Source organism: Candidatus Vallotiella sp. (ex Adelges kitamiensis) (assembly GCF_020342435.1).
Lineage (GTDB): Bacteria > Pseudomonadota > Gammaproteobacteria > Burkholderiales > Burkholderiaceae > Mycetohabitans.
In genome coordinates this window covers 433,725-491,395 of the sequence record NZ_CP080504.1, presented here as the reverse complement: position 1 = coordinate 491,395, position 57,671 = coordinate 433,725, and the positions used below count along the sequence as shown (strand labels likewise).

The window sequence follows — 57,671 nt, the reverse complement described above, 5'->3', positions numbered from 1 at the left end:
CAATTTCGCACTTAATGCGATTATTCTTATAATGGAAGTTAAGTGGTACTAGTGTGTAGCCACGCCGTTCTACCTTACCAATTAATCTACGAATTTCATCGGTCTTAAGGAGCAACTTTCGGGTCCGTACGGGATCTACGTGCAGGTGTGTAGAAGCTGTATGCAAGGGGCTGATATGTGTACCAATAAGAAATAATTCACTATTATGTATAACAACATAGCCTTCTTTTATATGGCCACGCTGTGCTCGTAGTGCTTTAACCTCCCAGCCTTCAAGAACAAGCCCCGCTTCGTAGCGTTCTTCTATAAGATAATCAAAGAATGCTTTCTTATTGTTAATAAGACTCATGAATAAGTAAAACTAACTTAGAAAAATTTTAATTTTTGAGAAGCAACCCACTATCGTTAAAGTTTGAGTCGTGTCCACAAAATATGCTCATTAGGTTTATCGCAATATGCATGGCACTACTAGCCTCTTCTTCAACTCCCCTTTGTGGCAGAAGTTTTTACCTTAGGGCAACAGTGTCGAGATCAAAACTCGGGATAAGATAAGCATAGAAGTGTGGATTGATATAGAGTTTAAGAAAAATTATTGAAAAGATTCAATAGCTACTGGAGCTTTATACAACTAGAAGACAATGCGTGTAAGATCAAGTTTGCATTACAGCATATGTTTTCTAATTCTATTTTAGAGAAACTAATTAGGCCAATGTTTAATCATATTATAAATACATTCGTCGAGTTATTCATTAGGCGAATAGAAGAACACTATGGAAGGCATTAATGTGGAGACACCTATCTACAGGGCTGAGGCTATGATCACAGTACAAGTTTGTTATGCACTTCCGGACGCTCAAACGCTTATTGATTTGAAACTACCGGCCGGCACTGCGCTGCAGGATGCTATCCTGGCTAGCAGGATCCCTACAATGTATCCACAGATTAATTTAGATCAGCAGCGTGTTGGGGTATTTGGATGTATACGTTCACTAGACTCAACGCTTAAGAATGGTGATCGCGTTGAAATATATAGACCATTAATAGTCGACTCTAAGTCTGAAAGTTCACCCCAAGTACAAAAACAGCGTACGAAAGACCTATTATAGAATATACCTTGCATAATACATGCCTATCGGCGTTGATCTGCGCGTTAGTTTACTAAAATTAACAGCTTTTATCTGATCTAGAAAAAATGATATAAACTTTAGCTTATTTTAGGTTTTGAAAACAACCACTCTATAGGAGCACTAATTTAAATATTAGTGGTTTATATAATTCAGTATAGATTTTATATCTAACTCCTAATGTTCTAAGCATTAGCTTGGTCAAACAGTTTGACGGCGCTTCTAGAAAGAAAGCAATATCTATCTAGAAATAAAGCGACACCTTAGATGTCGCTTTATTTTTTATAAGTTATTAGTTTTTAAATAATACTACTGTCTTACATATTTAATAAAGCTCTTTGTTCAGACAGATTTAAACGAATTAAGCACTTACAGCGGCTTAATGTTTGCGGCTTGCAATCCTTTAGGGCCCCGCTTCACTTGATAGCTAACACGCTGGTTTTCAACTAGCGTTTTAAATCCTTCTTCAGTAATTTCAGAAAAATGTGCGAAAAGGTCTTCGCCACCTGAATCCGGTGTGATAAAACCAAAGCCTTTGCTGTCGTTGAACCACTTAACAATACCAGTATCCATAAACAAATCCATCAAAAAAATATTTCCCGCTTGGGGCGGCAGTACGGAAGCGATCAAGAGGGAGAAAACAATGAGCGTACTGTGTAAGGTCGCGGACAGACGATGAACAGAAATCAGACATCTTGAAAACTCCGTCTACCCACTATATGCGATATAGCTAATATGGTCAAATGTTTTCGTTCATAATTGCGCTTGACAGGATACTGTCCCAATAATAGCTAGGACAATAAAATGTCCTAGCCCCCCCCTAAAACACAACAGTAAAAATACTAGTCTGGTCTGATTTAGATTTACTGTATATGATAAACTCCAGAGATTAAGCGCTTCTATGACATACATAATCAAGTAAAACTTGCCAAGTTTAGACGCATTTGATTAATATAGAGACAGAAAACCTACATCTGTTAGATAAAAATATAAAAATTTTCCTAAAACGCTATTAGCCAAAGCAGTTCTACATTACCACTCGCACTAGATCAATCGCTTACCTAACTTTCCTAATACTTAGAAATTTACTTCATATAAGAAAATTTATGACCAGAAGAAAGTCTGTCATTCAGTCTAGATACACCATGCTTTATGACGAAATATTTTCTTCGCTATAAAGCATGGATTCGTATGTATTTTAATACTCGAATTACTATGACATTACTTGCACCTATTCATTCGGGCTTTGTAGGCTATAGCGCGATGCATACTGTCTGTATAGATAACTATATATAGAGTATCAACGTAAGCCATATATAAACTCAGGAACCTTATGTGAGTATTTCTGAAGATTATTGCTGTGACTTAGTCAGCCATTGAATAGGAGATGACTCCCGGCCTGTCGCACCTAGTCGATCAATCAGCTCGCGGTCTCGATGAGGAGTAGGATTAGGAGCAGTCAATAATTTTTCACCAATGAATACCGAACCAGCACCGGCGAATAGGCATAGCGCCTGAAGCTCGTCGCTCATATGCTCTCGGCCTGCCGAGAGCCGTATTATAGACATCGGCATTACAATACGTGCTACCGATATCGTGCGGACGAACTCTAGTCTATCTATATCGTGCTCGTGCGCTAGCCGAGCGCCTTCGACTCGAATAAGGGAATTGACTGGTACGGACTCCGGGTGTTCTGACAAATTAGCTAGTGTTTGTAACATACCAACCCGATCCTCGCGAGATTCTCCCATACCAACAATACCGCCACAGCAAACTTTTAGGCCCGCATTGCGCACGTGCTCGAGTGTATCAAGTCGCTCTTGCAATGTACGTGTTGTAGTCAAAGATGAATAGTATTCAGGGCTAGTGTCGATATTATGGTTGTAATAATCTAAGCCTGAATCAGCTAGGCGCTGAGCTTGTGTAGCGGTTAACATACCAAGTGTTACGCAGGTCTCTAGGCCAAGAGCTTTCACGCCCTCTACCATCGTGCAGACTCGCTCTAGATCACGCTCTCGGGGGCTGCGCCATGCAGCACCCATACAAAAACGCTGTACGCCAGTAGACTTTGCCTGCTTAGCGGCCTGTAGCACAGCGTCCACGCTCATCAATGCACTCGCTTTTAGATCAGTCTCAGCATGGACTGATTGACTGCAGTAGCCACAGTCTTCTGGGCATCCACCCGTCTTGATAGACAACAATTGTGAGATTTGTAAGCCGCGGCCAGCATGATAGTGTCGCTGAATAGTATGTGCACGATACAGCAGGTCATCAAATGGCAAATCGAATAGCACCGAAATTTGCTCGCGTGTCCAGTCGTGCCGAACCGGCGCTGTGTAGTCGCCGGACAGACTGGAGGAATGAGCCGACAATTCTATTGTCTTAGTCGACATATCAGATACTCCTATGCAGATGTAAGGGGGGGCAAACGGTCTGGCGGCTACGAATAGGTGCGATAGGCACCACTGCCTCGTCGTGGGCAAGGCAGTGTCGAGTATGTAAATTATTTATTGAGTTCCAAAGTTTATACCTAAATAATTTTTTGAATTATAACAGAAGTGACGTTAGCCTACCTACTATTTAAAATAGATAATCTTCTAAAAATAGAAATTGATTAATTTGATATACAAAACAGCACACCTACCCAAACATCTAGACATTTTATCTTTATGATTTTGGAGTAGCTATATATAAAATTTTAAAGATAAATATTATGGGCCTAGACTAATTAGCTATCTTAATGCCAGTATATAACACGCTAGAGCAAGTAGATATAAACTATACCCAGACTATACGCATTACTTAAATGATCATTTATCAAGTTAGAGAGCTCATATTTAATACCTGGCTAGTTATACTGAGATCTCGAACGAGATATTTTTTAAAAAAGCGTGACAGTTTACTTATTTTATAAGTGTGAATATCTCACTGCATAAAGCATGTAATCTATGCAGATTACTCCCCTTTTTTAAAAAATTTCCGTTCTAGCACAGGAACTCGAGTGTTAAAGCGTTAGTATACATCTCTAGTTATACAACGTATCAGGTCAATAAGATTAGCATACATACGACGCGAATAATCGGATAGCGTATCTAGAGTAATTTAGCGCTACTACACTACTAAGTAGTAAAGAATTAGAGTAGTATCTCCGCGCTTGTGCGCTATAATTACTGCTCGCGGTCTTCTCAAGGAGAGAAACTCAATTAAGTAACTAGCGAAATTATAGCCACTAGCTGTAGCTACTCAAAGCCTTTTACGCAGATACCTTAAAAGGTCCATAGGTGATATAAAACTGTTCGATAGATATTGTTCTTCAAATATAAAGAGCTCCCAGTAATCAGAGCAATAAGGGTTACAGTAAACCTTCTATGTATGTTGTTTATAAGATTAACGTATAATAAATAACTTTTATTCAGTAGGTAATGTCTATATATAGGCCAAAAATATAAAACCCGTGCTTACAAAAGTAAATTCATTCATTAGTAATCACCCGCCTACTATAAAGTCTTGTTCGACGAAATGTTTAGATTGGGTCATTTTTAACTGCATAAATCCATAATTTTCTAGTTAAAGAGCAATATTACTGATAACTTTAGAGAAAATTAAATATTGCGTGTTTTTATAAAATTGAAAGAGTGTTTTAATCTAAAGAAATAAAATTTATGCGTTGCAAAGAAAATACGTTTATAAATATTCTCTTATTTATGAGTACTTATACAATACATTGATTAACTTCACTAGTTTTCTCTTTTTTGAAAGAAAAGTATTATTTAACGGATATATCATGCGTGCGACGACTTCAGTCGTATTTAATATAACATCTACTGTCAAGTAGATACACAGTATGTCACGATTGAATACTGTATTTACAGTTTTTTAAAAATTATTATGATTAATTCAGATTTGCTTTTTAGCATTGTATTTTTGAGCACAATATTAGTGTATACAAAACTTGTTGCTTTGGTTTAGTCGGCTGTCAACACATAATGCAGTAATTTCTTATTAAATTTATTGCGCTTCTTTTCAGAACAGTTTTTTAATTAGCTTACCCTCGAAATTGCGTGCGCTTTCACAGTACTACGTTCTAGTTGACATATTCCCCGATTTATCCTGGTTACTTTTAGTTAATTCATTAATATAAATTAGGATTCCTTAAACTTTGAGCGTAACGGCATGCCACTTCGTCAGATCAATAGCGGCGCCAAGTAACTTGTGACTCGCATCCCTATGATATAGTATTGTCTTACGTTTATTATTTATCAACAAAGCTTTCTTACATTGTTAAGAGAGCTTTTACCGTATTCTTATGCTTTATGCATACGCCAGCAATGCCGCTGTTCAGCTAGTAGGCTATTCCGAGGTTCCGAAATTAACTTCAAAAGTTTGAGCCGCAAAATAGTCTGAAAAAGTTAGCTGACGTGCTAGATCCGAGTTGTGCTATGTCTATATTGCGCAGCAACGCGATAAAACGTCCAATATGACTGACGTGTGCAGGTTCATTAAGCTTGCCCCGGTACGGTACCGGGGTTAGGTAAGGCGAATCTGTTTCGATTAATAAATGTTCGAGCGGTACTTTTTGAGCGACCTCCTGGATTTGTGTCGCATTCTTAAATGTCACAATACCTGATATTGAAATAAAAAAATTTAGTTCTAGCGCCGCCTGTGCAATATCCCATGTCTCGGTAAAGCAATGTATGACTCCGCCGACTGCAGCAGCGCCTTCTTCCCGCATAATTCGAAGCGTATCCTGTGCCGCAGAACGCGTGTGAATAATCAATGGCTTACCAGAAGCGAGCGCCGCCTGGATGTGCGTGCGAAACCGCTTCTGCTGCCATGCTAAAGCGTCTAGTGTTTTTCCTTTGAAAGAGTAGTAGTCTAATCCAGTTTCGCCGATCGCAATAACTTTTGGGTCCTGTGCAAGCGAGACTAATTCAGTAACATCCGGGTCACGCGCATGCTCATAACCCGGATGTACGCCGACTGATGCAAATATATGTGGATATGTATGAGCGATCTCTAAAACGGAAGGGAATGTCTCGAGATCGACGCTAACGCATAATGCATGCGTTACTGCATTGACGCGCATCTGCTCGAGTATGTCTGGCAGACGTTGGATCATGCCATTAAAATTGATGTGGCAATGTGAATCGATAAACATCGGTACTTTTTAGGGGCGGCGCACTGTTTGGACGGGCCTTTATAAGAAGGCTATAGACGACGCTCAATAGTAAATATATTTAACGAGCCTAATAATAAGTTGGTATCGCGTCTACGTAAACTAATTCTAGTCATTACGTCTATAACGATAGCAAAATAAGCATAGATAGCACTAATTTCTACCGGGCTTTATGCTAACTATGGATGCTGATAGATAAAATCTTATTACACTAACTTAGTTAAATAAAATCGGTAAATTTTAGCTACCTATACTATTAACAGATTTACTATATGCTGAAAAACGATGGAGTACTTACATCATTATTTACCCCTGAAGAGGCCTCTATAATGAATAAATAACCCCTCAAAAACTAGCCGATTATTCAGCGAATGTTGCTCTACAGCTCGTTGTTGTGTAATCCGCTTTAAACACTGAGCAACTCGAAAGGGCGCGGCATTTTGTGAAATGTTCTTAAGTGCATTCCGGTGCGATAGGAAGTAACGCGGCTCTCCACTCATCTGTGTAGCTAGCAGGTCATAAACCCAGCGTTGTAACCAGCCGAGAACCAACGGCATGGGCGCTGTCTGTAACGTTTCGCAGAAAGAAAAGGGTGCGCAATTTTTTCCAGAAGAAAGCTGTTCCAATATACACTGTTTAAGCGGTGCATACCCGTCGCGAGCAATAGTTAATGCGGCTAATGGCGCACCACCAGCTTCTGCGAGAGTTAAAGCCGGATCGGTAATGGATTTGCTACCAAGCCAAGCTAAAGCACTCTCCACATTTGGCATTGCTAATGGCCATTGTCTACATCGACTTACAATAGTCAGCGGCAAACGCTTAACGTCTGTACTTACAAGCAGGAACAACACGCCGGAAGGTGGCTCCTCAAGAGTTTTAAGTAGTGCGTTAGCCGCCACCATGTTTAGTGCCTCAGCTGGGGATAATATGACTATGCGCCGCGCGCCACGGTGGGAGCTAATTCCACAGAAATCGAGTAGTTCCCTAATCTGCTCAATTTTAATTTCCTTACTTAGTGACTTGAATTTCTTGCTATTCGCGCTCACGGCGGTGTCTATTGGGGGGTAGTTATTAGAATTCTTATCGGTACTTACTTTCAGCGGCGTGTTCTCAGGGCAGATAAACCTAAAATCAGGGTGGGTGCGTTGTAAGAACCAAGTACATGCAAGGCACCCCCCACAGGCACATGCATCAGCGCGAGGCCGATCACATAATAAACTCTGGGCAAGCTCACAAGCAAAATTTGTTTTTCCGATGCCAGTTGGGCCGTACAGTAATAATGCGTGGATCCAATATTCTCGAAGAACTTGAATACGCTCCCAGTCATCGTATTGCCATGGATATAACATCTTTATTAATTAAATAGTCATCAGGATAACTTCAAGCTGTTCTCGCACTTTGGCAATCGAATCTACCGCATTGATAATCGCAAACCGCTCTGGTGCCTGCGCAGTTCGACGCAGGTATTCGGCACGAGTACGTGCGAAGAACTCGTCTGATTTTCTCTCAAACTTATCGGGTATACGCGCCCCACTTCGCCTTGAATAAGCAATTTTAGTTGGCAGATCGAATAATACTGTGCAATCTGGCTGCAGTTCTCCTTGTACCCATTTCTCGAGCACTTGCAACTTATCGATCGATACTCCGTGTCCGCCACCCTGGTAAGCAAACGTCGAATCCGTGAAGCGATCAGATAACACCCAATCACCACGAGTAAGCGCAGGCTCAATTAACGTAGCAATATGTTCACAACGTATGGCAAACATCAGCAATGCCTCCGTTTCACAGCGCATCTCCTGACGCAATAGGATTTCCCGTAGCATGTTTCCTAGCGGTGTTCCACCCGGCTCAGATGTAACAATAACACGCGCGCCTTGCTGAGCTGCGCGCTCGGCAAGGCGATCGCAAAACCACTGTAGGTGGGTTGTCTTTCCAACGCCATCGATTCCTTCGAGCGTAATAAATTTTCCGCGCGGTCGAACTCCATTTAGCCGACTAATCATAGTATTAGTCATATCACTGTCCTCTGATATATTTATTCACAGCTTTATTATGATCGATGAGGTTATCTGAAAAATAAGTACCACCATCCCCGCGCGCTACGAAGTATAGGGCTGCGCTAGAAGCGGCACTGCATGCTGCTTCTAGCGCAGCCCTGCCTGGCAAGGCGATCGGGGTGGGCGGAAGGCCAATACGCATATAAGTATTGTATAGAGTGTCAGTTTTCAAGCTCTTCTTGCATAATCGACCGGTATATGCTGTATTAAGCCCGTAGATTACAGTCGCATCGCTTTGTAGTGGCATAGATAAACGTAACCGGTTAATAAATACTGTAGCCACCAACGTTCGGTCTTGCGCGCAAGCGGTCTCTTTTTCAACAATCGAAGCTATTTTGAGTGCATCGTAAGGTGTTACATAGGGTAACTTTAGCGCGCGCCCTTCCCATGCCTGCTGCATACGGAAATGCATTAAATAGTACGCACGCCGATAAATGTCTAAGTCGCTAGTATTGTGTTCAAAGAAGTAGGTATCAGGAAAAAATAGGCCCTCAGGCTCTTGCACGGGCGTGCCTTGCATCGATAGTATATAGGTTGCTTTATGTTGATCGCTAGGCGAGATATCAGCTAAAATTACCCGCATTAACTGCGCGTCACTAAGCATCATGGAATCATGACGTAATCCTGGGTTCATATTAATCTCGTCGCGCATGCGGCGAAAAGTCCAACCCTCGATAATTGTGATGGCGCATTGGTGTGTGTCCCCGCGCGCTAGCTTCTGAAGCACATCATATGGTGTGATATTAGACGGGAATATGTAGCAGCCAGCCTTCAATTTTAAAGACATGCCTAGCACACGGGTCATGAATATAAATAAGTGTTGTTCAATCGGCACACCGCTACATCGCAGTTGAAAGGCGATGCTTCGCAAACTACTGCGAGGCTTGATCATTACATTAAGCGGCAGAGTTGTACTCTGAATAGGTGTTCTAGCCCAATACCAGACGGCGCTACACGCCATGACAATACTGAATACAGCGATCGCTGACGTAGCAAACAGTACTTTCTTAAAAGCGAACATACGAAATAGGGTTGAGCAAGATCTTTAATAGAATACTAATTTACCCAAGCCAAAGTTAGCATGGACTATGTAGTTTGAATATGAATACATCTTCTGAATCTATCAAACCAACTGATTGTGATGTTGAATATGCCCCCACTAATTTTTCCGCGCTATATGCCCCACGGGGCGTTTACATGATGCTAAATCAATTCGGCGTGATAGATGTACACGGAAGCGATGCAGTAAGTTTCTTGCATCGTCAATTAACTAATAATATTCAAACACTCGAAGCAGATAATGTTCGGTTAGCTGGATTTTGCTCGCTCAAAGGCCGACTACTTGCTACTTTTCTAGTTTGGCGTGTTGGAAATATAGTACGGATGCTGGTTTCCGAAGATTTGGTCGAGTTGATTCAAAAGCGATTATCAATGTTCATATTGCGAGAAAAAGTGCAATTAATCAACGCTACTAACAGCCTTGCTGTAGTCGGATTTTCTGGCGATGTTTGTGCCACGCTATCACAATGCTTCGAAATATTACCTAATGGCGTGAACGTTAAGATCGATACCCCTTTCGGGGAATTAATCCGCGTGATAGATGCAAATAGATTGCCACGTTTCCTGTGGGTTGGTCCGAGGAGCGCAATTGAAGAAAGACTTACTGCATTAAATACAACGCATCAAGTCCAACAGGCTGATTCTGTGCTGTGGGACTGGCTTGATATCCGCGCAGGCATACCACGTGTGAGTGCTGTAACAAGCAATCGGTTTGTGCCGCAAATGATCAATTTTGAGCTTATCGGCGGTGTTAACTTTCATAAAGGCTGCTATCCGGGGCAAGAAGTTGTCGCTCGCTCTCAGTATCGCGGCACAATTAAGCGCCGCACAGTGCTAGCGCACTCTACGCATGCACACATTGGCGCCGAAGTGTTTCATTCGGAGAACCCTATCTATCCATGCGGGATAGTCGTCAATAGTGCTACAGCAGCAGAGGGTGGTGTTGATTGTTTAGTCCAGCTCAAGCTAGATACACTCGATACAGGCTCAATCCACGTTGGGTCACCGCGAGGTCCAATGTTAGAGTTTTCTATTATTAACACACCTGTTTCGGCACAAAGATTGAAGTAGAGAATTCATTTCAGCACACTGATCAATTCTTGATAAAGTCTTTATAAAGAATACGGATCGCGTGTGGCATACTGCGTATCTGCTGGGTACAATGCAAGTCTGTAATGAACACTAGATTCGCGTGCTCAACAAGATAGCTATATGGTGACCAGCATGCTGCTACAGCAACCAACTTTACTGCGTTACAATTTAGTCTGAACTAAACTATTTTTTGCTAAAGCCTAACATCAATGAAGCTCCTGTTTCATCTACTAACAATTGTACTTTTCTTTGTCTCATTCAAGGTCTGGGGTATGTATATCGCTACTAATGTAGCGATAGCTACTGTGCTAATACAAGTAATATGGTCGGCATTTCGCCATCGGCACGTTAATCTAATGCTATGGGTAAGCCTAGCGCTCGTTACCGTATTCGGTGGTGCAACCCTAATACTACATGACGATGTGTTTATCAAATGGAAAACAACCCTACTATACTGGGCGTTCTCATTAGCAATTCTGTTTTCACAATTTGTACTACGCAAGAATCTGATTCGGGAAGCCCTGAATATACACGTTAAGCTACCCCCTTTACTCTGGGCTAAACTCAATGTTGCCTGGGCCCTCTTTTTTATGGTGTTAGGTATTGCTAACCTGTGGGTTGCACATCATTATTCTAATAATACCTGGGTCAATTTTAAGTTGTTTGGCACAACTGGAATGATTCTTATATTCATCGTTATGCAAAGTCTATGGTTTGCTAGACATTTGAAGGAAAAATAAACTAATGAATAATGTATTTTTAACCGCTTCGGCTGAGCATCGCATCAAGCTAATCCGTGAACGTCTTTGCGCTTCTCTATCGCCGTTTACACTAGAAATCCACGATAACAGTACAGAACATACTAGCCATACTGGCGCTGCCGCCGGTAGTCACTATGCAATAACCATCGTTTCGGCCACGTTTGACGGTCATACGCGGGTAGCTCGGCACCGGTTAGTGTACGATGCGCTCTTAGATGCGATGAAGAACGGTATTCACGCGCTCTCAATCAGGGCATATACGCCCAAAGAATTTTATTCTTAATAGTTTCAGGGAAGCCTCTGCTTCTAATAAACTCGCCCAAACTTCAGTTTCTTACCCGAAAAGAACTAGTTAGTCACGAGTTACTAATATAAGAGCACTTCAATGTAGTACCGTAAAACAGTCAAAATAAAAGTTCAAATTTTTCTACTCGGAAAAGTGTCATAATCTGCGCACGGATTAAGAATTTCCTGAGAAAGAAGAGGCTAAGATTCCGTAGAAATTAAAACCATACTATACGCTAGAAAGAAGCTAAACTTATATTACATTCTTATTTTGCATAAGCAGTATGAAAAATATAATCTCTTAATCTCCAAGAGCTTAAGAAGTAATAGATCTGAATCTAAACTCAGCCAAAAAGTAGGGGGTTATAATCCAGGCCAAACCCACTCTTAATAAGCAGTAAGGCAAACAGTTTAACTAGTACGATGTCGTTCATGTGTTTCGACGACTTCGAGCAATACTGCTATTGCAAGTCATTTAATCTAAATTACCAATAGACTAGTAACTTTTCATGAAAGTCGCCGAAAAATTTACTGTAAGAGTATACAATACGAAATTTAATACTAAAAGTAGACTGTTCATTAACCTCCAACATGGAATATAGACTTTCCTAGAAAGGGCTATCTGCTAACCAATATTAAACGGAATCTTAGCAAGTGACCCTAACAGATTAACCGATCCAGCGACGCGCGTTACGGTATAGCTGAAGCCACGGGCTTGGCTCACCCCATTCCTTAGGGTGCCAGCTCATTTGTACTGTTCTATGCACGCGTTCGGTATGAGGCATAAGAATAGTAAATCGCCCATCCGGTGTGGTTACCGATGTAATACCCTGTGGCGAGCCATTTGGATTAAATGGGTAGCGCTCAGTTACTACACCATAATGGTCGATATAACGCATCGCAATCTGCACGTTCGATAGATCCCCTTGTTCCGAAAAGTCTGCATAGCCTTCGCCGTGCGCTACCGCAACAGGAAGGCGAGAGTTTTCTAGCCCAGCGAAGAAAATAGATGGCGATTTTTCAATTTGCACGAAAGACAAACGTGCCTCGAATCTTCCAGAGAGGTTACGCCTGAAACGCGGCCAGGCCTGTGCGCCCGGAATCATTGATGCAAGACTACTCATCATCTGGCAACCATTACAGATGCCGAGCGCAAACGTATCGGGACGCTCAAAGAACGAGATAAACATGTCTGACAACCGCTCATTAAAGCGAATCGTCTTCGCCCAGCCCTCGCCAGCACCTAACACGTCGCCATAAGAGAACCCCCCGCATGCCACCACACCAGAAAATTGCGCTAGATCGATATGACCTTCGATCAGATCGGTCATATGTACATCGTAAGGATCGAAGCCAGCTCGAGCGAACGCGTAAGAAGTTTCTAGATGTGAGTTCACGCCTTGTTCGCGCAGGATAGCGAGCCGTGGCAGCGGCTTGTTGCTCGAAATAAACGGCGCTGCTACGTCTTTCTGCGGATCAAATGTTAGATACGGCACAATGCCCGGATCTAAGACATCGCTTAATGCCTCATATTCTGAATCCGCACACGCGGGATTGTCTCTCAGCCGCGAAATGCGCCAACCGACTTCGCTCCAGATCCGATGTAGATCAGTGCGAGGCATATCATAGATCTTTTTTGCATCACGATAAATCTCAATCACATCATGCTTGTTCAGCGTTCCAATTACATGACTCGCGCTCGACAGACCAAATTCGCGCAGTGTCCCTAGAGCCTTATCGCGGTCGACGGTACGCACTTGCAGCACTGCACCCAGCTCTTCGCAGAATAACGAGCGCAGCGTTAGGTCATTGCGCCGGGCAGCTATCTGTTGCGTCCAGTCCTTTACATCACCATAGTCGAACTCATGCTTTTGCTCGAGCGTGAGTATATCTACGTTCAATGAGACGCCAATATGACCGGCAAAGGCCATCTCTACTACCGTTACAAATAAGCCACCGTCAGAGCGATCATGATACGCAAGTAGTTGATCATTGCGATTAAGCTCTTGAATCGCAGCAAAGAAAGATTTCAAGTCTTGTATATCTTCCACATCTGGTACACTATCACCAACCTGTTGCGTGACCTGTGCAAGGATACTACCCCCAAGACGGTTGCAACCACGACCTAAATCAATTAGAATTAATATCGAATCACCAGCATCAGAGCGTAACTGAGGGGTAAGATGGGCACGTACGTCTTCCACTGGAGCAAATGCAGAAATAATAAGTGATATTGGTGCATAAACTTCCTTATCGATGCCATCTTCATGCCACTGCGTTCGCATTGACAGAGAATCTTTTCCAACTGGAATATCAATACCTAGCGCCGGACATAACTCCATACTAATTGCCTTGACAGTGTCAAACAAATCCGCATCTTCTCCGTCACTACCGCACGCAGCCATCCAGTTAGCTGATAGTTTTATATGATTTAATGACTCGATCGGAGCAGAAGCAATATTTGTAATAGCTTCGCCAACAGCCATACGTCCTGAAGCTGGAGCATTAATCACTGCAAGCGGGGCACGCTCTGCCATTGTCATTGCTTCGCCACGAAAACCCTCGTAGTCCATCGAGGTAATTGCGCAATCAGATACCGGAACCTGCCATGGGCCAACCATTTGGTCGCGGACTGATAGTCCACCAACTGTTCGGTCGCTGATCTTGATTAAGAAAGATTTACTAGCAACAGTCGGATGCCTCAGTATCTTCATAGACATATCTGATAGAGTCAAGTCAGTTAGCTCTACCGGCATGAACGCGCGATGCGCACGCGTAACATCAAAATGCATCCGCGGCGTTTTGCAAAGTAGAACGTCTATTGGTATATCGATAGGAGTATGTGCGGGATGATTAACATCGGTTACGGAATTATCAATTAATTGTAACTGGCGTGTGTCCGTAGCAACACCAATCACTGCCATAGGGCAGCGTTCGCGGCGGCAGATTGTCTCAAACGTAGGCAAATCGTGAGCTGCAATCGCAATGACATATCTCTCCTGCGCTTCGTTCGACCAGATCTCGAGCGGCGATAACCCACTTTCTTCGAGGAGTATGCGTCGCAATTCAAATCGCCCCCCCTTACCAGAGTTATTAACGATCTCCGGAAGTGCGTTAGATAAACCACCGGCGCCAACATCATGAATCGACAGAATTGGATTTTCATTTCCACGTTGCCAACACGCATCAATAACTTCCTGTGCACGACGCTGGATCTCAGGATTGCTTCTCTGAACTGAATTAAAATCGAGATCGATAGCGTTGGCTCCTATAGTCATTGAGCTGGCTGCGCTTCCGCCTACGCCAATACGCATACCGGAACCGCCGATTTGTATCAGCAGCGAGCCAGCTGGGATATCGTTTTTATACGTATTCGCATGAGAAATATTACCGATGCCAGCAGCTATCATAATTGGTTTATGATAACCGCGTATGCGCCCACCAATATTCTGTTCATAAACGCGAAAATAGCCACCTAGATTTGGTCGGCCAAACTCATTATTAAATGTAGCGGCACCAAGGGGGGCGTCAATTATAATCTGTAGTGGCGAAGCAATATGCTCAGGCCGGCCATAGCAACCGATGATATTACTGTGAAGCCGCTTAGAAAGCGGCTCCGTAGCATCTCGAGAAGTTTCCCACGGTTCGATTGCATCCGGCAACTCTAGATTGGACACTGAAAAGCCTGTTAAACCGGCTTTTGTACGAGCTCCACGTCCAGTTGCACCCTCATCACGGATTTCGCCGCCAGCACCTGTTGCTGCCCCAGGGAATGGCGAAATCGCAGTCGGGTGATTATGTGTTTCAACTTTGATTAGGATATTCTTCCACTCCTGAACCGATTCATAGCGATGTGTGCTTCCGCTAGAAAACCATTGCTGTGCAAGAGCTCCTTCTATTACCGCCGTGTTGTCTGAATATGCAATAATCGTTCGTTGACCGCTGAGCCGGTGCGTATTTTTAATCATCTGAAACAGTGACAAATTTTGTAGCTGTCCGTCAATTGTCCACTGTGCGTTAAAGATTTTATGTCGGCAATGTTCACTATTAACCTGAGCGAACATCATTAACTCTACATCTGTTGGGTTACGTTTGAGCTTCGTAAACGCCTCGATCAAATAGTCGATCTCTTCGCTATTAAGAGCAAGCCCGAGTTCGCTATTAGCAGTTATTAGCGGAGCTCGTCCTTCATTTATTATATCTACTGTTTGCAACGGCTTTCCGGGTAACACACTAAATAACTGCTGTGCCTCATTACAGGTAGCAACTACGCTTTCAGTCATCCAATCATGTAGTACGAGAGAAACCTGCGCTCGAGCTGCTCCACTCAATGTCTTTTTTGTACTAATCATCCCAGGTAGACCACTCTTAATTATCACCGTATACTCAGTACCGCGTTCAATGCGCTGAATGCAGTCTAATCCACAGCGCTGAGCGATATCTGTAGCTTTCGATGCCCACGGGGAAATTGTACCGATTCGTGGAATCACAAGAAAATTTTCGCCCCTGCGATTAGCAGTTGACGGCTCACCATATTTGAGTAATGCAGTGAGATGTAACCTATCAGTATCGCTAAGCACAGTATGTGCATAAATGAAATGAATATAACGTGCACACAGGTCAGTCACAGTCGGTTCAACCGTTTTTAAAATTTTCAAGAGGCGGTTTTTACGAAATTTAGACAGTGCTGCAGCACCAGGAAAGCACGAGAAATAAGCCATTTGGAATTGCATTGAAGATTACTAATTGACTAGCCGACTAGAGCTTGCTACGCAATTCGCCTCGAAGGCAAATGCTGCGTGTCGGATAAACCGAGCTAAGCGGTGAAAGAATTAGATTGTACTGCGACGTGCATCATTAGACTTATAGATATAGATACTACGTACTACCTATATTGCTTAACGTCTTGAGTAGCTAGTAGCTAACACACTTATGCAATATAGCTAGTAATTTCTATGCTAGAGATGATAATGGACGCATTTTATACAAGCCATGCCATTAAATATACTAAAACTTATAGCACTCTCTTACTTGCTGCTTAAGACAAATCGCTATGTTTTATCAGTAAATATATTGACTAAGAAACGCTGACGGAACGCTTACATTGTACGAATACCGTGTCCTACCTAGTATTTACCTCTAAATTAAGCGCAGTTGAAGAGACAACTTAGGATGTTATCCGCATTGTTATAGTTAATACTGACCCGTTTAAATCTATATAAGAGCTATGTCAGCATAGCTACCAGCGGCTACTTTCTTTTATCACAGAGATAAACATGGTTATGAACCTAAATTCACTTCCCACCTGGTCTGCCCTTACTGCTCACTATGAATCTATCCGCGATTGTCATATGCGAGATTGGTTTGCCTCCGAAAACGATCCGGCTCCTACGCGAGCAGATCGATTTACTATAAATGGTGGTGGGCTCACGCTGGATTTTTCAAAGAATCGTGTAAACGAACAAACGATCGCGTTACTGATTCAGCTCGCTCGAGAAACTAATGTGCAAGCACGACGCGATGAGATGTTCACTGGTGGTATCGTGAATCCAACTGAGCATCGTTCCGCATTACATACTGCTTTACGGACTTCTGACCCGAGTGCGCCATACGCGGCGCAGGTCAAAGCAGGCCGCGCAAAAATGGCAGTCTTTGCTGAACGAGTACGTAATGGGCAATGGATAGGCTACACCGGAAAGCCAATTCAGCACGTCGTTAATATTGGCATTGGAGGCTCAGATCTAGGTCCGAAGATGGTTGTACACGCATTGCATCATCTTAAAAAATCGGATATCCATATACACTACGTGTCTAATATTGACGGTATTGATCTTCAGAACGTACTAGAGCAAATTAATCCAGAACATACATTAGCGATTGTGGTATCAAAAACATTTACAACGTCGGAAACAATGACAAACGCTCATTCATTGCGCGACTGGTTTAGGCGAAGTGGTTGTTCATCAGATCAATTAGCTCAGCATTTTATTGCTGTGTCAGCTAACCTTTCAGAAGTAGTGCGTTTTGGCATTGAGCCCGATAATGTATTCGAGATGTGGGAGTGGGTTGGTGGACGTTATTCACTATGGTCCGCAGTTGGGTTATCAATAATGATTGCGATTGGACCTGAAAAATTCGATCAATTACTTGAAGGCGCCTATCTAATAGATGAGCATTTTCGCTGCGCGCCTTTAGAGCGCAATCTTCCGGTATTACTTGGACTTCTCGGCATTTGGTATCGCAATTTTTTTGGTTTACAAAGTTACGTGATCGCGCCTTATTCTCAGGCGCTGCACTTCTTGCCAGCGTACTTGCAGCAACTAGAAATGGAAAGTAATGGAAAATCCGTAACGCTGGACGGGCGCTTTATTGATTATCCGACATCAGCGGTGGTCTGGGGAGAGCCGGGCACGAATAGCCAGCATGCATTCTTCCAAATGCTACATCAAGGGCCAACAATTGTACCGGTCGACTTCATTGTATCACTAGCGCCCAATCATTCCTTACCTGGTCATCACGAAAAACTGCTAGCGAATTGTTTTGCACAAAGCGAGGCACTGATGCTAGGACGTACAGAGACGGAGGCAGAAAATATCGTCGGGCGTAAGCAGACAGCACTTATACCGCATATAGTTTTCCCCGGAAATCGACCAACAAATACAATCCTACTCAACGAGTTGAATCCACGCTCGCTTGGAGCCCTAATCGCGCTGTATGAGCATAAGACACTCGTACAAGCCGCCATATGGAACATTAATCCATTCGATCAATGGGGTGTCGAACTAGGTAAAATTCTCAGCAAAGTCATTGAGTCAGATTTAATATCGGCGTCATCAGCTGATCTACGAAAACATGATTCATCTACAAGCGCATTAATCGCTCGCGCGCGCGAAGCTATAACTCGCTAAAGGCATCATCATGCTCAGTTGCTCTAAGAAAGCAATGTTTTAACGCAATAAAGTAAGAGTATATCTATAGATTACCAGCATTTTCTAAACACCGCTTACTTCGCTAGAGGCTTAACTTGAAAACCACCTCCCAATTTAACGAGTTAATAATTAATCTCACCAATAGAACTCTGGTAGCAATAAGGACAGAAAATCTGACTATCAGCTAGTATTGGCTCGAATTGCAATAGCGCTGCCGAGAGACATTAAACTTTATACTAGATTAAAGCTAATCTTATTAGACGAACTTGAATTACACTCAATTTTTAACCGATGCTACCATCTTCCAATAACTTAACACTAAGTACTTTAAAGTTCAGACTAGCCGTCACTATAAAATATCCTAAGACCAGTATTGGGAAGCATCTAGTTTACTCCTAGTAAATAGCTATACAGTATCCATATAAAGCTATTAAAAGAATTCTAATAAACATAAGTTGTTATCGAATCGACGTAGCTGGTCTATTTGAAACCGGGCGCACTGCTATCAAACTTTATCTGCGCACTATCTAACTAGTTAGATAGTGCGCAGCACTACTAAATTTCTCTATACACGCTGTAGAGCGTAGTTGTTATACCTATTTATATTAGCATCAGTAATAACTAATGCGTTTTTTAAATTTAAATAATTGCATCGAATGCAATATAATAGTTTTTAACTCGTATTTGTATAAGCATTATTAAATAATAAGTAATTTTAGAATAAAATATGTCTTTTCTACTGCTTATAATATCCTAGCAACTAGAGATTAAGTCTTAGGTTGCTAGGATGCTAATCTGTTAATAGAACTTCTAGTGACAAGATAATTATGTAGCTCGTGTATCTAGGTAAGAATACCGTGCGGCAAGTACTAGTGTGATCGCAGCTGCTATTAGTGGAATAAATGAAAACCAGAGCACTGTTTCCCATCCGAATGTTGCTAGCAGGCTTCCCGATAAGAAAGAGCCGAAGACCATCGTTCCAAATACAATAAAGTCATTAAGCGACTGCACTCGAATACTTTCTTCCGGCTGATGACATTCTAGCACGACGGCGGAAGCGCCAACAAAGCCAAAGTTCCAACCAATACCGAGTAGAATAAGCGTCAGCCAGAAATGACCTACATCTACGCCAAGCAAACCCGTTATAGCCGAAAGCGTGATTAGAATAAGCCCGACCGTAACAACTCGTTGTGCGCCAAATCGCGCAATAAGAGTACCAGTAAAGAAGCCTGGCGCGTACATTGCAATTACATGCCATTGAATGCCAAGATTAGAAGAAACCTGAGACAGACCGCACATTTGCATAGCAAAGGGAGCGGCTGTCATGAGAAAGTTCATCAATAAGTAGGATACGACTGCACAGATCACCGCAGTAATAAATCTGGGTTGACGAAGTATAAGAGCAATCGAACGCCCCTCTGAAAGCCCCTTTTTTATAGGCGATCGTGGAAGGCGAACTCCCTGCAAAAGGAGTGCAGAAAATACGCCCACTACTGCTTGCGCTATAAAAGTCGCTGCGAATGGATAAGGTGCCCACAAGCTCATAGTCCAAATGACAAGTTGAGGTCCAATAATTCCTGCGAAAACCCCCCCCGCCATAACAAACGACAGCGCACGTGAGCGTTGCTCGTCGGGAACACAATCTGCAGCCGCAAAGCGGAAAGAGAGCACAACAGCTGCATAAACACCCCCGAAAAAAGTCGCAACACAAAATAAATAGAATGAACTTAATTTAACAGCCCAGGCTGCAAGCAAGCCAGAAAGCACACCGCACCCAGCACCAATCATAAAAACGGCTCGTCGGCCCCAGCGCTGGACAATAGCTCCAGCCGGCAGTGATGATGCAGCCATTCCGACAACAAAAACCGAAATAGGGAAGGTCGCTAGGGCATGACTAGGTGCGAGCATATTTCCAATAATTGCTCCCGTTGCATATATCACAGTAGAATTAGCACCGGCGAGTGCCTGCGCTATAGTGAGTCTAGCGACATTACTTTTTGCATGAGGGTAAAGATTTTTTGACGACACGTCAGTTATAGTTTCATTGTTGACTTTTAACATAGAATTTATCTTGGCAATTGCGGTCTTGCGTACTCTTCTTATTTTAAGAACCGCACTCTTAATTTTTATAGAGAGCCCAGGCGTCAATACTGAAACCACTAGCGTAATATCAAGCATTAACCAACTATTTATCGAGACTTATTTACTGTGAGTGTTTTCATATCAAATGGCATGCTACCTAAAGCTAATTTTTATACATATTTAAGTATAATATTAGTTTTATAACGAAAAACAACTGTGGGTGCTGAGGGGTTTGAACCCCCGACCTACGCCTTGTAAGGGCGTCGCTCTACCAACTGAGCTAAGCACCCATATTACTATTTGACCCATGCACAGGGTCTAATTCTGTCATATCTTTTAATGCTTTGCCAAGGATTTTCGGTATTTTGGAATACTAATAGTTATACGATTGTTTTATACATTTCCCATGTTATAACAATTGCGACAATATTATAACTGCTTATAGGCTTACAGGATTACGACTTAGTTTAGGTAGTGCGTTAGTTGTACTGTGATATATACACTTATACAGTTTTTCTCAACATTTTTAAGAAAATGACGTTTATCAGTATATCTATATGTACGATATCAAAAAGTTTTTAGTCCACAACTATTTTTCAAGCTAGTTTATAAAAACCCCTATCATACCCAGAGTGCAACAAATTTTCATAAAAAATTCAAAGTTACTTCTGTTGTAGTACTCCAGTGAAACTGGAGCTTACATACAGATTTTAGTGCTTTACAACTTCGGCGGTCGCATCTTTTACCTGACTATCTGCGACTGGAGCAGTCTTAGTATGATCTTCTGGAAGCGCGTCTGGCATACGTACAAGTGCCCATTCTAATACTTTATCAATCCAACGTACTGGCTCAATTTCAATTGAGTTCTTTACCGTATCTGGGATTTCAGCAAGATCTTTTATATTTTCTTCTGGAATTAATACAAGCTTAATACCACCACGATGTGCGGCTAGTAATTTCTCCTTCAGTCCGCCTATCGGTAATACTTCCCCACGTAGTGTAATCTCTCCAGTCATCGCGACATTAGCCCGCACCGGGATGTTAGTTAGCACTGAAATTAGTGCAGTTGTCATCGCAATGCCTGCGGAAGGACCATCTTTCGGCGTTGCACCTTCTGGTACATGTATATGAATGTCTTTTTTCTTGAATACTTCATCCGTAATACCTAGACGACGCGAACGCGAACGCACGACTGAGCGGGCAGCCTCAACAGATTCTTTCATCACATCACCGAGTGAGCCGGTACGAATTACACTGCCTTTACCGGGCATTTGTGCTGCCTCAATTGTTAGCAAATCGCCACCAACCTCTGTCCATGCTAGCCCTGTAACTTGACCGATCTGGTCTTCTTTTGCGGCTAGTCCGAAATCGAACTTCCGTACGCCAAGAAATATATTTAGATTGTCTTTATCGACCCTGATCGCGCTATTTTCTTTCTTTAACAGCAGCATTCTTACAATTTTTCGACATATTTTAGACACTTCGCGCTCAAGCGAACGCACCCCGGCTTCACGGGTATAGTAGCGTACTATATCCCGAATTGCGGCTTCTGTCACCTCGATTTCGCTTTCTCCTAAGCCATTGTTGCGTTTCTGCTTAGGCATTAAGTAGCGCTGTGTAATGTTGACCTTTTCGTCTTCAGTGTAGCCTGACAGGCGGATGACTTCCATTCGATCTAGCAACGGTGCTGGAATCTTGAGTGAATTTGAGGTCGCTACAAACATTACGTCAGATAGATCGACTTCAACTTCGACGTAGTGATCTGAGAATGTATGATTCTGTTCTGGATCGAGCACCTCAAGTAATGCAGATGATGGGTCGCCTCGATAGTCCCTCCCCATTTTATCAATTTCGTCAAGTAAAAACAGTGGATTACGCACTCCTGCTTTTGTCAGACTTTGCAGGATTTTTCCAGGCATTGATCCAATATAAGTTCGACGGTGACCGCGTATCTCACTCTCATCATGTACTCCGCCAAGAGCCATGCGAACAAACTTGCGGTTTGTTGCGCGGGCAATCGATTGTCCAAGTGAAGTTTTACCAACACCAGGAGGACCAACTAGACATAGAATTGGCGCTTTTACTTTATCTACACGTTGCTGGACTGCGAGATACTCTAGGATACGCTCTTTTACTTTTTCAAGACCAAAATGGTCTTCATCTAGTACACTTTCGGCATTTTCTAGATTATTATTAACCTTACTCTTCTTGCGCCAGGGCAAACTAATTAATGTTTCAATATAGTTGCGCACAACTGTAGCTTCGGCAGACATTGGTGACATTAGCTTCAGCTTCTTTAGCTCGGCATCTGCTTTTTTCTTTGCTTCTTTAGGCATACGCGCGGCTGTAATTCTCTTCTCGAGCTCTTCAATATCGACGCCATCTTCCCCCTCTCCAAGCTCTTTTTGTATTGCTTTAACTTGCTCGTTAAGATAATACTCGCGCTGGCTCTTTTCCATCTGGCGCTTCACACGTCCACGGATACGCTTTTCAGCCTGTAAGATATCAATTTCAGACTCAAGCTGCGCAAGTAAGTGTTCTAAGCGCGCAATTACAGGAGATATCTCCAGAATGTTCTGCTTCTGGTGTAGTTTTAGTGGCAGATGCGCAGCAATCGTATCGACAAGACGACCCACTTCATCAATACTGGATAGTGATGTTAAGATTTCAGGAGGAATTTTTTTGTTAAGCTTTACATATTGATCAAATTGTGAAATAATAGCACGGCGTGCCGCTTCAGTCTCTGCGCCGTCAGCGCAGTCTGACTCCAGAAATATTAACTCACATAAGAACATTGCCTCCTGCTCTTTAACAGATATAGTCTTTGCACGCCGCAACCCTTCGACTAGTACTTTCACAGTACCATCTGGTAATTTAAGCATTTGGAGGATATTCGTGACACATCCGACTTCGTAGAGATCTTTTTCAGTCGGCTCGTCCTTCCCAGCAGATTGTTGTGCGACTAGCATGATATGCTTGCCACCTTCCATTGCCACCTCAAGGGCCTTAATCGATTTTGGGCGGCCAACAAATAGAGGTACTACCATGTGCGGGAACACGACTACATCCCGTAGCGGAAGCAGCGGAAAAGTGTGGCATTCAGTCGGAAGAAGTGGGCTTCCTGACATTTTTATCCTTAGTAAAAAGTTAAGTGCGTTCTAAAATTAAGACAATAACGCTTGATTGCAAGCCTTAGGGTGTCAGAAAATATAAAAACTTTTATCTGGATTGTAGTATTCGTAAAAATTTAGAATTGTTTTGCTTTAAATGAGAAAAGCCACTTATCTCACTATAATAAACCTCGAGAAATAGATACATTACTGATTAATTGTTTTCGTATACTTTTTATCTATCTTCATAGATTAAACATGGCTTGCTATTACCATTAATAACATTCTCATCAATAACAATTTTTCTAATTCCTTTAAGGATTGGCAGCTCGTACATAATATCTAGTAATACCTGTTCTAAAATCGAACGTAACCCGCGTGCACCTGCCTTTCGGAGAATTGCTTTTTTCGCGACCGCGCATAGCGCGGTGGGACGAATTTCGAGCTCTACCTGTTCCAGATTAAACAACTTATAATACTGTTTTACCAATGCATTCTTTGGCTCGACTAGAATTTTTATTAACGCAGCTTCGTTAAGCTTGCCCAGCGTTGCAACAACTGGTAAGCGGCCAATAAGTTCTGGAATGAGACCGAATTTTATTAGATCTTCAGGCTCGACATCCTGCAAAACTTCCCCCGCGTCACGATCCTGCTTGCTCTTTAGACTAGCTCCAAAACCAATACCGCTTCTTTCTGTACGGCGTGTGATCATTTTTTCGAGACCATCGAATGCTCCTCCACAAATGAACAAGATATTAGTTGTATCGACCTGTACAAAATCTTGATTCGGATGCTTTCGACCGCCTTGTGGGGGCACAGATGCCATTGTTCCCTCGATTAGCTTAAGTAATGCTTGCTGTACACCTTCACCTGATACGTCACGAGTAATAGACGGGTTATCAGATTTTCGGCTAATCTTATCGATCTCGTCGATATAAACAATTCCATGCTGCGCTTTTTCAACCTCGCCATTACAATTTTGAAGCAATTTCTGAATAATATTCTCAACATCTTCGCCAACATACCCCGCCTCTGTTAGGGTGGTTGCATCCGCGATAACGAATGGAACGTTTAGCACTCTTGCAAGAGTCTGCGCGAGCAAAGTTTTGCCTGAGCCAGTTGGACCAATTAATAGAACATTACTCTTAGAAAGCTCAACGTCGCCTTTTTTATCAAGATGTTTAAGACGCTTATAGTGATTGTACACTGCTACTGCAAGAATTTTCTTCGCCTGTTCCTGCCCGATCACATACTGATCAAGGATTGCACGTATTTCTGGGGGGCTAGGTAAACACGATAGCGTCGTTTTTTTATCACAGCCGGCGGCGGCTTTTTCAGCATGAATAATTTCATTACATAGATCAATACATTCATCACAAATAAAAACTGATGGTCCTGCGATGAGTTTCATGACATCATGCTGACCTTTTTCGCAGAATGAACAATATGGCAGTTTCTCGCCATTCGTAGATTTGTTGTCCGCCATAAATATATAAGCCTCCGGACGCTTTTTCACATCATATGCTGATTAATAACTCGCTATTTCTAAGCCAGTTATAAGCTCTGTTTCTAACTTTTGTCGAAGATTATCGATAAAACCTCCGACTGGCTTAACGGCGAGTCTTTTTAACTAACAATGCGTTATGGACGTTTATACAAAACCCGGTCGATCAACCCATAGACTTTCGCTTCTTCGGCTGACATGAAATTGTCGCGATCTGTATCGCGCTGGATCTGTTCGACAGGTTGTCCAGTATGCTGAGAGAACAGATTATTTAACCGTCTTTTTAAGAAAAGGATTTCCCGAGCCTGAATTTCAATATCGGATGCCTGGCCACGTGCACCACCTAGTGGCTGGTGGATCATAATGCGAGCATTTGGTAAGACAATACGCTTGCCTATTGCGCCGGCGGCGAGCAAGAATGCTCCCATGCTAGCTGCTAGTCCCATACATAGCGTAGTTACATCTGGTTTTATAAATTGCATCGTATCGTAAATCGCCATGCCCGCAGACACTGAACCGCCTGGACTGTTGATATATAAACTAATATCTTTATCTGGATTCTCGCTTTCTAGAAAAAGTAGTTGAGCAACGATCAAATTTGCAGTTTGGTCGTTTACCTCGCCTACCAGAAAAACTAAACGCTCTTTCAGAAGGCGCGAATAGATATCGTAAGCTCGCTCACCCCGTCCACTCTTCTCAACGACCATCGGTACAAGGCCTAGAGCGTGCGTTTCGAAATCCTCAGGAGTATGAGTAGCCAGTTGATTCAGAAAATCTGTACGGAACGTCATTGGTCTATCCTTCTATCTGGAATTTCTAGATGCCTTCATGAGCATGCGTTAGCAGACTCATTGAATGCTCAACAGCGCTACTCCTGAGCTGCCTGTGAAGCGCTTATTAATTCCTCAAAGCTAACTTCTTTATTGGTTACATTCGCTTTACCTAGCACGAAGTTAATGACATTGTTTTCAACCACGTATGCTTCTATCTCAGCAAGGTTCTTCTGATTCGAATAATACCAGCGCACAACTTTCTTTGGATCCTCGTAGCTTTTTGAAAATTTGTCTACCTCAATTCGGATTTGCTCTGGTTTAGCCTCCAGCTTATGCTCCTTCACTAACTCAGACAGAATTAACCCGAGCTTTACCCGGCGCTCAGCCTGCTGCTTAAATATTTCTGTCGAGATCAGAGTCTTAACTGAATCTGGCACGCCGCGGCGTGCCAGATCCTGACGCTCTATTTCAATCAGCCGATGCCAATCTTGTTCGATTAGCACATTCGGTGCATCGAAGTCAGCAAGACTTAATAGGGAATCCATTACCTGATTTTTTAGGACAGCCTGCGTACAGCGCCTTACCTCGCGTTCTAGATTATTTTTGATCTCCAAACGTATCTTTTCTAAGTTGCTATCTGCAATACCGGGAGACTTAGAAAATTCCGTATCGATTGCGAGCGGATGAAGACGTTCAATTTTTTTGATGTGAATTGCGAAGCATACAGTTTTACCAGCTATATCTTTAAAATAAGAATCGACTGGAAACTTGAGGCTACACTCCCTGGACTCCCCTACTTTTAAACCTAGCGTCGCTTGTCCAAACTCTGTTAGGATCGGGCTTTTGCCTGGCACAAATGTAAAATTCTCTGCGCTAGCCCCGGAAAATTCTTTGCCGCCGATCTTGCTTACGAAGTCGACTGTTACGCAATCACCGCTCTGCACACCTACATCATCTCCGATCAATCCAGGCTCGTTTGTATTATTAGGAGAGCGGAAACACATCCGCTGTTTGTATAAAATTTCAAGAATACGGTCAACTTCAGTATCGCCAATTGTTGTTATTTTCCGCTGTATTTCTACACTCGAGATGTCGCCAAGCTTTATTATCGGATAGACCTCAAAAGTCGCATCAAATATATACGTGTCACTTTCCAAGGATTCTTTGTTCGCTTCGAAGCTCGGTTGTCCCGCGACTTGCAGGCTCTCAGCGCTACCAATATCGAAGAACTCCCGGCTAAGCCTCTCTCTTAGTATTTCTATCTTAAGCTGGTTAGTGTACCGTTGTGCAACTATTTTCAATGGCACTTTTCCGGGGCGAAAACCAGGAATGCGGACATTTTTTGACAGCCTGCGTATACGTTCCTCAATTTCTTTTTGGATAACCTTCTTCGGTAACAAAATCGTTATACACCGCTGAAGTTTACCGAGGTTTTTTATAACGTTAGCCATGAATCTTATCTATTCTCAAGTATTCGAATGCCTAGTTCTCAGAGCGCCATGCAAGAGCTAGCCCGATATATAGCAAGTTTACTCTGTATAGCGCACAATTTTCCCTTACTAGACTCTATTGGATTTGTTCCATAGATGACGGTCTATAAGCTTGTTTTGTTAATGCAGTTTGCCCTCTATTGTCGATTCGACAGCTAGTACTAAGGGGGGCTTTCAAAACAGCACGCTATGTCACGTTTATGGAGATACGGTGCACGCTTAGCGTGCTATTTTCTAGCTATTATGCTTGATCCCGGCGCTCTACTGCGAAGTGGTATCGTCACGTTGAATTTAGATCTTAAACTCCTTAGTAGGAGAAATACTATATGCTTGTTTTAAGCAATCTAGACCCCCAATCTTTTATTTGGCATACATATGCTTAAAGACTATCAGAATTAAATATGAGTCCTAATTAAAAAGTACAAATTAGCACCTTTATTACAAATGCCTGTATGAACCTAACCGTTTGCATATCGGAACAATTTGTCATACAACTAACTTAGTACACTGTATGAGTGCTACTTGCTATATCACGGAATTATATAATTGCAAAAACTAACTAAAATAACGATATCCTAGGCTGGGATACTTGGCCAGGTGTTTGCTTGGGCACATAACGTAGAGGGTATCAGGACACAGAAATGATTGTCTCGTATGCTAAAACGAATATGTTGCAAACACCGGCCGATACTCATAACCGATGTTTAACCTATACTTATGGTAGCATTCTGGTTTTTAAAAAATTGTGTTGATCGTTTTTAGACAACCCCGACTCTTGGGGAGCTAAGCGTCAATCTCAGAAGTAAGGCGAGAAATGTCTTTTACCTAACAAAATATTCAGCACTTTGCTACGAAAGATTTAACATTTTTGATGTTAAAAGAGATGCCAGGATTACTAACGATGATAATTCATATAACAGATTAAGTCTTGCGCATAAACCCCGTAGCTGCTTCATGATAAACGTAAACACGTAAACGGTAAAGCCATGGTACGAGGAAGGGGACTCGAACCCCTACACCCTTGCGGGCATCAGGATCTAAACCTGGTGCGTCTACCAATTTCGCCATCCTCGCATCTAGGGATAGATTGTATATTACCCGATTGTGCTATTTTATTTTGTGTTAGCCTCAGAGGCTGTCGCTACGCATTGGATATTCTAACAAATTTTCTTCGCGTTGTCTGCGCTGTAAATATAGTAAATGCTAAGCTTCAGCTCTTCTCGTGCATCATATGCCGCACATGATTCTTTACCTTTTGTTTTGTGTGAATATTTATAATTATTGCCAACAAAAAGCTGCACCAGTTGGATCTAGTACATATTACGCTTTTCAGCGTGCACCGTTGACAGCGCAACCCTTATTGACGGCGCTATATGCATTGCATCAAAAGCTTGCTGAAAGCATCAGCGATGCAAGTGATCCCGCTGTTGGACACGTTAAATTTACCTGGTGGCAAAGTGAATTGAGTGCCCTTGCACAGGACATACCAACCCATCCAGCAACGCAAGCGATAGCGAGCCTTATACCAGCATGCCCGCCGATCGGGACGTTTATGACATGGTTGTCGGGCTATCAGATGGACCTGAACCGGGTCCGCTATATCGACTTCTTAGAATTGCAGCATTACTTAGAAAAAGTGGGGGCTACATTGGCGAATACAATAGCCAGAGTCACAGCGTGTGACCTATCTACCTTGGCGTCGGGGGGCACCGAGATTAGGGCGAGCTACTGCTTGCAAGTATTGTTGAGCGCACTGGCGCGCACGCTCGATGTGGCCGCATCTACATACCCATCGATGAGATGCAGCAATTTAGTGTGACAGCTGACGATATCCTACACTCTCGTTACAGTAAAGGCTTTACACAATTGATGTCGTTCCAAGTGGAACGTGTGCGTCGCGCCCTTACTGAAGCTCTTGACACGATGCCCTTATTCGAACGAAAAACGCAGCGCGTGCTCCGTGCACAGCCTATATGTTGCTAGAACTGCTCCACGAAGTAGAGGTAGAACTATCGCATGCTGCATCAGCGCATCGCGCTGATGCCTCTACGCAGGTTATGGATTGCTTGGTGCGCGCGTTAACGTACTGGCACCAGCTACCTCTCTCTCCTTCTAACGAATAATTATTATTTAAGTTGCTTCTAATAACCTCAGCTCGCACCGAGCTACACGCTGATTAGAAGTAATATCTTAACGCTCTAATGGAGGAGAGACCTTGTATAAGGCTATTATCAATTAATAATGAGAAACTAAATAAGATATTATAATGATTAATAGTCTGATAACTGTGTGACATTCTAGAATGTTTCGCACGCGTTTACTTAATTTAGTGTTACTGTGCGGGTTTTCATCAGAAAATCCTATGCTTTTTAGTTAATTGTATAAATAGTATATTGAACTATACTTGTATAGTAGATAATAAGGCGCGTAAGAGCATGGATTCCACATAGTACTAATTATCCTTAAAAACGCGCTGTGATAAAAAAGATCCAATACCTGAATTTATATATTCGCGATACTGTTTGCCTTCGAAGGAAATCTTAGCTTTAACTATTCTTCCCCTGTAAACGGTAAATTATATTTGTGAACGCTAATGGAGAGTACGCAATCTTGTTTTATTCACTACTTACATCATAGCCGAGCAACGCATAGGCCGACTAGAGCTTTAGTGCTTTAGTGTAGCTATCTATAAATGATGGCGTGGTTCACGCCCCCGTTAAATAGAATTACCCACTTACATATAGTCAGCGACTATAAAGTCTAAGCTGAGGAGTGGATCGGCCGTTACAGCATAGCCATACTCTAATAGTATTACTACTACGTCTGAATTGGCATTGTTATTTTAGTATGCTAATGCAGCATGCTGGCTCAGTGGCTGGCAAGCAGCACTACGGCTTGGGCTTCAACCGCCTCGCCACGGCCGAGATAACCTAGATTCTCGTTAGTCTTCGCTTTGATATTAATAACAACGCTGTTTACATCAAGATCTATCGCAATGTTCTCGCGCATTGACGGAATGTACTTAGCTAGCTTAGGCTGTTGTGCAATCATGGTGCTATCTACGTTAACGATATGATAGCCAGCTTGTGCCACGCGTCGTGCTGCCTCGCGTAATAGTACGCGGCTGTTAGCGCCTGCAAGGTTGGGGTCGGCGGTGGAAAAGTGATGGCCAATATCACCTAGTGCCGCGCCGCCGAGTAGCGCATCCGTGATTGCGTGCAGCAATACATCAGCGTCTGAATATCCGAACAGCCCGTATTCATAAGGTACCGTTACCCCGCCAAGCACTAGCGGCCGTCCTAGTATGAGTCTATGCACGTCGTAGCCCTGGCCAATTCGAAAATTCATTCGTTGCTCTCCACACTATATTAAGTAGATTGAGTATCGCGAGATACGCGTAGCCTAATTCAGCACCGTGCATCATGCGTGAGGAACGCTTCAGCTAACGCGAAATCTTCCGGATATGTCACTTTGAAGTTACGCATACTGCCTTGTACAACCTGGGGAGCATAACCCATCAATTCGAGCATGAAAGACTCGTCAGTTATCGAACTGTCATCTATCCGAGCTTGCATAATCGCGTTTCGCAACGCCCCGATACGAAACATTTGCGGAGTCTGCGCCTGCCACAAATAGTTTCGAGGCTCAGTTGAGCCGATGCGTAATATCGTCGGCCTATCGCTAATCGAAGTACACTGCAGCGTATTAACGCGCTTAAGCGTATCGACCATTGGTATCGCTATAATACCACCAATAGGATCATCTCGTACGGCGGCTATTAGAGCGCGGATTAATTCCGGCGTGATACCTGGTCGGGCCGCATCGTGAACTAGAACCCAGTCATCAGAACGTGCGCCGAATTCGGATAGTTCAAGTAATCCATTATGCACAGATTCATGTCTGATTTTGCCACCGCATCGCTTAACTGTATAGCGCAATGCGCCCAAGGCACGCGGGTTGAAATAGGTATCGTCAGGCGCAAGGACTACGAGTGTTTGGGTAAATTCCGAGCATGCATCAAATGCGGCTAGTGAGTAGTACAACAGGTTATGTCCTGCAATTATCCGGTACTGTTTTGGAATTAGAGAACCAGAGCGCGAACCAATACCGGCGCAGAGAATTAGGGCAAACAAGTGGGAAGTCACAAAAGTCGCACAATTCATACAGAGTCAAAATGAAAGACAGATTTTATAATAAGAGCTTCTAGTTGTCAGACGCAATTCTCTTACTTGATCATGCTACATTACTCTGCCGCCCTCCCTAATCTACCGTCTATCTGCCCTTTCCCATTCCTAAAGGGGGGGCGGCGCTATGTATTCGATGGCGTATTAAGGTCGGCTGATTCGTTATTAATTACGCGCTATTATTTGGCTTATCGTAATCGTATACCGATGCTTACGCTTATCTGCTCGAGTGCGGCTGATGCACAGCGACTGCAGCAGGAAATAGGCTATTTCTTGCCCGGCGCAAGCGTTCAGCTTCTGCCGGACTGGGAAACCCTGCCATATGATACCTTGTCTCCGCACAAAGACCTCGTCTCAGAACGACTTTCTACACTATTCTATTTAGGCTCAGGACGCTGCGACATACTCATTGTCCCAGCTATAACTGCGTTGTATCGGATGCCACCGATTACATTCATGGCCACATACACTTGCGAGTTTAAGCAAGGCCAAAAGCTAGACGAAGTTAAGCTAAAGTCGAGGTTGTCACTATCAGGCTATGAACACGTGACCCAGGTTGTGCATCCAGGCGAATACTGTGTGCGTGATTCATTGATCGATTTGTTTCCGATGGGTTCCTCAATACCTTATCGAATCGACCTTTTCGACGATCGGATCGATTTGATTCGTGCATTCGATCCTAATACGCAGCGTAGTCTGTACCCGGTGTGTAACATACTCTTGCTGCCGGGACGTGAATTTTCATTTGATAAGCCCGCTCGCGATGCGTTTCGTAGTCGATGGCGCGCTGAATTTGAGGGTAATCCCTCTCGGGCGCAGATCTATCGGGATATTGGCGATGGTATAGCGTCATCGGGTATCGAATACTACCTACCACTCTTTTTCGAAGATACTGCAACTCTCTTTCACTACCTGCCTAAGCACACACATTTAGTGATGATTGGCAATATTAAGGAGTCGATACGACAATTTAGCACCGAAACGAAGCAGCGGTACACGCTTCTATCGCATAACCGTGAATGTCCAATCCTATCGCCTGAGCGACTATTTCTATCCGAGCAGGACTTTTTCAACTCAGTCAGACCGTTTGCGCGACTTTTACTAGGTTCGAAACTATCAGATAATAAAACAGAACGCTGGTCGATGCCTCTTCCATCACTAGCAATTGATCATCGCGCGCATGATTCGCTCAGCGCGCTACGTCGCTATCTCAGCATAACAGAGCAGCGAGTTCTGCTTTTCGCTGAGTCATCTGGTCGCCGCGAAACTATCGCTCAATTGCTTGCTGATCATCATCTTCAGATATCTCTATTCGATTCTTTCGAGGAATTTATACAAAGCGATGCATCATTCGGGCTAGCTATTGCACCTATTGCATACGGTTTTGTTTTACCAGGCGAACATATTGCGTTAGTTACCGAAACTGAGCTATATGGCCCACTTGCTCGCCGAGCTGTGCATCATCGGCGCCAGAAACAAGATACTAGCAATGTCGACTCAATGGTACGCGACCTATCAGAGCTAAGAGTTGGTGATCCTATTATTCATAGTCACTACGGAATAGGACGGTATATGGGCCTAGTACTAATGGATATAGGTGAAGGCGATACCGAGTTTGTACATCTAGCGTACCAGGGTGACAGTAAGCTTTATGTTCCAGTGTCCCAATTGCACGTGATTTCTCGCTACAATTCTGCTGATCCGGATAATGCTCCACTCCAGGCACTTGGCTCTGGGCAGTGGGAAAAATCTAGGCAGCGTGCTGCTCAGCATATTCGAGATACAGCAGCGGAGCTATTGAACCTATATGCACGCCGTGCCGCTCGTCAGGGCCATGCGTTTTCTCTAGATCCGATCGACTACATGCGCTTCTCAAAAAGCTTTGGTTTTGACGAGACACCAGACCAGGCCGCCGTTATATCAGAAGTCATCAACGATATGACTAGTGAGCAATCAATGGACAGACTGGTGTGCGGCGATGTCGGATTTGGTAAGACCGAAGTAGCACTACGCGCGGCTTTTATTGCAGTATTTAATGGTAAGCAGGTAGCTTTTTTAGCACCGACAACATTACTAGCCGAGCAGCATATGCAGACTTTCACCGACCGTTTTTCTAATTGGCCGGTTCGGATTTCTGAGTTATCACGGTTCCAGTCTGCCAAGGAAGTCAACGCTACAATCCAAGAGATCAATAATGGTAATGTTGATATTGTAATTGGCACTCATAGACTTCTATCTGTAGATATGCGTTTCAAGCGCCTAGCACTTGTCATCATCGACGAGGAGCACCGATTCGGCGTACAGCAGAAAGAGGCTCTGAAATCGCTACGCGAGGAAGTAGATGTATTAACATTAACGGCCACCCCTATCCCTCGTACGCTAGGTATGGCACTAGAGGGATTACGGGACTTCTCAATTATTGCTACCCCACCTCAAAAGAGATTGGCTATTAAAACCTTTGTGCGGCATGAGGAGGACAGCATAATACGCGAGGCTGTGTTGCGTGAGCTCAAGCGCGGTGGCCAAGTCTACTTTCTGCACAACGAAGTTGAGTCGATCGACAGACGCCGAACAGCGCTAGAGGTACTGGTACCTGAGGCATGCATTGCAGTAGCGCATGGCCAGATGCACGAGCGCAAGCTCGAACGCGTAATGCGCGATTTTGTAGCGCAGCGAGTTAACGTTCTGTTATGCACGACAATTATAGAAACTGGGATAGACGTGCCAAACGCGAACACGATCCTAATTCATCGCGCTGATAAATTCGGTCTTGCTCAGCTGCATCAGTTGCGAGGCAGAGTTGGTCGTTCTTATCATCAAGCGTATGCCTACTTACTTCTCAACGATCTACAATCATTAACATGTCAAGCCCAGAGACGCCTAGAAGCTATCCAAAAAATGGAGGAATTAGGGAGTGGCTTCCATCTTGCAATGCAAGATTTAGAGATACGCGGCACCGGAGAAGTTCTAGGCGAAAAACAATCTGGAGACATCCAAGAAATTGGGTTCCAACTCTACACTAATATGCTCAACAATGCCGTACGCGCGTTAAAGGATGGACGTGAACCAGACTTAAATGCGCCCCTAGCTATTACAACCGAAATTAACTTGCATATGCCAGCAATCCTACCCGCTGAATATTGCAATGACGTACCACAGCGCTTATTACTATATAAGCGCTTAGCTAGTTGTGAGACACCTGATGATATCAATAGCATTCATGAAGAATTAATTGATCGCTTTGGGAAGTTGCCAATACAGACGCAGGCGCTTCTTGAAACCCATCGATTAAGGCTGCTTGCTAAGCCGCTAGGTATTCTAAAGATTGACGCATCGGAAAATATAATCTGGATTCAATTTATGACAAATCCAGCAATAGACCCGGGGCGTGTTATTAAAATGATGCAGAAATTCAGCTATATTAAATTAGCAGGGCAAGATAAATTACAGGTTAAACTACACAGCCCTGACCTGGAGAGCCGCGTCAAGACGATCACAGAAACACTACAGGCCCTTAGTATGCAGCGTGAGCACTCTTTAAATGCGTGAGTTAGATTTCGTATGTACTATTAAAATGATGACCTCATGCTTGATAAGAGATTTGTTATAGTTGCTTGGGTTATATTTTAGGCAAAGCAAGGTTCATTGAGAGATTGGTAAATAACTGAGTTTAAAAAAAGAAAATAGTCTATTCATAGACTATTAAAGCTCCAAGAATCCCGATCCTCAGAATCAGCGTATTTTTAATATGAGAACTTACACCCAGCTTAAATCTGATGCCGGATTATTTCTTAGTACGTCATTTAAGCACATATACTTCATGTGTATATCGTACGATTGCATGATGCGAAAACACGAAAGTCCCCCTGGAGGCTAATCTGTATCGACTATTTATATATAGGTGAATTTGCGCACAGACATTCAAAATGTGCCCTTATCTCACTTTTATAAACCCAGAATTGATACTGGGGCTGTAAGCGAATAATGTTTTGTGGGCACACTATACTAGTAGCCTATCAATAAGATTGTCTTCGGCCCCTAGACGCGCAGTACATACAAACTACCTTAGAAAATCTGTGCACGTGTTATCTAAATTAGATATGATTCATATATGACTTAAGAGATCTAATCATCAGATAGTAACCCCTTTCATTTTATTAGGAAGGCAGCATTATATAGATCTTGTTTACGTAGGTTCGTTTTAGATAAAAAGTAGTTACAAAACTATTTGTACTATAATTATGCTCGCGGCTGATAGAACTAATAATCTTCGATGGATAGCACGACTTTCTTCATTACTATGCGATAGTCTGGCCTAGAAAGCTACACACAACCGACGCGAGTTGATCTAAATTTAAAAATCAACACTTTTTAAAAATCAACACTTAATTAAGTGTATAAACAAGGATTTACAGCCTCGAATAATAATTGACTAATATTTCCACTAGCAATAACTCCAATTTTTGGGGATCAAGGTCCTAGCCAGGCACTGATGTGCGAATTACTGCAGTACCTAGCCCGGTATAAGTAAAGCAACTACGAACACAACATACTCTTATCTGGAGTGCCATAGAAGTAGCGCTTACTACTCTAAGGAGTAAAGCAGTCTAGTTCTGTTTAGACGAACATGTCGAGATAAGGTCATAATTTTATTAACGTATACTATTCCGCTATCGTGTTCAGATTATAAATGCGCTCGCAAACCATGTTTTTAATATGTATTCGCTACTACTAAACTGTACGCGAAGTATTAGTCTTACAACTATCTACCCAGCCCCCATCTTACTCGGAGCTGATACGCAGGTGTAGTTTAATCAATGGAGAAATTTATGTCGGTACTAAATATTATCTTTCGTACAATTAAGGGTCTACTAAACGACGCAGCGGAATCGGTTCGGGACCCGTCGAGTGAGGCGCGGCAGATTGTACGTGAACTTGACGAGAGTATTGCGAAAGCAGAGGACTCTCTTATTGAGATCGAAGCACAGGTCTCGATGCAACGCAGCAAGCATGATATTGCCGATAACAAAGTAGAAAAGTATGAAGACGGAGCGAAACGTGCTCTACAAGCTGGCGATGAGGCACTAACTCGAGAAGCACTTAATGCGCAGATAAATGCACGGGCCGAACGTGACGCGATTGCGAAAGAACTTGCAGCATTAGAGCCATCACTTGAGCAGCTCAAAAAGCAAATAAATGAGATGCACGAACGGCGTAACAACTTAAATACCCGCTCGAAAATCTTACAGGCTGAGCAGCATATTGCTCAGGCAAAGAATACGGCTGCTACCGCTCTAGGTGGCATAGGCAGCCAAAACCTTGCAAAAGATTTCCGTGAACTTGAGGAAAAAGTCGCGTTGCAAAACGCGCGCTCTGACTCGCGTCTAAACTCAGTTAATGAGCGGATCGGAAAATCACTAGATGCTAAGCTAGCAGTCCTATCTAAAGGAGGCTCTGTAGACGATTGTCTTGAGGTCTTAAAAAAGAAGATTGGCAAAACTATTTAGTCGTAAATCACGTGCTTTATATGCTGGCTTAGGCTTATATAGCCAATCAAACGATGAAAAAACTACTGTCAATTATCTTGGCTACTAGCGCTGTTATCACAGCATGGACTTTAGCTTTTGCAGAACCCAGTATGCATCAGGTCAACAATGCAATTGCACAGGGCAACTGGCAGAAAGCGCATAGCCAGCTTGTTCAAGTATTGCGTGTACATCCAAATAGCACTTATGCGCACTATCTATACGGCCAGGTACTCGCCAGGGAGGGCCAAGCTTCGGATGCGCTATCTGAGCTCCAGAAAGCTCGCTTGCTTGACCCCGAACTAAGATTTTCCTCTAGTGCTGAACAGTTTAACGCTATCGAGGCATATCTTCAGCGAGAGTCTAAGCGCGCGATAAAAAACAACAAGCCGTCACTAATCGCGCCTGTGCAGCGGCAAACTATATCAAGGAATATGTGGATCGGCTTTATTATCCTACTCACTTTAGTTATATTGTTAGTGCGACGCACTGTATTACGCACGCGCTTGGATAATAATACTCTCGAGCAAGAGCATCGTCGAGCGCAACTTAAGCATGTGACCGAACTACTAAATACAACGCGCTCACTTAGGCTCGATATGCGTCTCTCGATGGAGGATAGATATGAGGTACTACTTAGTAAGGTCGATACAATCGAAAGAGAGTTATGTGACTTAACCGATAAGCTTGCAAACAAGACTACTTCAATACAAAACTATGTACTCGAGCATCTCGAGTCGCGTCTAACAAGCATTCAAGCTCAATCTGCAGCCCAATCTAATTTGGGGGTTGCTACAAGCAATATAGTTAATAGTGCCGGAAATTTATCAAGCAAGGGGGGTGCTTCTATATATAAGCAAGAAGCTGACCGGCTTATTTATACACAAGACAATTTTCAAAAACAATCTACACAACCGCAACCAACTGTAATCGTGCAGCAAACTAGCGACAACAGATATGGTATGAGCGGTTTATTAGCGGGCATGCTGTTCGGACAAATTCTTAGAAACGTTCCTGAGCAGGTGATTGTCAACAATAACCGTCAGTGTGATCATCTGGATATGCCACTTAATTCAGGACTTGACATCAGTAACAGAAACGACGACTGGGATGATATGGCAGGTGGTAACATAGATATCGGGGATAATGATAACTCAAACTGGACTTGAATACCGCTTTACGGCCTGAATACTTCGCGATATTGGTAGCTAACATTAGCAGGTTTTCTAGTCGTGAACATTATAATCTACAATTACGTAGGGCTCGCGTTCTCTAAGCAAGTACCTAGTACAGCTTTCTATTTTAGGTCAAACTATATCTTATCCATATAGAAAATCTACCACAACCGCAGGCTAAGCTCTAAAACAGAATGCGTTATCGTGCTTCTGTGTTTTTATAGTAACCTATCTCTTCATGTTTATTTTGGTATATAGTTATATACAGTTTATATTCTGAAGTTATATTTAAAATGTAATAATTTTTTAAACAAAATTCATTTTTAATTGTGTAGTAACGCAGACTTATTGACTATCTATTAGCATCGGATCTATATATTTATCTGGACAAATATGCGATAGCTGAGTGTTTATATCAACTGCAATATGGTCAAAATATGCCAAGAATTTAATTTAGTTAGAGCCATGTCTATAAAACGTTGTAGTTAAAATTAATTTTTAATAAATTCTAGGTGCTCCAGGTGTTTTTATTGCTCGTGCTTGGATGCCTGTGTATCTATATAAGGCTTGTGCTATATTTTTATATTAAAGAATGTCTGGTCTGTAGAACCTTGCTGCTACCACGGTGTTCTATAACTTACCGCCGATAAAATTTATGGGGTGGCCGATGGGTCTCGAACCCACGACAACAGGAATCACAATCCTGGACTCTACCAACTGAGCTACGGCCACCACTGTAAGAACTGATACATGCTAATACATTTAGTATACCGCCTAAAGTTCTTCTGACAAGTGTATGCAAATGTTTTATATTTTTCTAGCAAAAGTGGGAAAAAATATTGGGCTAGATATGAACTTACTTAAATGTAATATACATGATGTAATCATACTGAATTAATTAAGTAGGCATTTAATGTGACGCATATGCCTTATCGAAGGTATGCAGAATGCCGGTAGACAACTTCTGGGGATCTGATAATGCGCGACGCCACTTTCTCGCGCCAGGTTGATTACGATAAAGTCCTAGTATATGTCGCGTGATGGCGCTAATGTGGATGCCACGAGCATACTCAGCACAAATATACTCGATCATCTCCTGCTCGACTTCACTGCGTGTTCGCACCACAGCCGACGGATTGTAGAAGAATTTATCAACATCCGCCAGAAGAAAAGGATTATGATAAAACTCGCGCCCGATCATCACGCCATCAACGTAATGCAAATGTTCATGCGCCTCGTGTAGTGTCTTGATGCCACCATTAATAATAATTTCGAACTCAGAGAAGTCACGCTTTAACCTATAAGCATAGTCATATTTTAACTCTGGAATTTCACGATTCTCTTTAGGAGATAGTCCATGCAGCATCGCGTTTCGTGCATGGACGATAAATACTCGACACCCCCCTTGCGCTACAGTGCCCACAAAGTCACGCACGAATTCATAGTTATCGATTTCATCTACACCAATCCGGTGCTTAACCGTTATTGGTATTGTCACCCTATCACATATTGCTTGCACGCAATTAGCAACTAGCGTTGCTTCCTTCATTAAGGATGCACCGAATGCGCCGCGTTGCACTCGCTCGGACGGACAGCCACAGTTTAGATTAACTTCATCATAGCCCCAACACTCGGCGAGCTTTGCGCAGCGGGCAAGCTCTCCTGGATCGCTTCCACCAAGCTGCAATGCAATTGGGTTTTCCTCTGGCATAATTGATAGATGTCGCGCAATATTGCCGAACAACAGCGCGCGGCTTGTTACCATTTCAGTATACAAGTAGACATGGCGGGATAACTTCCGATGAAAGTATCGACAATGGCGATCAGTACAGTCCATCATTGGTGCGACGCAAATGCGTCGAGCGTGATGAGTTTCGAAGTATCTCATCGGAATAACGGGCAGAGGATATGTAGGTATAGCAGGCATACTTTACCACTTTTAGTAGTCTTATATCCTGTGTTTTATTTAAACTATCTACCGTAATCTATCAAAAAATCCCTAATTTAGGAATCATTACATCATGACTTATACTTATTACAGTACAGTAGCTGAGAACCGTTAATAGTTGTTGCTAGAAACAGATCGTCTCGCTATATAGTAAAAAGGTTTTAGTAACTTGAATTACATTGCTTAAATAAGCGTGTTGTTGTCAACGTATATCTAAAATTCAGGATCTGAAATCGCATGAAATATGTGACGCAGGGCTCAGAAATAAGTTTTATTAGTGATAGGCAAACTACGATCCCCGCATGGAAGCAGGTTTCACTTTTATCAAAGTGAATCATAGTCAAAAAGTTTTCCCAGAGGGAGCAATAGAATTTCCAAACTTTAAATTAACTACTGCACGCGATAAGGTAGGTAACTTATAAAGCCCGATAAACTAACAAATAATATCCCTGCGGGGACGACCCTATTGCTTAGCGAGCTCTAGAATTAATTTAAATATAAATCATATTAGTCAGATGGAAACACTTTATTATCTTGCTGTTATTTTATGGGATTTTCCCATATAGCTTTGCATACTAGTTTAATACTAGTATGCAGTCGACTGCAGAGCGGTTTAATGATTTATATATCAAGCATGGATTGCTTAATAGGGGTAGCGACATGGATTTACTTTAGTAAATCGCCAGTATTACTGGTCGGCGCCGTAATAAATACTAGCAACAGTATCTGTACCGTATACGGCCACCTAGAGAAATGGTTGCACCGAGCAAGTAGCTGGGCGAAGTTACTTTATCAAGCTTAAAAAAGCATACGCAATTTATGAAGTTAGGCTTCAAGCTTCAGGCTTCTCGCCGATTTGATGTTCGCTATTGGGCTACCCTATTACGATAGTAGCAATTAGTAAATTGCAATATAAAGTAAATACAGCCAGTATAATTCGCCCTTAGTCAGAAGTTTATATTTGAATAGATGGCTCATTTTGTATTGCTTTCGATAAAGCGGCAAGATAACGTACAAAAAATTTTAAGCCTCTTGAGATATTCAAGAATATAATAAGCTTCACCTTGGTAAAATAATTGACTTTCAAGTCAAGGGCGTTGGCTCACTTATCTCCGTGCTTAGTTCTCTATATTTACTCGCACGTAAGTGCTTATTCCGCATGGATGCGGAAACTGTTCATTATTTAACACTTCATCTGCTAGACACAGCTGCCCACGCTGGCCTCTTACGTTACCTTGTCCCGAATATTCCTGATACGCCGCGCACAGTGATGGGTTTGACATTTCCGAATATAGTAGGACTTGCTGCTGGCCTAGATAAGAACGGCGAGTACATCCGCGGGTTAGCAGCGCTCGGATTTGGTTTTATCGAAATTGGAACAGTGACGCCGCGTCCGCAGCCAGGCAACCCCGGCTCTCGACTATTCCGACTGCCACAGGCTAATGCCTTGATTAATAGAATGGGTTTTAATAATAACGGCGTGGATTCCCTCATCTCTAACTTGAGAGGCGTATACTATCGCGGCGTGCTGGGCCTAAACATTGGTAAAAACGCAGATACAGCGATTGAGCGTGCAGTCGATGACTATCTGTACTGCTTAGAACGTGTCTATCCTTTCGCTAGCTATATTGCAATTAATATCTCATCGCCAAATACCAAGAACTTGCGAAAGCTTCAAGCTCCTGTTGAACTATCTGCTCTATTAGGCGTGCTCAAAGAGAAGCAACAGCGCCTTGCGGACTTTCATGGTAAGCAGGTGCCACTAGTACTGAAAATCGCACCAGACCTAGATGACGAACAAATCAAATTACTTGCAGATACGTTATTACAGCATCACATCGATGGCGTAATCGCGACTAATACAACATTATCTCGCGCTAAAATTCAGGGTTTACCCCATAGCAATGAAGCTGGCGGGCTATCTGGTCGGCCGCTGCTAAACTCATCTAACCAAGTAATTCAAAAACTATACCTGCAATTAGGCGGCGCTATACCAATTATAGGCGTAGGAGGAATTCTAAGCGGCGAGGACGCGAATACAAAGCTTACAGCTGGTGCTTCGTTAGTACAAATTTACACCGGCCTAATCTATCGAGGCCCAAGTCTAATAGACGAATGCGTGCGTGCTACCGCTAGTTATTACGATTCGTGTGTAGTATAGGCTTTCAGTTTCTAGTATAAAAGTTTCCCTTTTTCACTACTACTAAAAGAAAAAATAATGAATCTTTCGCCGCTTAGGCAGTGGATTGCAGCGACGTTAGTTAGCGTCGCGCTTGGCGCAGTATCTGTATCTACACGAGCTACTAATCTGCTTGATCAAGTTCAGCAGCGTGGTACGCTACGTATCGGTCTTGAAGGAACGTATCCGCCATTTAATGCTCGCAATAGCCATAGAGAACTCGTAGGCTATGACGTGGATGTAGCCAAGGCGATTGCGATGCGACTTGGCGTAAAGCCTGAATTTGTTGCGGCTGAATGGAGTGGCGTCCTTGCTGGGCTGCAAGCTGGGAAGTTTGATATAGTCGTGAATCAAGTTGGCATAACATCAACTAGATAGAAGATTCTAGTCGCAGGTCGTATTGACGCGGTACTAAATGATCGTCTAATGCTAGCATACCTTCTTGAGAATACTACTCTATCATTACGGCCAGGCGATACGCTAGGACAGCAGGAAAAGATAGGTATCCCATTTAAGAAAGATAACCCTAAGTTTTCTAAGGTTATTGTTAATATTATTGACCAATTGAAATCGGATCGAACGCTGCCCAATATTTCTCGCAAGTGGTTTAAAGTCGATGTAACTCAATCACTAAAGTAAGTTACCATCTTGATATCACAGTTGATGTTATTGCTATACGTTGCACCAGCGCTTGCTGCGGGTGCCTTACTAACGATTAAATTTGCGCTGCTATCAATAGTGTTTGGGTTAGTAGGGGGTATACTGATCACACTAATAAGTATTAGTGTGATCAGCGGTGGTGCGTGACTGCAGCCCGAGCATACATCAGTATTATGCGTGGAACACCGCTACTGATTCAGATTTTTGTTGTTTACTATGGCCTGCCAAGCGTAGGGATTGAGTTAGATCCGACTCCAGCTGGAGTATTGGCATTATCAGGAAACGTCTCGGCCTATCTTTCTGAGAATATGCGTGGTGCAATTCTAGGTATTGCTCGCGGCCAATGGCTAGCTGCATATAGTCTTGGCTTATCTTATCAGCAGACGCTTTGCTACGTGATCGCTCCACAAGCGCTGCATATTGTGCTGCCGAGCCTGCCTAATAGCTTCATTGGTCTTGTTAAAGATACCTCGCTTGTATCGGTAATCACCGTAACAGAGCTACTGCGCAGCGCGCAAGAAGTAATCGCCGCCACCTATCAGCCGTTGCCTCTTTATATCGGCGTGGCATGTATATACTGGGTGCTTTGTCATCTGCTTGAGAAGTTCCAGCACTGGCCTGAAGCCCATCTTGCACTGCCTATAGGACACTAAGCTAGTATGTACTCAGCATTGAAAATGCCGATTTCACTAAGAAGGACAAACGTCCTGTAGATTTAGCTATATTTAAATTTAAATAATTAAAGTGCATTATCACTCTCGATGTGACATAAATGATGAAATTCCCTATTAAGATACTTTATATAGCGATAACCTAAGGGTTTGTATTAATTAAAATCTATAGTACATCAGTATACGATGAAGTATACTGAAGCATACGTATTACGTATCGCTAATATATAGCGGCATGCATCCACTCGATATACAACACCCACAGGAAAGTTGATAGACAATTACTTGATTACACAAAATCTTTCCCCTATAGGGGAAAGGTCGTATGCGATATATACTTGACTACCACTGAGATAATGCAATACCTGGTGTACTTATATCACTAATTACGCGAAGCTGAGCGGATCTGATTTCTACGCTCAATAAAAAACTGACTTAGCTGATGTGAGCATGTATCAGCTAATATGCCGCCACTGATACTCGTATGATAATTTAACTGATGCTGCGCAAACACATTTACTACACTGCCGCATGCACCTGTTTTTAAATCATAGGACCCAAATACTACACGCGCAATACGTGCATGTATGATAGCGCCGGCGCACATCAGGCATGGCTCCAGCGTTACGTATAGTTCACATCCTGGCATTCTATAATTAGACAGCGTACGGGCAGCTGCGCGTAAAGCAACTATTTCTGCGTGCGCAGATGGATCATGAGTACTAATTGACTGGTTAAAACCATGTGAAATTACCCTATCGCTCTGCACGATCACGGCACCTACTGGTACTTCACCAACAGCATAGGCCTGACGCGCAGAGGCATATGCTAAAGTCATAAAATAAGTATCGCGAGTCAATAGGACTTCCTTAGACAGGGCGCTATTTCGCATCCAAGCCTCTCTCGAAATGGCCTCTTCTTAATCACTAATCCTATGCGCTGATACTATAGGTATAGTTTAATAACGCGATGGATTCGCGTAGGCACTACATCTTTATTTGCAGAGCACGTATTTTACTATAGATTCTGCACAGAAATTCGAATTTCCTACACGGATTTTATCCTATAGTAGAAAAAGACAAAATAAGTGCATCGAATAATTTTTCTGGAAAAAGCATCTTGGATGCTCATTAAGTGTATTAACTTTTATCAAAGTTTAATCTCTATCGCTCGAAATATGGTAAAGTTGACACTCTGTTGCAGTGATTAATCTCTCTAGCCAAGCGCGTAATAACGTATTAGAGTTAACAAATATAATCGAGACGGCAATAATTTTATACACGTGTTGTCGACGCATCTTAACAGCTAGCTCGGGCACTAGATAGTTCGTGCTACTCGCTAATAGAAAGAGAGTTTTTAAACCAATAACAATCGGCCATAAGCATGCTAGTCTTAGACGTGTAGACGAACGGCGGATTGCTAGCATGTAGTTAATTGCATCGCGAAATTGCGCTAACGCATAGCGTGTAAGCTCTTGTATTATCGGAAGCACCCGAATAGCTGAATCGGTAGACAGTAGGTCTTGCGGCGTTAAACTATACCGCTCTAGCATTGATGACGGTATATAGCAGCGACCAATTCGCAAGTCCTTCGCACAATCACGCAGTAGATTAGTTAACTGTAGAGCTTTGCCAAAGCAAACAGCGCGCTCTGTCATTATTACTGGATCTCCATACAGCGCATTAGGGAAATATGCGTAAGTCATCTCCGTCCAGAAAGCGCCTACACAGCCAGCAACCATGTAGGTATACTGATCGAGTTCATGCCATGCACATAACGCTACGATCCGGCCGGAGCGCTCATATGGAAAAGTGGTTAAATCAAATTCCATGCCACGTGTAAGCGTTAACACAATTCTACGAACTGCTACGCGATCGAAAGCGCTCAACTGCTGTAGAACTTCCAACGCCGGTTTGATCGATTCTAATAGCAACTGCTCATTAGGGTGTCGTTGTTGATCAGCTAACTGTTCGGTAATAGAATGAAGCAGTGCACAATCGTATTTTTCTCCATTTACGTACGCCCGCAGTCTCAGTAGCATCTTCAAGCGTAATGCAGGCTTAATTAGGGGCATATCTGTAATTGTATCAGCGGCACGTGCTAGCAAATATGCTAATCCTACTGGATATCGCATGTCGACGGGCAGCACACGCAGTGTCAAGTAAAAAGAGCGGGACACACTCTTGAGTAACGGGCCAAGTAGGAAATCGCACATCGAATTACGCATAGATTAATTAGTAGTAGTTTCAGAAGCATCTAGTTTTAGGAAGTTTAGCGTCTCAGGGGCATATCGCACGTAAGTCTTACTATATAGAATTGCAGATCAATAATAAATCAGACATCGCGCAGTCGTACATTAATCATCGTGAACAACATCATTATAGTAACTTACAGATTTGTATCTGTAGCGTAGTGAGATCCAGCAAGCGGCTTGCAGGTATTATCGCAGTCTAGTTTGCTTCAATAAAATATTTTTATTGATATTTTTGAATATTAAGTATTCGCCAGAGCGAGTACACGTTTATGCTCGCGCTGGATTTAGAAGAAGACTTAACTCAATTAGTGTTTCTGTGCGTTAAGTAAGCGAGCGCGCTTCTACGCATAACAGCAGGAATCCGGTTTATATAGAAACTCATAGCGCTAACCATCGAGTTTTAATAAATAGTTTGACTAAGTACCTAATTTCGCTATTGAAAGCGTTGTCTTATTAAAGGGAAATTATGCTCTTAAAAAATAATATTTTTGAGAAAATGCACTGAGTCACTGGGCTATTCCGCTTGAAATATATTAACTATTAATTCAGGATAAAATCCTGGGTATTTATATGCTATCGACCGATAAAGTATAAAAAAGTAAAAATACTCATGTGCATACGAAGCAATATTAGCAACATATCGCACCAATAAATAAATAACATCTATAGAATAATCGAGTCGATGAGTATTTACTGTTGAGTTAGATAAATGTTTACTAATGTGTAGCTTACGGCGCTAAACTAGCAAAGATAGCTCTCTCGGAGAGGCAAAACTTTTTGAGTATTGGTTTCTCCTCAAATTTAACGCTGCAATTATCCTATTACTATTGTATTCACAATCAATAAATAGATTGCGCTGTCCAGCGAATTCTAGAGGTTAGCTCAACGACTATATAGTCGATTGTACTAAAATCTAGTAGTAACATCAGCCTCACTTTGCGAGCAACCTTAGCTTCTGTCTGATATAAAAATCTGAATAACCTAAACAAAAATACTGTCTATTAGGTGACGCCTCCCAGGTGGCGTAAATTTAGATTACTTTTAAATAGCCCCTAGTTTTTTATCAGGAAAGACACCTTAGTGAAAGGCTGCATAGGATAGCATGCCTATATATAGAATAACTGATGAAATATATAGTGCGAACATACTATAAAAATAATCTGTTTTATCTAAAATCTAGTTTAGATGTACATCTAAAGTCTTATGCTAGCCACAGGTCAAATTCTTTTAGCACTACATAATAGATTAAATTAATAAGATAAGGACACGTGTCCTAACATTAATTAATATTCGAAGATAATAGGCGTTTCGTAGCTATTTCTAAGGTAGTATGCATTGTACAATAATCTCCCGTTGCTATCCATTGACCCAGGCTTGTTACGATAGCGACGCGAACGCGCTCGCATGTGGGCAATAATATTCTCATCTTAAAATCATCCTCTCAATGCTATCTGTACAGTTCGCACATCTATCGTAAGTGTACTTTTTTGTTCATACAATATTTCCCTATTGTTCTAAATCCGTTTTTCTCATCCGCCGCCCCGTAGCTCTAGACATTAGGAACTTCTAATTTGTCATATAGACTAAGTTTGAAATAATATATGTAAAATCGGAGAAAAAGTCCTTGACGAAATTTAGTCTAAAGAACGAAGATTTCCTTCTTGCTTTCTCAAAGTATTTAGTTGTCTAACACTGTGAGTTAACCTATTTTCTGTAACCTCTTAAAAAGCAAGGCTGTTGATAAATCTCAACAGTCATCCACACTACTCCATTTGCCCCCACCTGTCATTGTATGGTTTCGTGATGATCAACGCCTAGCTGATAATCCCGCTCTCGAATATGCTATTTCTACGGGTCACCCTATTATATGCACGTATATTCACGACCCAGCACCACAAAACACTCGCGCGCACGGAGGAGCTGCGCGCTTGTGGCTTAACGAATCTCTATGCGCGCTTAATGATACGCTTGTAGCATTGGGCGGAGAATTGACCCTTCTTTGTGGGTCTGAGGCACAGAGCATTGAATCATTCGCTGTAGTAATTGGCGCAATAGAGGTATGCTGGAATCGTAGGTATTCGTCAGCTCAACGCAAAACTGATACGGGAATCAAGGCAGCTCTAAAAAAACGAGGCATTACGGTTTTCACTTTCAACGGACATCTATTGCGAGAGCCGTGGGCTGTAGCAACGAGAGCCGGCTATCCATTTCGGGTTTTCAGCACGTATTGGAAAACCGCACGACACGCATATTATCCTGAAGCACCACGGCCCAGACCTCAGAAAATAAATTTCTTTCCTGTTCCGAAAAATGTTGCCGGAGTGGCGCCACTAAAAAACCTGTCTAGAATAGCATTCCAGACTCAAACATATGATTTAAGTAATAAATTGCTCGGGACATGGAAATGTGGGGAGCAAGCGGGATGGACACAGCTGAGTGATTTTCTCACAAATTCCCTACCTTACTACGCGAGTGGACGTGACTTTCCGGAGATGCAAGTAACTAGCTTGTTATCTCCGTATCTTCGTTTTGGTAATCTCTCAGTACGGCAAGTATGGCATGCTCTACTCTCTGTAGAAGGTAGTACGTCTATCGTGAAAAGAAGCGTAGATAAATTTCTCTACGAGCTGGGATGGCGTGAGTTTTCATATTATTTACTCTATCATTATGCGCCACTACATCAAATAAATTTAAAACGACAATTCGATGTTATGCCATGGCGTGACGCTGCTACAGATCTATATGCGTGGAAAAGTGGTAGCACTGGCTATCCACTTATTGATGCCAGTATGAGGGAGCTTTGTCATACTGGCTGGATACATAATCGTGTACGGATGGTAACAGCATCATTTTTAGTAAAGCATCTGCTTATTAATTGGCGCGAAGGAGAGGCCTGGTTTTGGGACAAGCTTGTGGATGCCGATGAAGCTAGCAATCCTATGAATTGGCAATGGGTAGCTGGTAGCGGAGCTGATGCAGCGCCATACTTTCGTATATTTAATCCTGTTCTACAGAGTGAGAAATTTGATCCACAGGCTGTTTATATACGGCGCTGGGTGCCCGAACTTGCGCGCTTACCAAACGAATGTATTCATGCTCCATGGCTCGCACAACCCACACAACTAGCGTCAGCGTCAGTGCGGTTAGGTCAGGATTATCCACTACCAATCGTGCTTCATCAGCAGGCACGCAAACGTGCGCTGAAGGCGATGGAATATATTCACAGGTACGAATCTAGCGATTCTGAGCTGTCATTATAGTTAAGAAAGTAGCTTGCGACACGGCTAATAATAATCTAGAGAAAACAGAGTCCGTGGTATCAACATCCAACCCGTAGCAGATCTAATATAGATAGGTTAGTATTAGTGCAATACGCGCCCTATTTTTATTATCGTTTCCGATATTGATGAGGCGTATCGTCGTACTTATATTAATAATCGTGATTTAGAAAAAATAGCATTATCCTCTCTCTTTAAGCTGGTTTTCCTAATATGGCTTGAGTTTTTGATTTATAAGCAAACGATAAACTATTATAGAATAACTCTATAAAGCACATCAATTCAGCAGACTAACAATAGGAAACTATATTCAAATATCCTGTAGTATGTTGCTGCTCTTAAATAAGAGACAAGTATATCCCGAAGCTATCTATTTAACAGTAAGTACAGCTGTACTGATATTAATGAATAAGGTTTGTTAGATTCAACCGCCTAGACAGCATTTTTCTCACAGAAATAGGCTACCACCCTTTCTAGCCGATAGCTCTAGGCTATATTATTTTAAGAAAAATATAGACCCGCCATTCTTAGGATGGCTAGAACATGCCCGTGTCGAACTAATTGAAATTATTTAGTTTTTTAAAAGAGAATTATTATCGTTAATCTATGGGCAGAATATCAGGATTCCGAACGAAAATTTCTTGTTTACTAAACTACTTTTTTAAAGATATGACTAACAGTAGTAAATCCGTATTTCCAGACCACTCAGCTTCACAGCTGTTCCAACGATGAAGAAAAGTAGATGGGATCAGCTAGCTACCAGCCAAAATAATCATATACAATTGACTATACAAAAATATGTATAGCTAGTACCTACCAATGTAATTGTATTAAACACTTATTTAAGTGTCACATAGCCTACATAAGATAGCTGTGAGTTAATGTTGCACTGAAGCATAATTTGATTAATATTCAACAATAGACTCACCAAATATTAGATATTCGGCATTCGCACTATTCTTGGTTAATCCGAGCACGTAGTGTATTCTTACGCTTTTACCATTATGTAATCTTGTAGCTAATATATTACTAAATAATAAGACTTTGTGTTACATGACAACCCCCTATTAGAAATACCTCACCGATAATCACTATCGTCAATATCGATTAGCTATTCATTAAAAATCTCGTTACCAATAATGGTAGAGGGCGAGAGTTTCTATAAATTGTTAAACCAATATTTCGCAGTCAAACTTAATTCAGCATATTCATAAATTAGCGATACCACGTCAAATTCTCTCTTTCTAGAGCCGCCTAGAATCCCTTTCGGCTACAGTCTGATTTTAATAAAAAGCGCCCCAGAGGAAACTAGTGCTGATGCTAGTGATAATAGCTGCTATTAGTGATAATATACAGAACAGACTCTCGCTCACAGCACACTGCTTAAATCTATTTAACAGAAGATATTTAATCTGTCTTAAATAACTTTAAAAAGTTACATTTTTCCTGTATCACATCGCTATTTACGCACCATGTTGTTGCTATTGCGTCGTATATGCGTTCACTCCCATTGTAATAGAGAGTCCTAGCAATGCGGTTTCATTACTAACTCTGCACTTGTTAGGGCTCACCCAAAACCTTGATATGCTTATTTTATAAATATATCGAACTTACTATCAGTAAGTAATAAATCTCCACATATTCTTACATTATCTAACATGTGCAGCTCTACTAGCCCTGTATAGTGCCACTATACGCCTAAGCCAGACGTCACAGTACAGTAATCTTACTAAGATGCGGTACAATGCCCGCGTTTTTGACTCGATCTGTGTGCTCTTGCTATTATTTGCACAATCAGAGCAGTACTATTTTCGTGCTACATCATGCCTTCTAGTCACCCAACATTTTTGCCCTCTGGGCCTCACCGTATGCGCTCGCTGCCATCGCTAATTTTTTTTAGTCGATGGTTGCAATTACCTTTATACCTAGGATTAATTCTTGCACAAGCTATTTACGTTTTTCTGTTCCTGAAAGAGCTTTTGCACCTACTATTACATGCAGCTTTTCTAACTGAAACGAATGTAATGCTAGTAGTACTTGGTTTAATCGATGTCGTGATGATTTCAAATTTATTGATTATGGTGATCATCGGCGGCTACGAAACGTTCGTATCACGACTGGGTCTCGAAGGTCATCCGGATGAACCAGAATGGCTTGACCACGTCAATGCCGGTGTTTTGAAGGTCAAGTTATCAATGGCTTTAATTAGTATTTCGTCGATTCATTTGCTTAAAACCTTTATTGATCCTGACCAACATTCTCCCCAAGCAGTGATGTGGAAAGTACTTATCCATATGACATTCTTGCTATCGGCACTTGTAATGGCTTGGGTAGATCGGCTTACATCGCACGTTCCGCATGTTCCGATCCAGTCAACGCTTTAATTTATGATTGAACATTTGTTCCTCCGCCAACCGATATAGTACCCTTCATAAAAAACTAGCTATGATAATTATCAAGCAGGAAGACTTGATCCAAAGCGTCGCTGATGCATTGCAATATATCAGCTACTATCATCCAACTGACTATATTCAGGCGCTAGGGCGTGCCTACGAACTCGAGCAAAACCCGGCAGCAAAAGATGCAATTGCACAGATCCTTACTAACAGTCGTATGTCCGCTGAGGGACGCCGCCCGATTTGCCAGGATACTGGTATTGTTACAGTATTTATAAAAGTCGGGATGGGTATACGCTGGGATGGCTCAACGATGAGTGTGACAGATATGATTAATGAAGGTGTGCGGCGCAGCTATACACACCCCGATAACATATTGCGTGCCTCAATCGTTAACCCACCAGAAGGTGCGCGCATAAACACCCAGAATAACACGCCAGCAGTCATCCACTATGAGATAGTTTCTGGAAATAATCTCGACCTACAGATTACAGCTAAAGGTGGTGGATCAGAGAATAAATCGAAGTTCGCGATGCTAAATCCCACTGATTCAATTATTGACTGGGTACTAAAAACTGTACCGACAATGGGCGCTGGTTGGTGCCCGCCAGGTATGCTTGGAATCGGTATTGGTGGCACTGCTGAGAAATCGATGTTGATGGCAAAGGAATCTCTAATGGATTCGATTAACATCCAAGATGTAATATCCCGTGGACCGCTCAACTGGATTGAGGCACTACGCATCGAGCTATATAAAAAAGTTAATATGTTAGGTATTGGTGCACAAGGGCTAGGTGGCTTATCTACTGTGCTAGACGTGAAGATTATTGCGGCGCCCACGCATGCGGCTAGCAAGCCGATTGCAATCATCCCGAATTGCGCGGCAACGCGCCATGTGCATTTTACGCTTGATGGTACCGGTAGTATCCGATTAGATCCACCTCCGCTAAAATCTTGGCCCAATGTACATTGGCGGCCAGACACTAGAAATAGCCAGCGTGTCAACCTCGATATACTAACACGCGAGCAGGTTTCAGGATGGAAATCGGGCCAGACACTGTTGCTCTCGGGCAAGATATTGACTGGACGCGATGCTGCACATAAGCGTATAGTAGACATGTTGGCTCACGGATATCCACTGCCTGTTGACTTCAAAAACCGTGTAATTTACTATGTTGGTCCGGTTTCTCCTGTCCGAGATGAGGTCGTTGGACCGGCTGGTCCAACGACCTCATCTCGGATGGATATGTTCACCGAAATAATGCTTGAGAAAACCGGTCTGATTTCAATGATTGGTAAAGCTGAGCGCGGCCCAGCTGCGATCAATGCAATCAAAAAACATAAAGCCGCTTACTTGATAGCGGTAGGAGGGGCTGCATACCTTCTGTCTAAAGCAATTCGAAGCTCGCGCATTCTCGCATTTGAGGAACTCGGAATGGAAGCTATTTTTGAATTTGAAGTCAAAGATATGCCGGTCACTGTAGCAATTGATTCTAATGGAACATCAATTCATCAGATTGGACCGAAAGAATGGAAAACTAAAATTAATGAGATTTCGATTCTAGCCATGTAGCGAGTTAGAAAAATATGAAGCAGAAAATCCATATATACAATACTAACTAAGAGAGTACTTTATTTATTGATATTCATGCTCACGGCAGGGTATTGTTTATACGAGTAAACAAAAAGTCTTAAAATATTTAAGTGCCTAATAAAAAAGCTAACAGCAATAATTAATTCTTCGTGTATGTGTAGATGTGCTAAAATTTTTAGCCAAATAAGCTAGCTAAGTATAAATATAATAAGTCAATCAGTAATAACAAAACGTACTAACATTTTTAGTTTTCTAAATCTTAGAAATTTGCGCTAGCTATTAATGAGCAATACTTCACAAAAAATATTAGAATGTAAATTAAGGCTTAAATTACTTTTTAAGTAACCCGTAAAAAAACAATTGTGTATTGTAAGTCCGAATAAAATTATGTATCAAACAAAATTTTAGTATCTTAGACGGCATGAAAAAACATATTAATTAACTCGATATCTAACTTAGATTGATGAAAAAATAGATATTCAAAATCACTAGCAGTCTATAATAATTACTGCTTATATATAAGCAGTAATAAGCTATCGACATAGTAAGAATAACGATGCGAAATGCGGCGCCGATCGGCGTTCTTGACTCTGGAGTTGGAGGACTATCAGTGCTTCGCTCGATCCGGGCGGCATTACCTGATGAGACTCTGCTGTATTGTGCTGATTCCTGCTATGCACCATATGGTGAACGTAAGAACTCGTTCATCACAGCGCGTACCTTGGGTATTAGCCGGTGGCTTGAAGCGCAGCATGTTAAAGCAATAGTGGTAGCTTGCAATACAGCGACTGCCCATACATTATTAATATTACGCGAGCGCTTAAAAATGCCGATTATCGGCGTCGAACCTGGTATCAGAATCGCCGCGTTGCGGTCACGTACCCGAGTAGCAGGCGTACTAGCAACTACCAGCACGCTCAAAAGCGAACGCTTTAATGCACTGCTTGCTCAGTACAGCGGGGATTGCCGGTTTATCTGTCAGCATGGGCGTGGTTTAGTTGAGGCAATCGAGGTAGGTGATGTTAGCTCACCAGTGGTTATGCAATATCTATCTGCTTGCATACAACCGATTTTAGACAGCAGTGCTGATACACTGGTACTAGGTTGCACTCATTATTCATTTTTATGGAATGCGCTATGTACAATCACTGCTAAGCAGCTGTATATTGTCGATACGCATGAAGCAATCGCATCTCAATTAGTACGACAACTGACTAAGCAGCGATTACTTATTAACACTATCTCGGCTACTACACACAGTAAAAAAAGACTTGCTTCACCGACATTACGACTCATTAGCACAGGCGATGCTTTACAATTGACTCGTATCGCTCAGAAACTTATCGGCGTTAATATAGACGCTGAACATGTCAAAATAGCCTCGGAACCATTTTAATTTAACTACTACTTACATCAGTCTAAAACGTAAACTAGAGTTAGAATAATACGAGACAATCATATAAATTGCTCTTAGTTTAAGGCGACTAATCTGTATATTTAAACACCCCGTGTTTTTAATTTAGAAATTACTACTTTGATTACTAGCCCAGATTAATAACACATAGATAAAGCTGAGTTGACAGAAATTCGAAATTTTTTATGACAGTGCTTGCGGAGACGGAGGGATTCGAACCCTCGATCTAGGTTTAGCCCAGATGCTCCCTTAGCAGGGGAGTGCCTTCAACCTCTCGGCCACGTCTCCTGGAGGCTATACTTGCGTATAGAGTAGAGCAAGGAAATTAATCTAAAACAAACGAAGAACCTAAAATAGCATATTAATTTATAAGACAGTACAGCAACTATTTTATAGTTAGAAGCTACGCTGCAATTACGTTTTCTCAAGATCGAACTCTTTATAGAGTGCACGCACGGCGCACTCTATAAACCTTTCATCAATCAACACTGAGATTTTTATTTCAGATGTTGAAATCATCTGAATATTAATGCCCTCTTCTGACAAGGTGTGAAACATTTTACTGGCAACTCCTACATGCGAACGCATGCCGACACCAACGAGAGATACTTTCGATACTTGTGGATTGCCTAATACTCTTTGCGCGTTGATATATTCTTTCGAGTGATAAGAAAGAATGTTCATTGCATGCTTGTAGTCGCCACGGTTAACAGTGAAGGCTAAGTCGGTTTTTCCTTCTATACCAGAATTCTGGTTGATCATATCAACATCAATGTTGGCCTCAGCGATCGGGCCAAGGATCTGATAAGCAATATCTATCTTGTCAGGAACATTAATGACTGCAATGCGTGCTTCATCACGCTGGAAAGCGATACCGGAAATAACAGCTTGTTCCATTTTCTCGTTTTCTTCAAAGGTAATCAGAGTGCCCGAACACATTTCTTCATCTAGCGGGATCATCGGATCTATCAGGCTTGATAACACACGTGTTTTAACCCGATATTTCCCAGCACACTCAACAGAACGAATCTGCAGTACTTTAGAACCGAGGCTGGCCATTTCTAGCATCTCCTCGAACGTAATTTGATCTAGGCGACGAGCTTTTTCAACAACGCGTGGGTCGGTCACATATACACCATCCACGTCGGTATAGATTAAACACTCGTCAGCGCGCATCGCAGCTGCAATTGCGACTGCTGATGTATCGGATCCTCCCCGACCTAACGTAGTAATATAACCATCAGGATCCACGCCCTGAAAACCTGCGATGACAACAACTTTACCAGCATTTAAATCAGTTAGCACCCGTTTATCATTTATTTCGTTGATACGGGCCTTTGTAAATGCACTATCTGTCTTAATAGCAACCTGCCAGCCAGCATAGCTGGCTGCGTCTATACCTTCTTCCTGTAGTGCGATTGACAACAGACCAACACTAACTTGCTCGCCTGTCGAAGTAATCATATCGAGTTCGCGAGGATTAGGTTGTTCTGAAATTTTCTGTACCAGAGAAAGCAAGCGATTAGTTTCACCAGCCATCGCGGATAGCACAACGACTAATCGGTGACCGGCTTTATGCCACTTCGCAACGCGCTTTGCGACATTCCTGATGCGCTCAACTGAGCCCATTGAGGTACCGCCGTATTTATGTACAATGAGTGCCATTGTCGTTATAAACTACAGAGAAAAATAAAGCCAGTGCGTATGTGGGATTGTTTAATAGAATAAGGCATAAACAAGATAATGCCATTAGGGCCTACCTAATGGATTTAAATCAGAGAAATTAGATAAAGAACAATTTTGCCGTATGCTGGTGCGCTTGACAAGCGAAAATGCTTATCATATGAGCGGTATATCTGGACGCCATTCGATTCGTACTTGACCTCTACCCGCAACGTTAGGGTCGATGCCTAGTTTTGGTACCCACAGTAATTTATCTCCGGTAAACAACAATGGGAGATGGCGCTGCCAAGTTGGTATTGCCGCTTCTTGAAAGAGGTTTTTCAACGTGCGCAGCGGGCCGCCAACGCGTAGACGCATGCGTTCTCCACCAAGCCGCGCACGTACCGTGAGTGGCACAGATTCGAGAACGCTACACTGCACCCCGCGTTCATCGTTAATATTAGATAATACGAAAACAATGGACCCCTGCCATACCGGCAAATGCCAGACAGACTGACCCGACCATTGAAACTCAGTGCTTAGTGGTATTATTTTCCTAATAAATATCTGATCATCTTGGCTTTCCCACCAGATCCGATCTCGGTATAAGCACAGATATTGTTTACTATATGCAATTCGCAGCGTGGTACTGTTACTGGCATCACGCAATTGGCGAAGTATTTCCTTAATTCGCGCTGAAGATGCTGTTGCTAGCCCTGACTTACGCATCCAAAATCGAAGCAAATTTATCGCACGTTCATCACTAAGTTCAAGTAGCGCACGCCGAGATAGAATTTGGCTTATAGGAAACGATGCATCGAATCGTTTCACCGTAGCAGTAGGCTGACTGACGTATATGCATGCGCCTAAATCATTAATACTAAAATCCTGTAGTAAACGCTGTGCGGTAGCGGCATGTCGGGCTGTCCGTGCTAACGTGTCGCGATACCCGGGGAAATAAATTGCTAGCTTAGGCATTACATGTTTCCGTAGCGCATTACGCATATGCCGAATATCTGTATTAGATGCATCATTTATCCAGCATAGCTCATGCTGACGTGCATACGCTTCTAGAGAAGTTTGAGATACTGACAATAAAGGACGCACGTAGACGAGCCCGTCATGAAGCAAGCGCTTCAGTGGCATTGCGGCGAGACCGGGAAGCCCTGAACCACGCAGTAATTGCAATAGAACAGTCTCAGCTTGGTCGTCAGCATGATGGCCAAGCCACAGCGTGCGTATACGATGTGCTTTGCACATCTGCCTAAGCGCGGTATAGCGCGCATCGC

At 42.5% G+C, this 57,671-nt stretch carries 37 protein-coding genes, 4 tRNA genes and 2 pseudogenes (2 of these 43 cut by a window edge); 19 read left to right on the top strand and 24 right to left on the bottom strand.

What is annotated here, in order from left to right; translation table 11 throughout:
• Positions 1-349, bottom strand: partial view of an SsrA-binding protein SmpB gene (gene smpB / locus K0T93_RS01920; protein ID WP_225721704.1) — the 5' portion only. It extends 101 nt beyond the left edge of the window; 349 of the gene's 450 nt are visible here — the first part of the coding sequence; its start codon is at positions 347-349; its stop codon lies off the left edge, out of view.
• 243 nt (positions 350-592) lie between these two features.
• Here smpB and K0T93_RS04435 point away from each other — a divergent pair, with 243 nt between their 5' ends.
• Positions 593-784 (top strand): SRPBCC family protein, encoded by a 192-nt coding sequence (locus K0T93_RS04435; RefSeq protein WP_338140522.1) that lies wholly within the window; start codon positions 593-595, stop codon positions 782-784.
• A 31-nt stretch (positions 785-815) separates the two neighbouring features.
• Positions 816-1,106, top strand: coding sequence for an RnfH family protein (locus tag K0T93_RS01915; protein WP_445082802.1), 291 nt, complete (start codon positions 816-818; stop codon positions 1,104-1,106).
• A 387-nt stretch (positions 1,107-1,493) separates the two neighbouring features.
• On the opposite strand, the gene K0T93_RS01910 is transcribed toward K0T93_RS01915, so the two are convergent.
• From K0T93_RS01910 to mltG, 6 genes are all read right to left on the bottom strand, one after another.
• A complete protein-coding gene (locus K0T93_RS01910; RefSeq protein WP_216797009.1) occupies positions 1,494-1,697 on the bottom strand; it encodes a cold-shock protein in 204 nt (67 codons plus the stop codon).
• A 779-nt stretch (positions 1,698-2,476) separates the two neighbouring features.
• Positions 2,477-3,517 carry a biotin synthase BioB gene (bioB, locus tag K0T93_RS01905; RefSeq protein ID WP_225721702.1) on the bottom strand — a complete coding sequence of 347 codons (1,041 nt, stop codon included), beginning with the start codon at positions 3,515-3,517 and terminating at the stop codon, positions 2,477-2,479.
• A gap of 1,982 nt (positions 3,518-5,499) precedes the next feature.
• The gene (locus K0T93_RS01900; RefSeq protein WP_225721701.1) at positions 5,500-6,282 is read right to left on the bottom strand and encodes a TatD family hydrolase; all 783 of its coding nucleotides are present in this window, start codon (positions 6,280-6,282) and stop codon (positions 5,500-5,502) included.
• A 320-nt stretch (positions 6,283-6,602) separates the two neighbouring features.
• Positions 6,603-7,649: a DNA polymerase III subunit delta' gene (locus K0T93_RS01895; protein WP_225721700.1), complete on the bottom strand. Its 1,047-nt coding sequence runs from the start codon at positions 7,647-7,649 to the stop codon at positions 6,603-6,605.
• A 9-nt stretch (positions 7,650-7,658) separates the two neighbouring features.
• The gene (gene tmk / locus K0T93_RS01890; RefSeq protein ID WP_225721699.1) at positions 7,659-8,315 is read right to left on the bottom strand and encodes a dTMP kinase; all 657 of its coding nucleotides are present in this window, start codon (positions 8,313-8,315) and stop codon (positions 7,659-7,661) included.
• Between the two features lies 1 nt (position 8,316).
• A complete protein-coding gene (mltG, locus tag K0T93_RS01885; RefSeq protein ID WP_225721698.1) occupies positions 8,317-9,378 on the bottom strand; it encodes an endolytic transglycosylase MltG in 1,062 nt (353 codons plus the stop codon).
• Positions 9,379-9,458: 80 nt separating this feature from the next.
• Here mltG and ygfZ point away from each other — a divergent pair, with 80 nt between their 5' ends.
• The 3 genes from ygfZ (at position 9,459) to K0T93_RS01870 (ending at position 11,552) form a co-directional block, all read left to right on the top strand.
• On the top strand, positions 9,459-10,487 hold the full coding sequence (ygfZ, locus tag K0T93_RS01880; protein WP_225721697.1) for a CAF17-like 4Fe-4S cluster assembly/insertion protein YgfZ: 1,029 nt from the start codon (positions 9,459-9,461) through the stop codon (positions 10,485-10,487).
• A 230-nt stretch (positions 10,488-10,717) separates the two neighbouring features.
• Positions 10,718-11,248, top strand: coding sequence for a septation protein A (locus K0T93_RS01875; RefSeq protein ID WP_225721696.1), 531 nt, complete (start codon positions 10,718-10,720; stop codon positions 11,246-11,248).
• Positions 11,249-11,252: 4 nt separating this feature from the next.
• Positions 11,253-11,552 carry a BolA family protein gene (locus K0T93_RS01870; RefSeq protein ID WP_225721695.1) on the top strand — a complete coding sequence of 100 codons (300 nt, stop codon included), beginning with the start codon at positions 11,253-11,255 and terminating at the stop codon, positions 11,550-11,552.
• Positions 11,553-12,222: 670 nt separating this feature from the next.
• On the opposite strand, the gene purL is transcribed toward K0T93_RS01870, so the two are convergent.
• The gene (gene purL, locus K0T93_RS01865) at positions 12,223-16,275 is read right to left on the bottom strand and encodes a phosphoribosylformylglycinamidine synthase (RefSeq protein ID WP_225721761.1); all 4,053 of its coding nucleotides are present in this window, start codon (positions 16,273-16,275) and stop codon (positions 12,223-12,225) included.
• A 561-nt stretch (positions 16,276-16,836) separates the two neighbouring features.
• Here purL and pgi point away from each other — a divergent pair.
• Entirely contained in the window at positions 16,837-18,462 is a 1,626-nt protein-coding gene (gene pgi, locus K0T93_RS01860; RefSeq protein ID WP_225721694.1) for a glucose-6-phosphate isomerase, read from the top strand.
• A gap of 846 nt (positions 18,463-19,308) precedes the next feature.
• Here the strand turns inward: pgi and K0T93_RS01855 are convergent.
• The 7 genes from K0T93_RS01855 to K0T93_RS01825 all read right to left on the bottom strand — a co-directional run bounded on the left by K0T93_RS01855 (position 19,309) and on the right by K0T93_RS01825 (position 28,516).
• Positions 19,309-20,544: an MFS transporter gene (locus K0T93_RS01855; RefSeq protein WP_225721760.1), complete on the bottom strand. Its 1,236-nt coding sequence runs from the start codon at positions 20,542-20,544 to the stop codon at positions 19,309-19,311.
• A 238-nt stretch (positions 20,545-20,782) separates the two neighbouring features.
• Positions 20,783-20,855 (bottom strand) — tRNA-Val (locus K0T93_RS01850).
• A gap of 420 nt (positions 20,856-21,275) precedes the next feature.
• Positions 21,276-23,693, bottom strand: a complete 2,418-nt coding sequence (gene lon / locus K0T93_RS01845) for an endopeptidase La (RefSeq protein ID WP_225721693.1) — start codon at positions 23,691-23,693, stop codon at positions 21,276-21,278.
• 217 nt (positions 23,694-23,910) lie between these two features.
• A complete protein-coding gene (gene clpX / locus K0T93_RS01840) occupies positions 23,911-25,161 on the bottom strand; it encodes an ATP-dependent Clp protease ATP-binding subunit ClpX (RefSeq protein ID WP_225721759.1) in 1,251 nt (416 codons plus the stop codon).
• 155 nt (positions 25,162-25,316) lie between these two features.
• Entirely contained in the window at positions 25,317-25,970 is a 654-nt protein-coding gene (gene clpP, locus K0T93_RS01835) for an ATP-dependent Clp endopeptidase proteolytic subunit ClpP (protein ID WP_225721692.1), read from the bottom strand.
• Between the two features lie 77 nt (positions 25,971-26,047).
• Complete coding sequence (gene tig / locus K0T93_RS01830; RefSeq protein ID WP_225721691.1) at positions 26,048-27,403, bottom strand: trigger factor; 1,356 nt, start codon at positions 27,401-27,403, stop codon at positions 26,048-26,050.
• A 1,026-nt stretch (positions 27,404-28,429) separates the two neighbouring features.
• A tRNA-Leu gene (locus tag K0T93_RS01825) sits at positions 28,430-28,516 on the bottom strand.
• 190 nt (positions 28,517-28,706) lie between these two features.
• On the opposite strand from K0T93_RS01825, the gene K0T93_RS01820 reads away from it, so the two are divergent.
• From K0T93_RS01820 to K0T93_RS01815, 3 genes are read left to right on the top strand one after another with little or no spacing between them, the layout of a single operon-like run.
• The gene (locus K0T93_RS01820; protein WP_255601768.1) at positions 28,707-29,261 is read left to right on the top strand and encodes a squalene/phytoene synthase family protein; all 555 of its coding nucleotides are present in this window, start codon (positions 28,707-28,709) and stop codon (positions 29,259-29,261) included.
• Positions 29,171-29,425 carry a squalene/phytoene synthase family protein gene (locus tag K0T93_RS04290; RefSeq protein ID WP_320412667.1) on the top strand — a complete coding sequence of 85 codons (255 nt, stop codon included), beginning with the start codon at positions 29,171-29,173 and terminating at the stop codon, positions 29,423-29,425. The genes K0T93_RS01820 and K0T93_RS04290 overlap by 91 nt, the downstream gene beginning before the upstream one ends.
• Positions 29,416-29,565 carry a hypothetical protein gene (locus K0T93_RS01815; protein ID WP_225721690.1) on the top strand — a complete coding sequence of 50 codons (150 nt, stop codon included), beginning with the start codon at positions 29,416-29,418 and terminating at the stop codon, positions 29,563-29,565. Before K0T93_RS04290 ends, K0T93_RS01815 begins: the two co-directional genes overlap by 10 nt.
• A gap of 745 nt (positions 29,566-30,310) precedes the next feature.
• On the opposite strand, the gene ispF is transcribed toward K0T93_RS01815, so the two are convergent.
• Positions 30,311-30,790 (bottom strand): 2-C-methyl-D-erythritol 2,4-cyclodiphosphate synthase, encoded by a 480-nt coding sequence (ispF, locus tag K0T93_RS01810; protein ID WP_225721689.1) that lies wholly within the window; start codon positions 30,788-30,790, stop codon positions 30,311-30,313.
• Between the two features lie 59 nt (positions 30,791-30,849).
• Complete coding sequence (ispD, locus tag K0T93_RS01805) at positions 30,850-31,587, bottom strand: 2-C-methyl-D-erythritol 4-phosphate cytidylyltransferase (protein WP_225721688.1); 738 nt, start codon at positions 31,585-31,587, stop codon at positions 30,850-30,852.
• A 90-nt stretch (positions 31,588-31,677) separates the two neighbouring features.
• Here ispD and mfd point away from each other — a divergent pair, with 90 nt between their 5' ends.
• From mfd to K0T93_RS01790, 3 genes are all read left to right on the top strand, one after another.
• On the top strand, positions 31,678-35,175 hold the full coding sequence (gene mfd / locus K0T93_RS01800; protein WP_225721687.1) for a transcription-repair coupling factor: 3,498 nt from the start codon (positions 31,678-31,680) through the stop codon (positions 35,173-35,175).
• 1,280 nt (positions 35,176-36,455) lie between these two features.
• Complete coding sequence (locus K0T93_RS01795; protein WP_225721686.1) at positions 36,456-37,133, top strand: PspA/IM30 family protein; 678 nt, start codon at positions 36,456-36,458, stop codon at positions 37,131-37,133.
• 53 nt (positions 37,134-37,186) lie between these two features.
• Entirely contained in the window at positions 37,187-38,320 is a 1,134-nt protein-coding gene (locus tag K0T93_RS01790; protein ID WP_225721685.1) for a tetratricopeptide repeat protein, read from the top strand.
• 662 nt (positions 38,321-38,982) lie between these two features.
• Here the strand turns inward: K0T93_RS01790 and K0T93_RS01785 are convergent.
• Both K0T93_RS01785 and dusA read right to left on the bottom strand, forming a co-directional pair.
• Positions 38,983-39,058, bottom strand: a tRNA-His gene (locus tag K0T93_RS01785).
• A gap of 178 nt (positions 39,059-39,236) precedes the next feature.
• Positions 39,237-40,214: a tRNA dihydrouridine(20/20a) synthase DusA gene (gene dusA / locus K0T93_RS01780; RefSeq protein ID WP_225721684.1), complete on the bottom strand. Its 978-nt coding sequence runs from the start codon at positions 40,212-40,214 to the stop codon at positions 39,237-39,239.
• Positions 40,215-41,388: 1,174 nt separating this feature from the next.
• Between dusA and K0T93_RS01775 the strand changes: the two genes are divergently transcribed.
• The 3 genes and pseudogenes from K0T93_RS01775 to K0T93_RS01765 all read left to right on the top strand — a co-directional run bounded on the left by K0T93_RS01775 (position 41,389) and on the right by K0T93_RS01765 (position 43,766).
• Positions 41,389-42,435 carry a quinone-dependent dihydroorotate dehydrogenase gene (locus K0T93_RS01775; protein ID WP_225721683.1) on the top strand — a complete coding sequence of 349 codons (1,047 nt, stop codon included), beginning with the start codon at positions 41,389-41,391 and terminating at the stop codon, positions 42,433-42,435.
• Positions 42,436-42,492: 57 nt separating this feature from the next.
• Positions 42,493-43,092 (top strand): annotated as a pseudogene (locus tag K0T93_RS01770) (transporter substrate-binding domain-containing protein).
• A 12-nt stretch (positions 43,093-43,104) separates the two neighbouring features.
• A pseudogene (locus tag K0T93_RS01765) lies at positions 43,105-43,766 on the top strand (amino acid ABC transporter permease).
• A 400-nt stretch (positions 43,767-44,166) separates the two neighbouring features.
• Here the strand turns inward: K0T93_RS01765 and tadA are convergent.
• A complete protein-coding gene (gene tadA, locus K0T93_RS01760) occupies positions 44,167-44,676 on the bottom strand; it encodes a tRNA adenosine(34) deaminase TadA (protein WP_225721682.1) in 510 nt (169 codons plus the stop codon).
• A 264-nt stretch (positions 44,677-44,940) separates the two neighbouring features.
• Positions 44,941-46,011 carry a phytoene/squalene synthase family protein gene (locus K0T93_RS01755; RefSeq protein ID WP_225721681.1) on the bottom strand — a complete coding sequence of 357 codons (1,071 nt, stop codon included), beginning with the start codon at positions 46,009-46,011 and terminating at the stop codon, positions 44,941-44,943.
• 1,799 nt (positions 46,012-47,810) lie between these two features.
• On the opposite strand from K0T93_RS01755, the gene K0T93_RS01750 reads away from it, so the two are divergent.
• The 4 genes from K0T93_RS01750 to murI all read left to right on the top strand — a co-directional run bounded on the left by K0T93_RS01750 (position 47,811) and on the right by murI (position 54,702).
• Entirely contained in the window at positions 47,811-49,298 is a 1,488-nt protein-coding gene (locus K0T93_RS01750; RefSeq protein ID WP_225721680.1) for a cryptochrome/photolyase family protein, read from the top strand.
• 1,841 nt (positions 49,299-51,139) lie between these two features.
• Positions 51,140-51,700 (top strand): TIGR00645 family protein, encoded by a 561-nt coding sequence (locus tag K0T93_RS01745; protein WP_225721679.1) that lies wholly within the window; start codon positions 51,140-51,142, stop codon positions 51,698-51,700.
• Positions 51,701-51,761: 61 nt separating this feature from the next.
• A complete protein-coding gene (locus K0T93_RS01740) occupies positions 51,762-53,285 on the top strand; it encodes a fumarate hydratase (protein ID WP_225721678.1) in 1,524 nt (507 codons plus the stop codon).
• 577 nt (positions 53,286-53,862) lie between these two features.
• Positions 53,863-54,702 (top strand): glutamate racemase, encoded by an 840-nt coding sequence (gene murI / locus K0T93_RS01735; RefSeq protein ID WP_225721677.1) that lies wholly within the window; start codon positions 53,863-53,865, stop codon positions 54,700-54,702.
• 216 nt (positions 54,703-54,918) lie between these two features.
• Here murI and K0T93_RS01730 read toward each other — a convergent pair.
• The 3 genes from K0T93_RS01730 to tilS form a co-directional block, all read right to left on the bottom strand.
• Positions 54,919-55,008, bottom strand: a tRNA-Ser gene (locus tag K0T93_RS01730).
• 126 nt (positions 55,009-55,134) lie between these two features.
• Entirely contained in the window at positions 55,135-56,385 is a 1,251-nt protein-coding gene (locus tag K0T93_RS01725; RefSeq protein WP_225721676.1) for an aspartate kinase, read from the bottom strand.
• Between the two features lie 174 nt (positions 56,386-56,559).
• Positions 56,560-57,671 carry the 3' portion of a tRNA lysidine(34) synthetase TilS gene (tilS, locus tag K0T93_RS01720; RefSeq protein ID WP_225721675.1) on the bottom strand. Its footprint extends 319 nt past the window's final position, so the window shows 1,112 of its 1,431 coding nt (coding positions 320-1,431); its start codon lies off the right edge, out of view; it ends in the stop codon at positions 56,560-56,562.

Coding starts and splice junctions, on each gene's coding strand:
- K0T93_RS01870 (WP_225721695.1), top strand. CDS start 11,253: ATGAATAATGTATTTTTAACCGCTTCGGCTGAGCATCGCATCAAGCTA.
- ygfZ (WP_225721697.1), top strand. CDS start 9,459: ATGAATACATCTTCTGAATCTATCAAACCAACTGATTGTGATGTTGAA.
- mfd (WP_225721687.1), top strand. CDS start 31,678: ATGCTACATTACTCTGCCGCCCTCCCTAATCTACCGTCTATCTGCCCT.
- tig (WP_225721691.1), bottom strand. CDS start 27,403: ATGGCTAACGTTATAAAAAACCTCGGTAAACTTCAGCGGTGTATAACG.
- K0T93_RS01900 (WP_225721701.1), bottom strand. CDS start 6,282: ATGTTTATCGATTCACATTGCCACATCAATTTTAATGGCATGATCCAA.
- K0T93_RS01915 (WP_445082802.1), top strand. CDS start 816: ATGATCACAGTACAAGTTTGTTATGCACTTCCGGACGCTCAAACGCTT.
- bioB (WP_225721702.1), bottom strand. CDS start 3,517: ATGTCGACTAAGACAATAGAATTGTCGGCTCATTCCTCCAGTCTGTCC.
- tmk (WP_225721699.1), bottom strand. CDS start 8,315: ATGACTAATACTATGATTAGTCGGCTAAATGGAGTTCGACCGCGCGGA.
- K0T93_RS01725 (WP_225721676.1), bottom strand. CDS start 56,385: ATGGCACTCATTGTACATAAATACGGCGGTACCTCAATGGGCTCAGTT.
- clpX (WP_225721759.1), bottom strand. CDS start 25,161: ATGGCGGACAACAAATCTACGAATGGCGAGAAACTGCCATATTGTTCA.
- pgi (WP_225721694.1), top strand. CDS start 16,837: ATGAACCTAAATTCACTTCCCACCTGGTCTGCCCTTACTGCTCACTAT.
- mltG (WP_225721698.1), bottom strand. CDS start 9,378: ATGTTCGCTTTTAAGAAAGTACTGTTTGCTACGTCAGCGATCGCTGTA.
- dusA (WP_225721684.1), bottom strand. CDS start 40,214: ATGAGATACTTCGAAACTCATCACGCTCGACGCATTTGCGTCGCACCA.
- K0T93_RS01910 (WP_216797009.1), bottom strand. CDS start 1,697: ATGGATACTGGTATTGTTAAGTGGTTCAACGACAGCAAAGGCTTTGGT.
- K0T93_RS01745 (WP_225721679.1), top strand. CDS start 51,140: ATGCCTTCTAGTCACCCAACATTTTTGCCCTCTGGGCCTCACCGTATG.
- K0T93_RS01855 (WP_225721760.1), bottom strand. CDS start 20,544: ATGTTAAAAGTCAACAATGAAACTATAACTGACGTGTCGTCAAAAAAT.
- K0T93_RS01815 (WP_225721690.1), top strand. CDS start 29,416: ATGTTGCTAGAACTGCTCCACGAAGTAGAGGTAGAACTATCGCATGCT.
- clpP (WP_225721692.1), bottom strand. CDS start 25,970: ATGACGTTCCGTACAGATTTTCTGAATCAACTGGCTACTCATACTCCT.
- purL (WP_225721761.1), bottom strand. CDS start 16,275: ATGGCTTATTTCTCGTGCTTTCCTGGTGCTGCAGCACTGTCTAAATTT.
- K0T93_RS01795 (WP_225721686.1), top strand. CDS start 36,456: ATGTCGGTACTAAATATTATCTTTCGTACAATTAAGGGTCTACTAAAC.
- K0T93_RS01895 (WP_225721700.1), bottom strand. CDS start 7,649: ATGTTATATCCATGGCAATACGATGACTGGGAGCGTATTCAAGTTCTT.
- murI (WP_225721677.1), top strand. CDS start 53,863: ATGCGAAATGCGGCGCCGATCGGCGTTCTTGACTCTGGAGTTGGAGGA.
- K0T93_RS01755 (WP_225721681.1), bottom strand. CDS start 46,011: ATGCGTAATTCGATGTGCGATTTCCTACTTGGCCCGTTACTCAAGAGT.
- lon (WP_225721693.1), bottom strand. CDS start 23,693: ATGTCAGGAAGCCCACTTCTTCCGACTGAATGCCACACTTTTCCGCTG.
- tadA (WP_225721682.1), bottom strand. CDS start 44,676: ATGCGAAATAGCGCCCTGTCTAAGGAAGTCCTATTGACTCGCGATACT.
- K0T93_RS01740 (WP_225721678.1), top strand. CDS start 51,762: ATGATAATTATCAAGCAGGAAGACTTGATCCAAAGCGTCGCTGATGCA.
- ispF (WP_225721689.1), bottom strand. CDS start 30,790: ATGAATTTTCGAATTGGCCAGGGCTACGACGTGCATAGACTCATACTA.
- K0T93_RS01790 (WP_225721685.1), top strand. CDS start 37,187: ATGAAAAAACTACTGTCAATTATCTTGGCTACTAGCGCTGTTATCACA.
- K0T93_RS01875 (WP_225721696.1), top strand. CDS start 10,718: ATGAAGCTCCTGTTTCATCTACTAACAATTGTACTTTTCTTTGTCTCA.